Origin of the sequence: Pseudomonas frederiksbergensis (assembly GCF_003732705.1) — a bacterium.
Lineage (GTDB): Bacteria > Pseudomonadota > Gammaproteobacteria > Pseudomonadales > Pseudomonadaceae > Aquipseudomonas > Aquipseudomonas frederiksbergensis_F.
In genome coordinates this window covers 132018-188340 of the sequence record NZ_MOBR01000005.1, presented here as the reverse complement: position 1 = coordinate 188340, position 56323 = coordinate 132018, and the positions used below count along the sequence as shown (strand labels likewise).

The following is a 56323-nucleotide window of genomic DNA, read 5'->3' as shown; positions in this document are numbered from 1 at the left end:
AGCCTGCCTCGATTACTGCTCGATCTGCTTTGGCAAATCGCCGTGCTGTTGATCCCGATTTTCCTCGTGACGGTCATACCGTTGCTGTGGGCGCTCGGTGTGGTGCTGGGGTGTGCAGCCTTGATGTGGCTGACAGCGCGGGCCGGTTGGCCACGAACTGGCCGAGGGGTTGCGCGGTTAATGACCTCTGCCGCCATCGGCCTGGGTTTTAATCTGGGCCGTGCGTTGCCGGCGTACTGGGACATCGCGGGGGCCGCGGCGGTGATGTTTTTCGGGCTGGCGAGCGTCAGTCATCTGGAACGGCGTTTTGGCTTGGCCGAAAAGACGCCGGCCAAGTCGTCGCCGCTAGCGCCCGGTCAGTCTTCCGGCGCCAGTGCCTGGGGCGGGGACGAACCCCGACAAACACCCGAAGGCGAGCCCATCAGGGTGTTCAACTACAGTGAAATCGCCATGGGCGGGCCCGTCCTGTGCGATTACCTGTTCCCCGATGGCGTGCTGCTCCAAAGCCTTGGGGCGTCGGCGCGTTTCTCCAATGACGGGCGCTATTTCGCCGCACCGCTGCCCTCGCGCCAGGCCTGGGGGTTGGTGATTCTGGATCGACAGCTGCGCCAGCTCTACCAGTGTGCGTGTGATGAATTCTGGGAACTGGATGCCTTTAACGACGGCACCCTGAGCGGGCGTTACAGCCCTCTGGTCGACAATGGCGCGAGGGCGATCAGCCTGGAGCAACTGCTGGCGACGGCGCAAAGGGTCGATCTGGTGCCCGTTGCTGATCTCTGGCTTGAGCCGGGTGACTGGCAAAAAAACCTTGAGAACGAAACGCTCCGACATACGTCCCCGGATGGGCAGCAACGTCTGGACGCCCGTCTGGCGCTACCGCTCAGCTTGCGTGAATTGCCGCAGCCCTGGGACCCGCTGCGGAACCCGGAATACCGCGTGAACATTAACGGTGAGCCCACTTCGCTGCTGATCAGGGCCGATACCGTCATCCTCTGGAATCCCGACAGTCGTTCCTTCGCCTGCCGCGCGCGGATGGGTGAAGATCAAGCCGTCGACTACTGGCTCTGGCACGCAGACCGAGGCTGGCAAACACTGCCTTGCCCGTGGATCTCCACCGACAATGAACCTTCCCTGGGCTGGAGCGAACCGCTGGCGCTGGATGATCACTGCCTGCGGCTATCGTCTTACTTCGACTACCCGCAACCTGATCGCGGTCGCTATGGTTACGGCTTGTACAGCATCCACAGCGACTGTGATTCCCAGGTCGGTCATGCGCCAAACGGCCGGATACAGGTGGCGGAGCGGCAACTGACGCGCGTGCAGTTGGCCGTGCCGCTGGCGGGCGAAGGACAGCGCGGCGCGACGGTGGTCGAGTCGGCACCCTTGACGGGTAAGACGCGCGCTCAATTCATCTGGCAGCAAGACAACAGCGTGGGGCTCGGGGGGTATTCCTGCAGGATTGGCGACTGGACGTTACCGGGCGTATGGCTGCTCGATCATCGGGTTTCAGACAGCGGACGCTACATCGCCTTGATCCCGTTCGCCGAGCCGCCCGCCGTGGCAGGGCATGTGGTGGTGGCCGACGCGCAGGCGCGGCAATTGCTGAACAGTCCGCCTCTGTTGCCCGCGCGATTGCTGGACTTTCGTGGACCGCGACTGAGCGTGGCCGTGATTCGCGGGCGGCTGGATCAGGACCTGCAAAGCAGCCCATTGCAGCGCTTCAATCAAGCGCCACCCGAGGCGAACGATGCCGCTGAATTCTGCCAGCCTCGTCCGGATTCGCGACTTTACTATGAGTGGTGCGAGCTGAATGTCAGCCCACAAGGCCTGACCACCCTCCCCGATTGGCGCTTGGTCAAACACCCACAGTCTGCAATAGCCGATGGCAATTTTGTCCAGCCAGCACCGACGGATAAAGATGCCGCGTGGCTGTTCGGGTGTGAAACCGAATACGCCGACAGTTGGCTACGGGTCCAGAGCCCACGTCTGGGCGGGCATTTGCTGACCGCGTCGGGTTGCGCCATCAGCGATCTCGCACCTTCGATGATCTGGTCCGGGGACGCACGTTATCTCGCCCTGACTCGACTCCATACCGACATCGACGATGACCACGGCGGTCACTTGGCCTGGCAGGTTTTGCTGCTGGATGTCCAAGCGCGAACCTTGAGGCAGTCACCGCAGTGGCTGCACAATCGACCGCAGTTTGAAAGTTTCAAGCACGACGCCTTGACGGTGCGTGTGTTTCTGCGCGACTGGGAAGCCGAGGATGAAACAGACCGGGGCTCAACCACCGTGCTGAAGTTGAGCGACCTGTTGGCACTTCCCGCCGAGTCCCTCTGCCCGAGCGCGGGGCTTTGGCTGACGAAGGATCAATTGGGGAATGCCGAAGCATGGCAAGCCTTGGACACCTCGGCGTTGAGTCATTGGCGCTAGTCACGCCGGGTAAAAAAAGGGACAGATTGATCTGTCCCTTTCTTGTTTAAGAGCGCCCTACCGAACCTGAGACCGGAAGATTCCCCAGCAACTTGAGCCCGGTGCTCTTCACGAACGCGTCATAGTCCATCGGTCTCTCGATACGGGTTTCAGCGTTGGGCAGGACATAGGCCCAGGCACGCTGGGAGGATGCGTCGTAGACGAGTTTGAACAGGCGGGTCGGCACCCAGACCTTGTTGTCGCCGATGGTGCCGTGGCCTGAGTCAAAGATCGGGCCGGTGAAGACAAACACATTGCCATCGGCGCGTTTGGCAAACTTCCTGACATCCGCCTCGACCTTGCTCCAGATCTTGCGGTTGTTGGTCGGGTCTTGCGGCACCATGTTCGACAGTGCAAAGGACTGGGCCATGGCATTGGGGCTCGGCGCATCGGCGGCCGGGGATTGATGGCCACGGTCCACGGCCGGATGCTGGCTGCGGTAATCACTCAACTCGGCCCGCCCGCTCTTGGGGATGCGTGGATCCGGGTAGAACTGATTGGTGCGCTCTTCGCCTTTGGCATCCTGCAACTGGGCCGAGTTAAGGCGTTCGACCACCACCAGCGGCGTCTTGCTGGTCTGCGAGTACAGCACCGCAAAATTGTCGGAACACAACGCCAGCGGTTTCATGGTCGCTGGCACCGTGGCCGTGTTGATCGGTTTCGCTGCCGGAAACAGATCGGCGCAACCGTCGAACGAGGCCTGTTTCTGCTTGTTTGAATAGAGGTCCAGGGCCGAGTTCTGGCTGATCGAGCCCGAGTGAGAGGTTTGTGTCTGATGCTGCGTGGGCGGCTTGAGGAGGTCCAGCAGACTACGGGCTTGCGCGCCGGTCGAGAGCAAAACAAGGGCCGACAGCCCAACTGCAATTTTGCGTAGGTGCATGCTTTAAATTCTTCGATTTGGAGGGAGGAGTAAACGTACGGCGAGTCCCGATTGACGGAACCAGGCAGAGGCTGATTATTGTGCGGCGAGCATGCTTTCACTGTCCTTGATCAAAATACCGATGCGGATCCGGTCGGCTCCGGGCAGTATGACCGCTGACGGTCGTGCGGGGATTATTGACCATGACTTGCCGTTTTAGTGCTGGGCAGTGCGTACGTTTCCCCCTCGACATTCTTATACGACGATGCAGTCTGGCACTCTCAGGAAAAACATGGACATTCGACTCACGGAAGAAAAAGACTGGGCGCTGTTGAAGCAAGTCCGTCTCGCCGCGCTGTTGGACACGCCGACAGCGTTCGGTGTGAGCTACCAGACCGCCGCCCATTACACGGACGAACAGTGGAAAGATCGCGCCTCGTCAGTCAGCGGAACGCAATTCTGGTTGGCTTTCGAAGACGATAAGCCGGTAGGCATGATCGGTGCCGCGATCAGCCAGGCGAATCGCTACAACTTGATCGGAATGTGGGTTGAACCCGCCGCCCGTGGTTCCGGCGTGGCCATTCAATTGGTGGAAGCGGTGAAATCCCGCGCGATGGGCAAAGGATATGATCGGGTTTTCCTGGACGTCTCTCCCGACAACGCCAGGGCTGCGAACTTCTATCTGAAGCAGGGTTTTACATTCATGGATGAATGGGAACCTCTGGAAAGTCATCCGCATATCAGGGTTCAGACAATGTTCTGGGTTGTGCGCAACTGACTGCGCCCCGAAGCGCTCGGTCACACGTTTTCATTACCCGACCGGGTAAACGAATACCGATCGATATCGGTCCTCAGCTGCCAACCCTGACTGCGCCAATAATCAGCCGCCAGTGCATTAGTCTTGAACACATCGAGATGACATTTAAGGATGCCGAGCGCCTCGAGACGCGCAAGACAACGGTCTACCAACGCATTGGCGATGCCTTGCCGCCGATGCTGCGGCAGGACCACCAAATGCTGCAAATACCCTCGCCGGCCGTCGTGTCCGCACATCACGCAACCGCCGATAACGCCCTGCACCTGCGCAACGAAGCTCATCCCGGGATTACGTTCCAGATACTTCGAGGTCGATTCACGGGAGTCGGCATCACGCAGGGACACGCCTGGCGTACGCTTCATGAGATCGATCACGGCATCGTAATCGTCCAGGGTCATGACACGAAGAGTGAACATTGATTGAGCCTTGCTTGGGCAACGGGCGGGTTCGGCAGACTAGCAGAAGCCGCTAGAGGTTAACGACTACCTGCTGTGAAGCGTGCAGACAGGCCCTCTGCGAAAAATAACCGCGAACGACTACAATCGCGGTTTCTTCGCGCAAAAAGACAGGCCCGCCAGGACATGCCGCTCGACCCGTCCACGATGTTGACACTCTCGGTCGCCCTTGCAGCGGCTGCCGCGCTGTACCTGGCGATCGAATGGCGCAGCATTCGCGAGCCTTCGCTGCTGTTCTGGAGCGCGGGATTTGCCACGATCACCGTGGGTTCCACCCTCGCCCTGCTGCGCAGCAGCGGCTTTCTGTTCATCGGTATCTGGTTCGCCAACGGTCTGCTGGTGATCGCGCACTTTCTGTTCTTGCTGGGTGTCGCGCGCTTCACACAAACACGTCTTTCCCGTGGCTGGGCGCTGATGTTCATCGCGTGGCTGGCCATGCTGCTGGTGCCGGACGGGCCCACGTGGTCGAAAGTCATGTTGCTGGTCAACTCGTTGCTGGTTGCCCTGTCGACGCTCAGGGCCAGCTTCCTTCTGCGTCCCCATGGCAAGTCGTTGAGCGTCGGCGCGGTGCAGCTGCGTTATGTGCTGCTGGCCCACGGGGTTTTCTATGTGGCCAAGGCACTGACGGCGGTGATTCCCGGCACGCTCATCGATCTGGCCGCGTTGCGTGGCGCGATCATTCAGATTTCCCTGGTCGAAGGTGTGATGGCGATCATGCTGATCGCGCTGTCGATGACCGGCACCGAGCGCTATCGACGGGAGAAACAGATTGCCCACCTCGCCGCTCGCGACCCGTTGACCGCCCTGTACAACCGTCGCGCCCTCGAAATGCGGGCACCGCGTCTGCTGGAGGACGTCTCATTGACTCGCCCCGGCGCCTTGCTGCTGATCGATATCGACAACTTCAAACTGGTCAACGACCTGTACGGCCATACCGCCGGCGACCGGTTGCTGGTCGCGTTGAGCGAGATGATTCGTTCGGTGCTGCCCGACGATGCGCTGGTGGCCCGACTTGGCGGTGACGAGTTCGTCGTCCTGTTGAGTAACGCCTCGAACGAGCGGGTCATCAGCCTTGGCAACGCGTTGCGCGAACAGTTTCAGCAAACCGCCTCACAGACCTTCGCCACGCCCGAACCGGTGACGCTGAGCATCGGCGCCGACCTCTTCGACCAGCCGCCCGCCAGTCTGGCGGCATTGATCGAGCAAGGCGACGCTGCGCTTTACGCCTCCAAACGCGGCGGACGCAACAGCATCCGGCTGGTTGATCGGACGCTTTAATTCTCGAGCGGATTCGGCGTTAAAATCCGCCGAACTCAGGCTCACCTTGTTCAGGATGATCGTCATGTCCCTTATCGAAACGCCCCTGCAAGACCTCGCCGCCCCCGAAGGCGTGTGTTACGGCTGCGGCGGCCGCAATCCCCATGGGTTGCACGTCAAAAGTGTCTGGCACGAGGACGGCGTGCAGGTGATCGCCGAGCACATCCCCGATGCCAAATACTGCGGTTGGCCGGATCTGGTCTACGGCGGCCTGATCGCGATGCTGGTCGATTGCCACTCCAACTGGACGGCGATGGCCTATCACTACCGGGCGGAACAGCGTGAGGCCGGAAGCCTGCCGCGCATCGATTGCGTCACCGGCAACCTCGGGATCAAGTTCATCAAACCGACACCCATGGGGGTAACGCTGACCTTGCGGGCGAGAGTCGAGGGCGAGGTCGGACGCAAGACCCGGGTGGTCTGCGAGGTTTACGCGGGCGAGGTGCTCACCGCGATTGGCGACTCGACGTTCGTGCGGGTGGACACCGGGCAACTCGCGGACGCGGCCCACGGTCGATAAGCCATTTCGCCGATGCCCCGACTCGCCGCTTGGTGTTAAATAGCGCCAGTTCGCAACACCGTACAACGAGAACCATCATGAACAGCCATTTTGAGAGAACAGCATGATCGAGGTCACCGAGGTTTCCATTGCCGAGCTGCGCGCTGCGCTCGAATCGGGCCAGACCACGGCGGTTGAGCTGGTCCGGGCCTATCTCGCCCGCATCGAGGCCTATGACGGCCCCGACACGCCCACAGCCCTGAACGCGGTGGTGGTGCGCAACCCCGAAGCGCTGAACGAAGCGCAGGCGTCCGATGCCCGTCGCGCCAAAGGCCAAACGCTCGGCCCGCTCGATGGCATCCCCTACACGGCCAAGGACAGCTACTTGGTGAAGGGACTGACCGCTGCGTCCGGCAGCCCCGCGTTTGCCAACCTGATCGCCTATCGCGATGCCTTCACCATCGAACGCCTGCGCGGCGCCGGGGCGATTTGCCTGGGCAAGACCAACATGCCGCCGATGGCCAATGGCGGGATGCAGCGCGGTGTCTACGGCCGGGCCGAGAGCCCGTACAACGCCGACTACCTCACCGCCCCTTTCGCTTCCGGCTCGTCGAATGGCGCCGGTACCGCAACCGCCGCCAGTTTCGCGGCGTTCGGTCTGGCGGAAGAAACCTGGTCCAGCGGTCGGGGCCCGGCGTCGAACAATGGCCTGTGCGCCTACACCCCTTCGCGTGGGGTGATCTCGGTGCGCGGCAACTGGCCGCTGACGCCGACCATGGACGTGGTGGTGCCGTTTGCCCGGACCATGGCTGACCTGCTTGAAGTGCTGGATGTGGTGGTCGCGGAAGATACCGACACACGCGGCGATCTGTGGCGCCTGCAACCCTGGGTGCCGATTCCGAGTGTGGCTTCGGTGCGCCCTGCTTCCTATGCCGAGCTTGCCGTGAAGCCCGATGCGCTCGCGGGCAAACGCCTTGGCATTCCTCGGATGTACATCAACGCCGATCCAGAAGCCGGCACGTCGCAAGCGCCGGGGATCGGTGGCCCGACCGGGCAGCGCATCAACACCCGCGCCTCGGTGATCGATCTGTGGAAACAGGCGCGTCAGGCACTCGAAGCGGCCGGCGCCGAAGTGATCGAAGTCGACTTCCCGCTGGTGTCCAATTGCGAAGGCGATCGCCCCGGCGCGCCGACGGTGTTCAATCGCGGCATCGTGTCCAAGGAGTTCCTGCACCATGAGTTGTGGGACCTGACCGCTTGGGCGTTTGATGATTTCCTGCGGGCGAACGGCGATCCGAAATTGAATCGTCTGGTCGATGTCGATGGCCCGCTGATCTTCCCCCATGACCCAGGGACGCTGCCCAATCGCGAGGGCGACCTTGCTGCCGGGATGGATGAATATGTGCGGATGGCCGAGCGCGGGATTACGCCGTGGGACCAGATCTCCACATTGCCGGACGGACTTCGGGGGCTTGAGCAGACCCGCCGACTCGACCTTGAACACTGGATGGATCGCCTCGGGCTGGATGCGGTGCTGTTCCCGACCGTTGCCGATGTGGGGCCGGCAGATGCAGATGTGAATCCTGCGTCGGCGGACATCGCGTGGAGCAATGGTATTTGGGTGGCGAATGGCAACCTGGCGATCCGGCATTTGGGTGTGCCGACAGTGACGGTGCCGATGGGTGTGATGGCGGATATTGGCATGCCGGTTGGACTGACGTTTGCCGGGCGGGCGTATGACGATTCGACGTTGCTGCGGTTGGCTTCGGCGTTTGAAGCGACGGGGACAAAGCGGATGATTCCGCCGCGTACCCCCGCGCTGCCCGCCAACTAAACACCGGCCCAATGTGGGAGCGAGCCTGCTCGCGAAGGGGACATGCCAGCCAACATTTATGTTGAATGACACACCGCTTTCGCGAGCAGGCTCGCTCCCACAGGTTCAGTGTTCAACTTAAACCGCTTTCACCTCCCCACCATCCATCCGCAACGCCGACCCCGTCATCCACCGCGCCCCCGGCGAGACCAGAAACGCCATCAACTCGGCAATTTCCTCCGGCTCACCAAACCGCCCAATCCCTGCCTCCTGCGGAAACTTCAGCATGGCCTCCTCCACCGACATCCCATGGGCCGGCGCCCATTTCTCCAGGTATGAACGCCGCCGCCCGGTCATCACCGGCCCCGGCAGCACGCTGTTCACCTGCACCGCATCTTGCGTGCCACGATCCGCAAACGCCTTCGCCAGCGCGACAATCGCCGCATTAATCGTGGCCACCGCCGCGTAAGGTGCCTTGGGCGTCACCGCCGAGTTGCCGGACATCAACACCACCGCGCCCTTCGCCGCTTTCAGCGCCGGCCATGCCGCCAGCGTCATGCGGCGCGCGCCATGCAATTTCAGTTCGGTGCCGTCATGCCATTGCTGATCAGTCATGTCGAACAAATCGATCTGCGGCACCGCCCCGGCAATGTTGAGCAAGGCATCAATCCGACCAAACGCTGCCAACGTCCGCTCCACCACTTGTGCGGGGATTGCGGGGTCGGCGACATCGCCTTCAACGATCAGGCATTGAGCGCCGGCCTCACGCACAGCCTGTGCCGTGACATCGAGGTTCGGTCGATTTCGGGCGACCAACACCACCGCAGCAAAATCCCGCGCCAGACGAATCGCCGTCGAACGTCCGATGCCCTGGCTGGCACCGGTCACAATCGCCACTGAGTTAATCATCGTGTTCTCCCGGGCCTGATTCATGCGTGCACCACAACCATTTTTCCGCCGGCCTCGTTGGCTTCCATCACGCGATGGGCCTCGTGGATTTCCTCGAACTTGAAGATCCTAGATGGCGTGACATCCAACCGCCCCGCCGCCACGTCTTCGGCGATGGCCTGCAACGGCACGTCCGACAGCGGGAAACCAGGCGTCCCGAAGACAAAACTGCCGAAGAACGTGAGGTAGACGCCGCTGGCCATTTGCAGCAAGGGATTGAACTCGGCGATGGGCGCCAGACCGCCCAACCAGCCCGCCAGGCAGACCTTGCCGCCCCGACGCACCATCGACAGCGAATCCAGCACCGTGCTGTTGCCGACCAGATCCAGCACGGCGTCGAACTGTTCGTCGATTCGCGTGGACAGTTCCGGGCCTTCCCGTTCAACACCGGCAACGCCCAACGCTTCGAGCATGGCAAAGCGGTCCGGGCTTCTGGATGTCGCGACCACGTGCGCGCCGGCATTCACCGCCAGCTTCACCGCTGCCTGACCAAACGAAGACGTGGCCCCGCGAATCAGCAGGCGCTGCCCTTTAGCCAGTTCAAGATTGCGAAACAAACAGGTCCACGCCGTCGCATAGGTTTCCGGAATCGCCGCCAATTCAGCCCAAGGCAAATCCGCCTCGATCAGCGCCACGTTCGACACCGGCGCCCGGGTGTACTGCGCGTAGCTGCCATTGATGGTCCGGCCCAAACCGCCCATCAGCGCCGCAACCTTGGCCCCCACCGCAAACTCGCCACCGGGGCACGACTTCACCAGTCCCACGCATTCAATGCCCGACACCGGCGCCGCCTCGGCCCACTCGCCGCGACGCATGTGCATCTCCGCGTGATTGATGCCGAAGGCCTTGATCTCAATCACCACATGGCCAGGCATCGCTTCCGGTTCAGGAATGTCTTTGTAAACCAGACTGTCGAGGCCGCCGAATTTCTCAAGAACGATCGCTTTCATGACGTCTATCCCAGGGTTGATTGTTGTTGGGGGTCGCTTCAGCGGCGCATCTACATAACCGCACTGAAGATGATTTAGAGGTTATTCAGCGATCAGTAACTTGTCAAACACATTTTGAGTGGTTACGCTGACCGACATCAATCAAGGCTTTGGTGGACACCCTCATGAGCAGCACACCCCGCGGTCCGGCCATATTCGTCGCCGACGCCCCCGCCCTGGATTTTCTCAACTCGATCGCGACACCCGTCGATGAACCTGTCGACTGGATCGAAGACGGCGCAGGTTGGCTGGCCTGGTTGAAACAATCAGGCTGGGTCGAAGACGCGGTGTTGGAACGCCTTCAAGCCCAAGCGATGCCCGGCGAACTGGAAAACGTCGCAGCCCAGGCGCGCTCGTTGCGGGAATGGTTTCGCGGCTTCGTCCTGAAATACAAAGGCAAACCGCTGGACGCCTCGGTGCTGACGGAACTCGAAGCCCTGAATCGCCTGCTCGAAAGAGACGAGAAATACACGCAAATCACCCTGCAAACCGGCGCAACACCGAGCCTCGCCGCGCAACTGCAACGCCGCTGGCGCAGCCCGGATTCCCTGCTACTGCCCCTGGGCGAAGTGCTCGCGCAGTTCGTCAGCACCGAAGATTTCTCCAACGTGAAATGCTGCGAAGGCCACGCCTGCACCCTGATGTTCGTCGACCACACCCGAGGCCGAAAACGCCGCTGGTGCAGCATGGCCGTGTGCGGCAACCGCGCCAAAGCCGCGGCCCACCGTGAACGCCAGAAAAACCTGGGCGTATAAACTCAACACTCCCGTAGATCCCCCTGTAGGAGCAAAGCTTGCTCGCGATAGCGGTACCTCAGTCGACATAAACGTTGCCTGACACGCCCTCATCGCTAGCAAGCTTTGCTCCTACATTATTTTGTGTCGGACTAAAAACTTTAGTAACCCCTAAAAATAACTTTGACAGGTTACCAATCACATGCAAGAGTCATCCTCGAAACCGCCTAAACCCCATCCAACCGGTTACGAGGTCCACCACCATGAACACCCCAACCATCACCTACAACTTCACCCACACCGACGGCATCAACGTCTTCTACCGCGAAGCCGGCGACCCTACCCTGCCAACCCTGCTCCTGCTCCACGGCTTCCCCAGCTCCTCCCACCAATTCCGCCAACTCATCCCGCTGCTCTCCCAACACTTCCACCTCATCGCCCCCGACCTGCCCGGTTTCGGCTTCACCGAAGTCCCCGCCGAGCGCGACTACGTCTACACCTTCGATGCCCTCGCCCAAACCCTCGAACACTTCGTCGACACCCTGGGCCTGAAGCGCTACGCCATGTTCGTCTTCGACTACGGCGCCCCCACCGGCCTGCGCCTGGCGGTCAAACACCCGGAACGCATGACCGCCCTCATCTCACAAAACGGCAACGCTTACCTCGAAGGCCTCGGCGACGCCTGGGCCCCGATCAAAACCTACTGGGCCGAACCAAACGCCATCAACCGCCAAGCCATCGCCGACGCCGTCCTCAACCTGGAAGGCACCCGCTGGCAGTACGAACACGGCGTCAGCCACCCCGAACTCATCGCCCCCGAGTCCTACACCCTCGACGCGTTATTGATGGAGCGTCCCGGCAACAAAGACATCCAACTCGACCTGTTCCTCGACTACGCCAACAACCTCAAACGCTACCCCGACTTCCAACGCTTCTTCCGCGAAACGAAGCTTCCGACTCTGGCCATCTGGGGCAAACACGACCCCTTCTTCATCCCGCCAGGCGCCGAAGCGTTCAAGCGAGACAACCCGAATGCGGTAGTGGAATTGCTGGATACCGGGCACTTCGCGATGGAAACCCACGTGGAATACATCGCTCAGCGAATTATTGAAGTCATTCGCAGCGCGGTGTAATGGCGACGCCAGGCGGATGCGAGGTTGCATCCGCCTGACAAAAAGAAATGAACCCTGACCACCACCGTCCACCTAAAGAAATGACTTTCAGGAGGTGGCTAATGCAAATCGAATACGTCTGGATCGCACTCGCGGCAGTACTGGTGGTGATTGAATTGTGGGCGATCAACAAAGTGATCAAAAGCGGCAGCAAGGTCGACAACAAAGGCGTATGGATCGTCGTCATCGTCTTCGTCCCCCTCATCGGCCTCATCGCCTGGGCACTGGCCGGCCCGAAACACAGCACCCATAGCGCGCAATAACCGTGACAGCGGGGGCCCCGCTTTTTGTGGCGAGGGGGCTTGCCCCCGTTGGGCTGCGAAGCAGCCCCGAAACAAACCCAGAAAATCGGGGCTCAACGTCTGAAAACCACGTAGGAAAACACCCTTTGTGGCGAGGGAGCTTGCTCCCGCTGGGCTGCGAAGCAGCCCCAATCCCTTGCCCCCGATTTCCTAAGACCTTTCCGAACGCCCGGCCCGCAAGGGTTTCGTGGCCAATCGCAGCAAATCCCCTTCACCACAATGGCCTAAAAGCCGTCCTACACCCCGGTTGCGAGCCCCAAAGTGGCCACCTATATTCGACCCGTCGCCACAGCAATTGGCGATAGGGTTTCGCAGCCCTGTAGAAGTGGATACACACCGTCAAATGACAACTGTGGCAAAATTCGCCACCGTTACGTTTTATGGCGGCTGTGTGTGGGAGACCTTCGGGTCTGCCGGCTTCGTCTCTTCTCCGGTCTGCGAACCCGCACATAGCTGCCACCTATTTGTTTCGCAGCAGAAAGGTGGCACTTCATGATTATTCTTTGAAGAGTTCACCCTTATGACTACGAACAATCCTCCACACCGCTTCACCCCCATGTCCCAATTCGCCACCGACTACCCCGTCCTCCTCATCGACAACGACGCCCCCATCCGCGAACTCCACAAATGCGTCAGCGAACGCCTCAACGCCGTCCTCAAATACCTCAACCTAATGGCCTGCACCAGCCTGCCGGACTACGCCGAAAACGACATCAACACCGTCACCAACATCGCCTTGATCCTGATCCGGGATGTGCATGATGTTTTTCGGGTGATTGAACAGCGGGGGTTTGATACCCCTACCGTGTAATAAATAAACATAAAAAGCCGCATTAATGCGGCTTTTTTACAACTAAAACCAAAATTAAACTACTGAAAAATTCAATCTTCCCCCGTCAGTTTCAAAGTAGTAAAACCGAATCGCTCACAGTCGGCTTTCGCACGCAACCATTGAAGTTTCCATATAGCGACACTGCTTCCACCACGATGTGCTATTTCCCATGGCTTAGGAGAATCCAGAAAATGCAAAATAACTTTTTCGGTAGCCGTGTTCGATACAGAACCCGGAAAAAAGAATGAATTATATTTTTCAGGCAATGGGTGAAAATGCCCCTTGACTGCTTTATTAATTGCGCACTGATCATGAAAAATCAGATCAACTTCTGGATCTAACACATATTCTATAGCTTTTTCAATTATCGTTAGCGTTGCCGGATGTTTTAGATCAAACAACATAACACCCGAATTAAAATACTTCTTGTTCACTATATTGTGAATTTGCACTGCTTGACCAACTTTGTCCACCGGACGTTCGATTGTCGCGGAAATCGGGTAGCCCAGTTGATGCATAGAAAACATAGGCACCACATCATTGAGCACGACAATATCAGAGTCCAGATAAAGTATTTTATTGTATTCTCGGAACGACAGCTCCTGAACTGCAAACAACCGACCATACGCTATTGTAGTTAGTTGTCTATTGCAGAGGTGCCTATACTGCTCTCGACTTTTCTGGATAGCGGGCATATTTTCATGAATCAATACAAACTCTGGACATTCAGAAAATACCGAGAGACGATCAGAAATATCTTTCCAGAATTGCATTTCACTCTCAGGAAGAAACAATGCAATATCAGGCTTTTCCGAATCAGGATGCATTTCTCTGATCACGCCCAAAATAGCCACAAGTGCCGGAACTCTATATGACTTATCCACGCAAAATAAAATTACATTTTTCTTATCAGCAATAGCTTTAGGACAGGAAGATTTGTTATCAAAGACAACTGTTTTTGCAAGAACAAGATTTTCATTTTTCGGCTGATTCTCTTCACGAATGCAAGGAAGCAAAGAAATGGCCTCTCTACATGCAATCAAATCAGGATACCGAAACCATCCATCAATACTTTCAATAATGCCAATTACGCTTTTGGCACTAACCACACCATCAACGAGACGTAACAAAGTTTGAAACTGCGAATAATAAGAAAAATCAGACCGCAGCCAGTATTGCAATAAATCTCTAGCTTTGACCAGTTCATTATTAAGAATATAGAACTGAGCCATTTTTTCCAGAAGAGACGACGGCAAAAAAGAAGATTTTGTAAATGACTCTATAAAGCCACGTGCCTCAACCACCCTCTTATTTTCGCAAAGAAAATCGATCCTCATCTCGGCAAGCGCAAGCTGCATTAAGTAATCTTGTTCTGAAATCGTAGAAAACAAATTTTCTGCCTTTTCTTTGTCCCCGACATAAAGGCAGAGTTTTAGTTCCAGCATCTTAACACTTAACTTATAAGTCACAGCACGCGACAAATAATCCACCAGCAACGTGGCATGCTCAATGTCACTCTTATCAATCAAAGCGGAAGCCACATCAACAATGGATTCAATGCAGTCTATCGGGAGTTCGAAGAGAGGATGAGCAATTATCCTGGCAATAAAAGTATCCGCACCGTATAAAAGGCTCATCGACAGAAGAGATTTGAGTGTTCGACCATTTACATACCCAAATGACTTATCCAAAATTGAAACTATCACTTCGACGGATGCATCATTCAAAGCCGCTTTAATCACATAAGTCTCGAATTCCGACAAGCTCGCCAATCTACCCCTATCATAAATTCGATAATTTCTTTCTGTTATATCTAAAAACCGTTGAAGATCCAAAGCAGCCCCTTGACTATTAAAGACCTGCATTACCGCCTCCTAAATTTGCATAAAGTCACTGATCTCCTTGCTATTCAAATCATCCAAATCACAAAGTTGAATCCGCCTGCACTAAAAACAACATTTTAAAATTCATTCGCTCAGCTAATATCTCAACCCTCCTGAGCCAATTTAAATGACAAACCGAAATCTAGCACCTGTAAAAAATGACAGGTCGCAATATCATTTCGCGATAAAAAGAACTGTAAACCTGCATTCTCAATGAATTAACAAAAAAACTTGTTTTCCTTACCCATCACCTAATCGAGCCCACCCTCTTCGTCATCGGCATACACGCGGACTGAAATCCTAACGGCAAATGATAAACAGCGCGCTCGTCACCGCTATCATCACCTGTTTAACTGCGCGTAGTGAACGCCGTAAAATAAACCCACGTGTCTACACCAATTATTAAACATTATGGCGTAATAAGCTTCCAAGCTTTAGACATATACTTATTTGAAGACCTTCTAACTTTTCGTCTTAACACACAGTCGCCTATTATCTTTTCCATTTCTTCCATTTCAGCTTCGAGGCCAGGAGTAAGCAGAAACTTATTTTTTATATATCCTAGCTGGGTCTCTAACTCTGACGAATCTACTGGCATCATCGCAGAGAACAATTTGAACGTCACAGCCGGAGTTAAAGAGACGCTGTTAACACCCTTTGCAACTCTCATAGAATATCGTTCAATATGCCGTCCAAATCCTCTATTAGAATCAGCAGTCACGGGTGCAAGAAGCACCCAAGCATCAGGAATATTTTTCAGAGAGCTTTTATTTAGCACATGATCAGCATCAAGTATACAATCTAGCGTTTGCAAAAACTCTTCATTCTTTTTTGCAAGCTGTTCGTCTAACGACCACTCACCATGCAACTCAGCAAGGCTCTTCAGAGTTGACCCTAGTTTGGAGCGTTCATTTTTAGACAAATAAGGACGAATATCTCTATTTTTCAACGCTTCGGCTGCACCAGCGTATATTGTGGCAGCATCTTCATGATGCCGTGTCAGCTTTGCGTAAGATCTATCTTTATCAACCCAGTGCATCAAAGCTTTACGATATCCCCCCCAACTGGCCTTTACCCATACGAAATTTGTCCCATCGTAAAGCGGTTCTGCCCCATCAACGCCAACTGTTAGTACGGCGTTAACATTTTGACCAGACGTTAAATTTCTAATTTCTAGGCCTTTACATTTAGCCCAAACTTCTAACCGATCATAACTTGAGAACATCACAGGAAACTCAGTGAAAGACTTGCTTTCCGAAATGATCGAAGACACCCATTGTTGAAAGTACATATAGAGAGCCGAGTGATGACTCCATTGGGCATTGTTACGCGTTTTGGCGACATGACGAAAATATTCAACTAGTGCCTGCCTAACCTTAGGACTATTCAAAAAACCTCCTGAACAAACGTTATTATATAAAAATAAGACAATCAGAAATTCTTCTTCATGGCGCGTATGGTACACGGTAAAGATGTGACATCCGCCATCACAAAAATAATCTCACCATTTACTGAAAATATAATTCAGCACTCGAAGAGCGCAAAAATCACATTCCACTATTACAATTCTCCTGCCTGTCATCAGCAATGCACTTACTAATTTCAAAGCCTGCAACCACATATAGACAATCCACCGCCTCGTATAGACAAGTAAAGGACGGTAAAGGTGACGGACAGTAAAGGTGACAGATCTATTATTAAAATAGACCTGCCACCTTTTTTCCATTGCACAAACTATTCTGTGGCAGTACTACTACCCGGCGCAGGCCCGTCCGTGAAGGTATAGTTGATCACAGTTTCATTCCGCATCAACACATCCAACGTCTTCTGCGTACCAGTAGTGGTCACTTTCATAGTGACAATGTAACTTTGAGCATGAGCTGACCCATTAGCATAGGTATAAACCCACTTCTCATCGGTTTCATTTACCGGAGTTTTGGCAAAGGGCTCGCCAAAAAGAGTCTTGAGGTCGCTCGCAGTCGTTTTTCCTTTGACGATGCTAGGTACGTTCGCTGAGGGGAAGTCTCTACCGCTGGTGTAGTGCGAAGTCGCGCAACCGTTAAGCGTGAAAGCCAAAAAAAGGGCCAGCGCTGCTTTTTTCATGTCTCGTCCCTGATGAATTGATTTCGAACAGGATAAGCCGATTTATACCCAAAATGCCATCACTGGAAACCGATCCTTCATGACCATGTGTAGAGACCTGCGCACGATTGATCAACGAATACCCCTTTAGGTCAGACGCGACAGCGGATCGCGTCACCCTTCCTTTCAGAAAAAGCCCGATCCGTAGCAAGAAATGTCCATCCCCCCCCAGCCCACTTCATCTATCGAAGCGAAAGCCCCTTCACCATCGGCAAACAAGCCAACTGAAGCCCGGAGGGTGAATGGTAGATGGCCAGTTCGTCACCTACATAACCACACCGCCGATAAAAATCAGCCGCGTTCAACGTTGCGTCCAGATTGACCTCTTCCAATCCCAGATCCCGCGCCAGATCTTCCAGGTAATTGAGAATTTCTAAGCCAATGCCCTGCCTCATAAACCCCGGCAGCACAAATATCGCACCAATCTCGCTGTTCTCCAGATCCAGCATCCCCGTAGCCACCGGTTCGCCGTCAACACACCCCAGATAAAAGTGCTTTTCCATCAAAACGTCATACCCATCCTCGGCAGCCCCTGCCGTCCAGGCGAGCATTTGTTCCGTGGTATAGGCGCCGATGCATTGGTGCCGTATCGCTTGAAGGCGTATGTCGAACGCGGTTTGCGCATCGCGTGGTGTGGCGCGTCTTATTTCGAGCATTTCATTCTCCTTTAGCCATCCGTGGACGAAGAACTAAAAAGCCCCGTCCATTTCTGGCGGGGCTTTGGGTAACTGCGTCAAAACTTATGAACGCGTGACCTCATGGCCCGCCGGAAGCGGTCATGGAGGAGCACATCATGTTCATTTGGCGTGTGTAGGTCATGGGTCGATAGTGTTTGGGATGATCCGGGTTGTCAATTTTGGGGGCAATAATGCGTTGCCTTCCCTGCCGTTTATCCCTGGATCAGCGTTTCAGAGCCTCACACTCATTACGCAGATCAGCGCTGTCGATAACGCCGCAACTACCAGTGCCAGTCTTGGCCTGGCACAGTGCTCGCTGGTCATGGTTGTCAATAGTGCCGCAAGAGCTATTTCCCAGCTCCGCATTGCAGGCAGCACGCAAATCATGATTGTCGATGGTCCCGCAGCCACCACCGTTCGTCTTGGCATTGCAATAGGCGCGCTGATCGTGGTTGTCAATCGTACCGCACGAACTATTACTGGTCTCCGCGTTACATGTCGCACGCAAATCATGATTGTCGATAGTCCCGCAGCCACCGCCATTCGTCTTGGCGTTGCAATAGGCGCGCTGGTCATGGTCGGCAATGTTGCCGCAACCGGCAAAAGCGTAACCACTCAGCATCAATAACATCGCGAGAACAAGTTTCATCACACACTTCCATGTTTTGCCAGGAAACAGCCTGACGCTGATAGACCCAAATTTATTAAGTGACAGCATCAGCCCAACAACATGCTTTTCTTCAGCAAATCGTAAAGCCCATCAGGCACCAACGGTGATTCGTCAGTAAAGCTTGCGCATGAATGCCACTTCGCTGTGAACGCAGCCCCATCACTCTCTTGAGCGTTCAAGTACGGCAGTTCGTAAACAGCGCGATCCCCAAACTTCGCATCGTAAACCTGGACGATTTCGTGCCCTGGCTTACCGGCATACGTAAAGAGGCTCTCAAGCGTACCGATCAATCGGACATCCGTGATCGGTAAACCGAGTTCTTCCTGCACCTCTCGCACAATGGCGTCGACACTGGTTTCGCCGAAGTCGATGCCTCCACCAATTGGCCGGAAGAACGTCTGTTTTGTGATGGGATCGCTGAATTCGTTGACCAGTATCTTTCCATCGTTATGGAAGACACAGAGTGCAAGTGCGCGGATGCGCTGGGTGGTCATGCAGTTAAGTCCATTTACTTTGAAGAATGCCTGTAGCAACAGACGAAGGTTGCTACAGGTCAGTGTCCTTTTTTAGCTATCAGAAGTTAGCCGGGGTGTTGGCGCTAATGATTTCCGCCTCATCCTGGCCAATATTCCGAAACCGATGCGGCAGCGTCGTCGGGAAGTAATACCCATCCCCGGCGTTCAGCACACTAATCTGCCCATCAACGGTGAGTTCAACCGTCCCCCGCGTCACCAGCCCACACTCCTCGCCTTCCGAGTGCACGATCGGCTCTTCCCCCGAACTCGCCCCAGGCGCGTACTGCTCGCGCAGCAAGCGCATCTGCCGGCTCGGCACCGAAGCGCCAATCAACAACAACCGCAACCCATGCCGCCCCAAATCCGGCTGTTCATTGGCGCGGAACACGTATTGATGCTCACGCGGCGGTTGATCGAAGGTGAAGAAGTCCGCCAAAGACATCGGTATGCCTTCGAGCAGTTTTTTGAGGGAGCTGACGGAGGGGCTGACGCGATTTTGTTCGATCAGGGAGATGGTGGCATTGGTGACGCCGCTACGGCGGGCCAGCTCGCGCTGGGACAGTTTGTAGCTTTCGCGTACTAATTTGAGTCGTGAGCCCGTGTCCATGACAGCCTTATGTGTGTGCACTACTTAAGGGGGTTATGGGGGTGGATGGCGGGCGACTTTTGGCCGCGAGGAACACCGCTTCCCTGTCCCAGAAACGTGAAAGGCGGGTATTAAATCACGTTTGTTCGTGTTGCTCAGCAGGTTCGATGGGTGGTGGGGTAAAAAGGCTGGTGGGGGTGGGTTTGCTTGGGATTGAGGGGGTTCAGTTGGGGGTGTTGGTGACTGGTTTGGCCTCTTCGCGAGCAAGCTTTGCTCCTACAGTTTTGATCGCGGCCAGACACAAATTTTGTGCATGGCATAAATCTCCTGTGGGAGCGGGCTTGCTCGCGAAGGCGGTGGGTCAGCCATTTCAATAGTGACTGATAGGCCGTCTTCGCGAGCAAGCTTCGCTCCTACAGGGGATTGCGTGATGGTTAGATGCCGAACCGGTCGCGCAACGCGTAGTACGCGGCGCCCATGGCTGTTAGCGGGGCCTGGAAGGTGCGGCCGCCGAGCATCGGCATGTGCGGCAGGGAGGCGAAGGCGTCGAAGCGTTCGGCGTCGCCGCGGATCATTTCGCTGATGAGTTTGCCGGCCAGGTGGGAGCAGGTGACGCCGTGGCCGCTGTAGCCTTGCATGTAGTAGGCGTTTTTCTCGATGCGGCCGAATTGCGGCATGCGTGACATGGTCAGCAGGAAGTTGCCGGTCCAGCGGTAGTCGATTTTCACGTCCTTCAGTTGCGGGAAGGTTTTGAGGATCTTCGGTTTGATCAGTTGTTCGATGTCGTCCGGTTCCCGGGCGCCGTAGACCACGCCGCCGCCGTACAGCAAGCGGTTGTCGGCGGTGAGGCGGTAGTAGTCGAGCAGGTAGTTGCAGTCTTCGACGCAGTAGTTGTTTTTGATCAGGCTGCGCGCAACTTGCTCGGACAACGGTTCAGTGACGACGATTTGCGAGCCGCAGGGCATGCTTTTGCTGGTCACGCGATTGTCGAGGCCTTGCGGCAGGTAGGCGTTGCCAGCGATCAGCAGGTACTTGGCGCGGACCACGCCTTTGGCGGTGCGCACGGTGATCGGTTCGCCGTAGGTGATTTCCACCGCCGCCGATTGTTCGTAGATTTTGCCGCCCAGGCCGATGATGGCCGAGGCTTCGCCGAGGGCCAGGTTCAGCGGGTGGATGTGGCCGCCCTGCATGTCCAGCAAGCCGCCGACGTAGTTGTCGCTACCGACTTCGCGCTTGATGTCGGCGGCGTCGAGCATTTTCAGGTTTTTGTTGCCGTAGCGTTCCCAACTGCTTTTCTGCTCGGCCAGGCCTTTGAGTTGCTTTTTGTTCAGCGCGGCGAAGATGCCACCGGGCTTGTAGTCGCACTGGATGTCGTAGTGCTGGATGCGCTGACGGATGATGTCGGCGCCTTCGAAGATCATGCTGCCGAGGATTTCAGCGGTTCTGTCGCCGTAGCGTTCTTCGATGACATCGACGTCGCGGCTGTAGGAGTTGACCAGTTGGCCGCCGTTGCGACCGCTGGCGCCGAAGCCGACTTTGGCCGCTTCGAGCACGGTCACGCTGTAGCCGGCTTCGGCGAGGAACAGTGCCGAGGACAGACCGGTGTAGCCGGCGCCGATTACGCAGACGTCGCATTCCACCAGTTCTTCAAGCACCGGGAATTCGCCGGTGAAGTTGCGGGTGGCGGCGTAGTAGCTGTTGACATGTGTTGTTGGTTTCATACGTTTCTCCGATGGCCGCAGGCTGGCCTGCGACCGCCGCTGTAAAGGTGTTAGAGCTTGATCCAGGTCGCTTTGAGTTCGGTGTATTTGTCGAACGCATGCAGCGATTTGTCCCGACCGTTACCCGACTGCTTGAACCCGCCGAACGGCGCGGTCATGTCGCCGCCGTCGTACTGGTTGACCCAGACACTGCCGGCGCGCAAACCACGGGCGAAGGTGTGGGCCTTGCTCAGGTTGCTGGTCCAGACGCCGGCGGCCAGGCCGAAGATGCTGTCGTTGGCAATCGCCAGCGCTTCATCGAAGGTGTCGAAGGTGATCAGCGACAGCACCGGGCCGAAAATCTCTTCCCGGGCGATGGTCATGGCGTTGGTCACACCGTCGAAAATCGCCGGTTCCACGTACAGGCCACCGGTGCTTTCGAGGGTGCGGCTGCCGCCGGCGATCAGCTGCGCGCCCTGGTCTTTGCCGACCTGGATGTAGCGCAGCACGTTTTCCAATTGCCGTTGATCGACGACTGCGCCGACGGTGGTTTCAGGATCAAGGGCGTGCCCCGGTTTCCAGGCTTGCAGCGCTTCCACCAGCAGTGGAATGAACTGCTCGCGAATTGAGCGCTCCACCAGCAACCGCGAGCCGGCGGTGCAGACTTCGCCCTGGTTGAAGGCAATCGCCCCCGCCGCCGCTTGTGCTGCCGCGCGCAAATCCGGCGCGTCGGCGAACACCACGTTCGGGCTCTTCCCCCCTGCTTCGAGCCAAACGCGTTTCATGTTGCTTTGCCCGGCGTAGATCAGCAATTGCTTGGCAATCGCGGTGGAGCCGGTGAAGGCCAGCACATCGACGTCCATGTGCAACGCCAGCGCCTTGCCGACGGTGTGACCGTAGCCTGGCAGGACGTTGAACACGCCTTTCGGGATCCCCGCGTCCAACGCTAATTGCGCGATGCGGATCGCGGTCAGTGGCGACTTTTCCGAAGGTTTGAGGATGAACGAGTTACCCGCCGCGAGGGCCGGGGCGAACTTCCAGCTGGCCATGATCAACGGGAAGTTCCACGGCACGATGGCGGCGACCACACCGGTGGGTTCACGGGTGATGAGGCCTAGTTGATCGTGGGGCGTGGCGGCAACTTCGTCGTAGATCTTGTCGATGGCTTCGGCGCTCCAGCGGATCGCGTTGGCGGTCGCCGGGATGTCGATGTTCATCGAATCGCTGATCGGTTTGCCCATGTCGAGGGTTTCGAGCAGGGCCAGTTCTTCCTGGTTCGCCAGGATGAGATCGGCGAAGCGGATCAGAATGCGTTTGCGCTCGGCCGGGGCTTGCTTGGCCCAGATACCGGACTCAAATGCTTGGCGTGCAACGGCGACCGCCGCATTGGCATCGGCCTCGTCGGTACTGGCGACGTTGGCCAGGAAACGGCCGTCGACCGGGCTGATGCATTCGAAGGAATCACCGCTCAATGCTGCGCGGTATTGCCCGTCGATAAAGGCCCGGCCTTCGATGGATAAGGACTGGAAGCGTTGTTCCCAGTCGCTGCGAGTGTTTGTCATTGTTGTGACTCGACGCAGAGGAATAAGTGATTGTTGTGGCGGCGTATCAGGGGATTGCAGGGGTGATTGGGCGGCCGTCTTCGCGGGCAAGCCTCGCTCCTACAAGGGGTCTGTGTCGGGCACAAATAATGTGCACACCGCAAACCATGTAGGAGCGAGGCTTGCCCGCGAAGAGGCCCTCACATCCACCACCAAATCCATCAGACCGTATGCAGATACCAGTTGTACTCAAGGTCCGAGATGGAGTTTTCGAACTCCGCCAACTCGCTTTCCTTGCACGCCACGAACACGTCGATGTAGAGCGGGTCGATGTATTTGGCCATGACTTCGCTGTCGTCCAGCTCACGCAATGCATCGCGCAGGTTGTTCGGCAGGCTCTGTTCGTTCTGCTCGTAGCTGTTGCCTTCCACCGGTGAGCCCGGTTCGATTTTGTTGGTCAAGCCGTGGTGAATACCGGCCAGGACCGACGCCATCAACAGGTACGGGTTGGCATCGGCGCCGGCCACGCGGTGTTCGATGCGCACCGAGTCCGCGGAACCGGTCGGCACACGCACCGCGACGGTACGGTTGTCGATGCCCCAGCTCGGCGAGTTCGGTACGTAGAACTGCGCGCCGAAGCGGCGGTACGAGTTGACGTTCGGGCACAAGAAAGCCATCTGCGCCGGCAGGGTCTCGAGCACACCGCCGATCGCGTGACGCAGGGCGGCGTTCTGCTCGGGATCCTCGCTGGCAAAGATGTTGTTGCCTTCTTTGTCGAGAATCGAAATGTGCACGTGCAGACCATTGCCCGCCTGGCCCGGATACGGCTTGGCCATAAACGTGGTGTCCATCTCGTGGTCGTAGGCGATGTTCTTCACCAGACGCTTGAGCAACACCGCGTAGTCGCAGGCCTTGATCGGGTCGTTGACGTGATGCAGGTTGACTTCGAACTGCGCCGGGGCGCTTTCCTTGACGATGGCGTCAGCCGGAATGCCCTGCTCTTTCGCGCCTTCGAGGATGTCTTGCAGGCAATCGACATATTCGTCGAGGTCGTCGATCAAATACACCTGGGTCGACACCGGACGCTTGCCCGATACCGGCGAACGCGGTGACTGCGGACGACCGTTCACGTTGTCCTGGTCGATCAGATAGAACTCGAGTTCGAACGCGGCACAGATCGTCAGCCCCATGTCGTCGAACTTGCGCACCACATTGGCCAGCACTTCCCGTGGGTCAGCGAAGAACGGCTGGCCTTCGAGTTCGTGCATGGTCATCAGCAATTGCGCGGTTGGGCGTTTCTGCCACGGCTCAATGCTCAGGGTGCCCGGGATCGGGTAGCAGATTCGGTCGGAGTCGCCGATGTCCAGACCCAGGCCGGTGCTTTCCACCGTAGAGCCGTTGATGTCCAGGGCAAAGAGTGACGCCGGGAGGTTGATGCCTTTTTCGTAAACCTTATGAAGACTGGTGCGTTCGATGCGCTTGCCGCGCACCACACCGTTCATATCCGCAATCAGAAGGTCTACGTACAAAACCTCAGGATATTTCTTAAGGAATGCGTTTGCTTCGTTGAGTTGAACGGTACGCAGAGGGACCGACATGATGCACCTATTAGCTGTTAATTATTATGTTCACTACGGTGTTGCGAGCCCAGTCAACCCGAACGGCAAAGTGAAGTCAATAGCGAACACTTGGCCTTTCAACCTTTATTTTCGGGCCTTTTATGGGGACGAGAGTGCCAGATACGTCCCGCGCACCGCGTGAAGCCTGAAGATCGGACGACCGGCGTTTAGAATTTTTTACATGAGAGTTGTTAATTAAAATCAACAAGGCTAAGCTCCGGAAAAGCTCGTTCAAGTGTGAAACTTCGAGGTGATAAAAATGGCATTCAAGCCATTGATCGGCGTTACAGCGTGCGTCAAACAGATTGGCCTGCACCCCTACCACGTCAGCGGCGACAAGTACTTGCGTGCTGTCAGCGTCGCGGCTCTGGGGTTGCCCGTGGTCATTCCTTCCCTGGGCGAATTGACCGAAATCGAGGACCTGCTCGCGCAGCTCGACGGTCTGTTGCTGACCGGCTCGCCCTCCAATGTGGAACCCTTCCACTATCAAGGCCCCGCCAGTGCCCCCGGCACGGATCACGATCCGGCGCGGGACGCCACGACCCTTCCTTTATTGCGTGCAGCGATTGCCGCCGGTGTTCCGGTGTTGGGCATCTGTCGCGGTTTTCAGGAAATGAACGTGGCGTTCGGTGGCAGCCTGCATCAGAAGGTCCACGAATTGCCCGGCATGCTTGATCACCGCGAGGCGGATCATCCGGAGTTGGCGGTGCAATACGCCCCGGCCCATGCGGTGACGGTGCAACCGGGTGGAGTGTTCGAAGCGTTAGAGCTGCCGGCCGAGTTCATGGTCAATTCGATTCACAGCCAGGGCGTTGATCGACTGGCGCCGGGCCTGCGTGCAGTAGCGATTGCGCCGGACGGATTGATCGAGGCGATCTCCGTGGAGCACAGCCCGACGTTTGCCGTCGGTGTGCAATGGCACCCGGAATGGCAGGTGCTTTCCAACCCTCAGTATTTAAGTATTTTCCAGGCGTTTGGCGACGCGTGCCGACAACGGGCGGCGCTACGTAAAAAACGCTGACGACTTAAACCCTCACCCAACGAATTAACTGCCCTCGTGAACGGGCGGATGCGCCGACGCGCGCTGCCTCTTCACGCGTAAAAAACGAAACAAGACAACAACAAGCACCACCAGGCAGCCAGGACGGCGGCGCCGAATAAGCCCGAGCGGTATGGATTACCCCTGTAGGAGCAAAGCTTGCTCGCGATGGCGGTCGAACATTCAACATTGATGTCGATTGCCAGGCCCTCATCGCGAGCAAGCTTTGCTCCTACAAGGGACATCCGTACCGGCAGGGCTTGCAATCAACTATTAAGTCAGGCCGCGTTGGCCCGACGACTGAAACCTGTTGGGAGTTTCACATGGCAAATGCCTCCAGCACTTACAGGAAGGCTCTTGAAGGTCACCAGGCACCGAAAAAGGTTCTGGTGAAAATCGATCGCGTGACCAAGAAGTTCGACGAAACCACCGCCGTGGACGATGTGTCCCTGGAGATCCATCAAGGTGAAATCTTCGCCCTGCTGGGTGGTTCCGGCTCGGGCAAATCGACCCTGCTGCGCATGCTCGCCGGTTTCGAGCGCCCGACCGAAGGACGGATTTTGCTCGACGGTGTCGACATCACCGACATGCCGCCCTACGAGCGGCCGATCAACATGATGTTCCAGTCCTACGCGCTGTTCCCGCACATGACGGTGGCGCAGAACATCGCCTTCGGCCTCAAGCAGGATCGTTTGTCCGCCAGCGAAATCGACGCCCGTGTGGAAGAAATGCTGCGCCTGGTGCACATGACCCAATATGCCAAGCGCAAACCCCATCAGTTGTCCGGCGGCCAGCGTCAACGCGTCGCCCTCGCCCGCTCCCTGGCCAAACGTCCGAAGCTGTTGTTGCTCGACGAACCCATGGGCGCGCTGGATAAAAAGCTGCGTTCGCAGATGCAACTGGAACTGGTGCAGATCATCGAGCGGGTCGGTGTGACCTGCGTGATGGTGACCCACGACCAGGAAGAAGCCATGACCATGGCGGAACGCATCGCGATCATGCACCTCGGCTGGATCGCTCAGATCGGCAGCCCGGTGGACATTTACGAAGCGCCGGTCAGCCGCATGGTCTGCGAATTCATCGGCAACGTGAACGCCTTCGACGGCACCGTTGTGGAAGACCTTGAAGGTCACGCGATCATTCACAGCCCGGACCTGGAACAGAAGATTTACGTCGGTCACGGCGTCAGCACCTCGGTGCAGGACAAGTCGATCACCTACGCCATCCGCCCGGAAAAAATGCTCGTCAGCACCCTCAAGCCGGAGCAGCGCTACAACTGGTCCCAAGGCAAAGTGCATGACATCGCCTACCTCGGCGGCCACTCGGTGTTCTACGTCGAATTGCCCGGCGGCAAAGTCGTGCAATCGTTCATGGCCAACGCCGAACGCCGGGGCGCACGTCCGACCTGGGACGACAAGGTCTACGTGTGGTGGGAAGACGACAGCGGCGTGGTACTGCGCTCATGAAAACCTTCAATCAGCAATTCCTGAGACTGGTCCCCAGCGGGCGCAAACTGGTGATCGGCATTCCGTTCATCTGGCTATTCCTGTTCTTCATGCTGCCGTTCTTTCTGGTGATGAAGATCAGCTTTTCGGAAGCGGCGCTGGCGATTCCGCCGTACTCGGAGATCTACACCTTCGCCGAGCAGAAATTTCAGCTGTTGCTCAACCTCGGCAACTACTCGCTGCTGACCCAGGATGAGTTGTACATCTCGGCGTACCTCGGCTCGCTGAAAGTGGCGTTGCTCAGCACGTTGATGTGCCTGGTGATTGGCTTCCCGATGGCCTACGCGATCACCAAGGCGAAAAAGGAAACGCAAAACGTCCTGATGCTGCTGATCATGATGCCGACCTGGACCGCGATCCTGATCCGCGTGTATGCGTGGATGGGCATCCTCAGCAACAACGGTTTGCTCAACGCGTTTCTGATGTGGACCGGGCTGACCTCGGCGCCAATCGAGATCCTCAACACCAACACGGCGGTGTACATCGGCGTGGTTTACGCCTACCTGCCGTTCATGGTGTTGCCGCTGTACGCCAACCTGGTCAAGCACGATGAAAGCCTGTTGGAAGCGGCGTCGGATCTGGGTTCGAGCAACTTCAACAACTTCTGGAAAATCACCGTGCCCCTGGCCAAAAACGGGATCATCGCCGGTTGCATGCTGGTGTTCATTCCGGTGGTCGGTGAGTTCGTGATTCCGGAACTGCTGGGCGGCCCGGAGACGCTGATGATCGGTCGTGTGCTGTGGCAAGAGTTCTTCAATAACCGCGACTGGCCGGTGGCGTCCGCCCTGGCGGTGGTGATGCTGTTGATCCTGATTGTGCCGATTCTGCTGTTCAACCGCAGCCAGGCCAAAGAGATGGAGGCACGGGGATGAAACGCTTCGGATTTTCAAAGTTCATGCTGATTTTCGGCCTGTCGTTTATCTACCTGCCGATGCTGATTCTGGTGATCTACTCGTTCAACGCCTCGAAACTGGTGACGGTGTGGGGCGGCTGGTCGGTGAAGTGGTACGCCGGTTTGCTCGACAACACGCAACTGATGGGCTCGGTGGTGCGCTCTTTGGAGATTGCTTGCTACACCGCAATTGCCGCAGTGGCGCTGGGCACCTTGGCGGCGTTTGTGCTGACTCGGGTGACTCGCTTCAAGGGCCGCACGTTGTTCGGTGGTTTGGTGACGGCGCCGTTGGTGATGCCGGAAGTGATCACCGGTCTGTCGCTGTTGCTGCTGTTTGTGGCGATGGCGCAGTTGATCGGCTGGCCGCAGGAACGTGGGTTGGTGACGATCTGGATTGCGCACACGACATTCTGTGCGGCGTATGTGGCGGTGGTGGTGTCGGCGCGCTTGCGTGAGCTGGATCTGTCGATTGAAGAGGCAGCGATGGACTTGGGAGCGCGGCCGTTGAAGGTGTTCTTCCTGATCACCATTCCGATGATCGCGCCGTCGTTGGCGGCGGGCGGGATGATGTCGTTTGCCTTGTCGCTGGATGACTTGGTGTTGGCGAGTTTCGTCTCGGGTCCGGGGTCGACGACCTTGCCGATGGAAGTGTTCTCGGCGGTGCGTCTGGGTGTGAAGCCTGAGATCAACGCTGTGGCCAGTTTGATTCTTTTGGCGGTTTCGATTGTGACGTTCATGGTCTGGTACTTCAGCCGCCGCGCCGAAGCCACCCGAAAACGGGCGATCCAGGAAGCGATGGATCAGACCGCAAGCGAATCCTGGCAGCCACAGAACAACCAACGAGTCGAAGCAACGGCTCTCAGCTAAGTGAACACATGCCCTGTCAGGTGAACACTTTCCCTGTGGCGAGGGGGCTTGCCCTCGTTCGGCTGCGAAGCAGTCGTAAAACCAGTGAACGCGGTGTACCTGATACACCTCGGTTGCAGGTTTTGGGGCCGCTTCGCGACCCAACGGGGGCAAGCCCCCTCGCCACAAAAGCTCACTCGCCACACGTTTTGTGTTTTGAATAAAAAGAAATGGAGTTGTACCGATGAAAATGTTTGGCAGGACTCTGCTGACACTGTCCTTAGTGGGCGCGATCACTACCGGCGCCCAGGCCAACGACAAGGTGCTGCGCGTCTATAACTGGTCGGATTACATCGCCCCGGACACGGTCAAGAAGTTCGAAGACGAGACCGGGGTCCGCGTGACCTACGATGTGTTCGACAGCAATGAAACCCTTGAGGCACGCCTGCTCGCGGGTAAATCCGGTTACGACATCGTGGTGCCGTCCAACAGTTTCCTGGCCAAGCAGGTCAAGGCTGGCGTTTATCAGACCCTGGACAAATCGAAGCTGCCGAACTGGAAAAACCTCAACCCGGTGCTGCTGAAAAACGCTTCGGCCAGCGACCCGGATAACGGTCATGCCTTCCCGTACATGTGGGGCTCGATTGGCATCGGTTTCAACCCGGCCAAGGTCAAGGAAGTGCTCGGGGCCAACGCGCCGACCAACTCCTGGGACCTGCTGTTCAAACCGGAAAACGCGGAAAAACTGAAAGCCTGCGGCATCAGTTTCCTTGATTCGCCCACCGAGATGCTGCCGGCCGCCCTGCACTATCTGGGTTATCCGGTGAATTCCCAGGACAAGGCGCAAATCGCTGAAGCCGAAGCGCTGTTCATGAAGATCCGGCCATCGGTGGCATATTTCCATTCCTCGAAGTACATCTCTGACCTGGCCAACGGCAATATCTGCGTGGCGGTCGGTTACTCCGGTGACGTGTTGCAAGCCAAGGCCCGCGCCAAGGAAGCCGGCGACACGGTGAAGATCGACTACAGCATTCCGAAGGAAGGCGCCGGCAGTTTCTACGACATGGTCGCCATCCCACGTGACGCGGCGAACGTCGAGAATGCCTACCTGTTCATGAACTTTCTGATGCGCCCGGACATCATCGCCGAGATCACCAACAACATCGGCTACAGCAATGCCAACGCGGCAGCCACGCCATTGGTGGATGAAGCGATTCGCGACGATCCGGGGTCGTACCCGTCCCAGGCAGTGATGGCGACGTTGTATGCGATTCCGGATATGCCGATTGGCGTCCAGCGCGTGATGACCCGGGGCTGGACCCGCGTAAAACTCGGTAAATAACCCACACACCGATCGTTCCCACGCTCTGCGTGGGAATGCCTCCACGGACGCTCCGCGTTCGGCTCTGGATGGGACGCGGAGCGTCCCGGGCTGCATTCCCACGCGGAGCGTGGGAACGATCATTCAACGATCATTCAGCGATCGATGGTTCTCCCCTCTTCCGTTCACGCAGCGCCTTACCACCGCTGCACTTCCTGCGAACGGCCTCACCTGGCTCCTCGGTTAAGGTGAACTTCAGGCGCCTTCGGGCGCCTTTTTTTGTACTAGGGCATTAGCGGCCATTCGGCCAACGCCCGATAGCGGCCCTTGTGGGATTCGAACAGCGTGAAGTGCTCGGCCCGCAGGATAAATTCGGGCGCTGTGGCGGACTCCGGCACCGGCAATCGATAGTCCCGCATCAACGTCAAATGCGGGCGAAATTCCTTCGGCGAATCCTCAAACCCGAACGGCAACATCGCCTGTTCCAACGCGTAAACCAGCCGCAGCAACTCCGGCGGCGCCTGTTCCGACGCCAACACCAAAACCCCATGCTTGCGCCAGACATCCACGCGATCCAGCACCACCCGCAACGCCACACCCGGCACCCGAACCTTCGCCGCCGCCGTGCAGATATCGGCAATCTGCGCCACACCCACTGCGCCCAGAAACTTCAGCGTCAGGTGAAAATTCTCCGCAGGCACCGGCCGTCCGCTGCGCAGTTGTAAAGCCCCGCGCCACTGGGCAATCGCCCGCCGCTGCTGCGCCGCGCAGTTCAAGGCAAAAAACAGACGCTTGAACGGCTCATGGGATTCGTCGCTCACGCCTGGCACCTCCTGACATGCACGTTATAGTTGAACCAACCGAATCAACCGGAGGGCGCCATGCGAGAGATCATCAGCAAAGAGCCATGGTGGGCGATGCCGCCGCAACCCGGTCAGGACGAGGCCGAGCTGGAATGGGGCTGGCTGGTTCACTATAGCGAAGGTGAGCCGCGTTTCGAGTTCGTCCGGGAACGGCCGACGGACAGTGAGATCCGTAACCGCAAGAGTTGCAGGATCACCCCTTCCGCCGAGTGATCCTGCGACGATTTTTTACGCCTGCAGCACAATGTTGAAACCACCAAACACCATGCGTTGGCCATCGAACGGCATCGGGTTGACGTCCTGCTGCATGCGCGGATCGACCATGACTTTCTGCATCCCGGCATCGCGGGTGGCCTTGTCGGGCCAGACGATCCAGGAAAAGATCACGGTTTCATCCTCCTTGAGTTTCACCGCCATCGGAAACGAGGTGACCTTGCCGTCGGGCACATCATCGCCCCAGCATTCGGTGATGCTGAGGGCGCCCGCCTCTTTGAAGATTTTGGCGGCGATCTCGGCGTGCTTGATGAATTTTTCGCGGTTGGCGGTGGGGACTGCGGCGACTAAGCCATCGATGTAAGACATGGTCATTCTCCTGCTGGGCTGGGGGCCAATGCCAAAGGCGAACACAAAACCTGTGGCTAGGGGTCGATCTGCTGGGTAGTCGATTGCGGTGGACTCAGATCGACAGACCCGCTGCCCGAACTGACCGACGGTACTTCAGCGCTTCCCGCCAGGTTGCCCTCGATTTGCGCGGCCATGTACAGCGTCCCGGCCATCACGCCGGTGGTCGGGTTCTGCAGCAGTTTCGTCCAGGCCTTGTCGAAGGTGTTGCCCAGGCTGTTGCGGATCAGCGCTTCGCTGTCCGGCCGATCACTGGCCTGGATGAGCGCGCGGATCCCCGCCACGCCAACCGTGATCAAGCCCCCGGCCAATTTACCCGCGGCGGCGGCCACGGCACTGGCGGCGCCGCGAGTGGGCATCTCGGCCTCCATCCGTTGACTGGCACGCTTGGCCACCGGCGCCATGGCGGTCTCTGTCGAATCCACCCCTTTGTCGCCACCCGCCTTATGGATCTTGTCGATCAACGCCGCGTAGGCCGGCAATGTGTTCAGCGGCTCGGAATGCACCACCTGATACAGCGAAGCGTCCCGGGCGGGCGGCGGCCCCAGGGCTATTGCGGGGATTTTCTGGATACGCCCGTTGAGCTGCGCCATCGGCACGCCATGACGCTGGGAAATTTTCTGCAGTTCTTCCTGGAGGATGTCCACGTAGAACGCCGTGGCCAGACCGAGAATCGCCTCGGGATCGATCTCCACCGCGACCGGTGCCAGCACGCGTTTCTGGTATTGCTCCAGCAGATAAGCCGCCAGGCGCTTGGCCGAGGCATCCTGCTCACCCGCGGCACTGACGGTGTACCAACTGACCTTCATCGACAGCCATTCCTGGGTCCAGTAACTGCTGAACCAGGGAATGAAGTTCTCTTCGGTCAGTTGATAGACCCGCGTGCGCCAGTAATCCATGGCCCCACGGGCATAGATTCTGGTCTGCTCGGTGGCCGATTGCGACGCGGCGACAATCTCCCGGTCCACCTGCTGCCAGGTGCTCGGCGCCACCACCACGACCGGCGGCGGCGCCGGGGCACGGGAAGACGTGGCGCATCCCGCCAACACCACCATCACGGCGACGATCAACGAACGCAGGTTCAAGATCGCGGTGTCCTGGAGTCGCTCCCGAGCGAAATGCCCGGTGCTCATAAAGCTATTGAGTTGAGTATAGGTTGAGGGTTTTGGCCGTTCGTCTGGAGTTTTTGTGGTGACTTGGAGGTCGCCTTCGCGAGCAGGCTCGCTCCCACATTTGAAATGCATTCTCCTGTGGGAGCGAGCCTGCTCGCGAAGAGGCCCGAAAGAATGATGAAAAAACCTTCACCATCATTCCCGTCGATATTCACCATCGTAACGAATGCCTTCCGCAAAAAAACCGTCCGGCGCAGGATCAGCCCATACCCACTGCAAACCCCGTATCGGAGGGGCACATCATGTTGATCCATCTCCTGACCTGCCTGGCCCTGACCGCCGTCACGCTGACCCTGTTTTCGCGTTTCTTCCTGGACATCGGCCAAACCGAGGAGCATCCGTCATGATCCGCATCGTCACCCTGGCCGTGAGTTTCCCGGTGTTCGGCACCAACTACTATTCGCAACACGTGGTCTCGCGTAAAGAGATCGCGCTGGTGTTCGACAAGAACTTCGAAGCGCTGCTGATGCCTGCCGCCGCCAATCACTTCAGCAACGAAGTGGTCGGCATCAATGACCAGTTCCGCTTTTTGAACGATGTGCTGGTTGAGCATCTGCTCGACGCTGAAATGGCCCAGCAGTCGTCACGCCCATTCACCTTCTGACAGGCGTCACTTGCCCAGGTTTTGATTCATCAGACCGGGTTGTTGATTGGCGCTCTGCCACTGACGCAAGTTGTCGCAGCCCTTCACGTTGATTTCAGCCAGGTTACTGCGGGCATCACAGGTCATTGACCACTTCTGTCGCAGGGACGGGTACTTGATAAAGTCCGCGCGGGTGGGTGGTTCACAGCCGGACAGCGTCGCAGCGCAGATCAGCATGGCGGCCAGTTTCCAGGCGGCCGGGTAGTTCACGATTGATTTCATGATGGTTGGTTTCCTATTGAGGAAGCCCAATGCTATGAGCTGATGGTCCTACTGAAAGAGCCACTTACATGGCATTTCATAGGGCCATTTTTTTTGGGTTGAAGACGCCATCGCGAGCAGGCTCGCTCCCACATTTGAAATGCATTCCCCTGTGGGAGCGAGCCTGCTCGCGAAGAGGCCCGCAAAACCACCCTCCCTCACCAAGCCATGCCCCCAACAGGACAGCGGCCAAATGCCACCTATACTCCACGCAACCAACCCGCAAAGGATCTGCGCCTCCAACAATAAAAAGCAGAGGTGGAACATGGTCTGGCAGCAAATCTACGACCCGTTCGGCAACCCGGTGATCTCGACCGTCATGGCAGCAGTGCCGGTGGTGGTGATGCTGGCCTCCCTGGCGTTTTTTCATATCAAGGCGCACATGGCGGCCCTGCTGGCGCTTGCCTCCGCCTTGCTGATCGCCATCTTCGCCTTCGGCATGCCCGCAAACATGGCCGGTACGGCGGCGTTGTTCGGTGCGGCCAACGGATTGCTACCGATTGGCTGGATCGTGCTCAACATCATCTTCCTGCACCGACTGACCACCGAGAACGGTTCGTTCAAAGTGCTGCAGGATTCCCTGGCGCGCATCACCGATGACCGGCGCCTGCAACTGCTGCTGATCGCCTTCTGCTTCGGCGCGTTCTTCGAAGGCGCGGCCGGATTCGGTACGCCGGTGGCGGTGACCGGGGCGATTCTGATCGGTCTCGGCTTCTCGCCCCTGGCCGCATCGGGCCTGGCGCTGATTGCCAACACCGCGCCGGTGGCCTTCGGCGCCCTCGGCACGCCGATCATCACCCTGGCCAAAGTCACCGGACTGGATGAAATGGAGCTGTCGATGATGGTCGGTCGGCAACTGCCGTTTTTCTCGGTGCTGGTGCCGTTCTGGTTGATCTGGGCCTTCGCCGGCTGGCGCAAGATGCTGGAAATCTGGCCGCCGATTCTGGTGGCCGGGGTCAGTTTCGCCGTGCCGCAATTCATCGTGTCGAACTACCACGGGCCGATGCTGGTGGACGTGATCGCCGCGCTGATTTCCATGGCCTGCCTGACCGGTTTTCTCAAGGTCTGGAAACCCGCCACCGTGCACACGTCAGCCGCCCTGTCAGGACGTGTCGACAACTCGAAAATCGACCCCGAGCACGAACAAAAACCCGAGGCCAGCGCGACGTTTGCCAGCGATGCCAAACCGGCGGTGATGCGCGCGTGGATGCCGTGGATCATCCTCACGGTTTTCGTGTTCGCCTGGGGCACCCAAGGCTTCAAGAACCTGTTCGATACCCGCGCCGTCATCGACCCGCAGACCCATTCCGCCACCCTCGACCCGCAGGGCAAACCGTTGCGCGAGGCCAATCCAATCTTCTCCCCGGCCCTGACCTTCACCACCCTGCACCAGCAAGTCGAGAAAGTACCGCCAGTCGTACCGACGCCGAAAACCGAGGACGCGATCTACAAATTCACCTGGTTCACCGCCACCGGCAGCGGCATTTTGTTCGCGGCGATCCTCGGTGGGTTGCTGATGGGTTATTCGATTCCGCAACTGGCGCGGCAATACCTGCGAACCCTGTGGGTGGTGCGTTTTTCGCTGATCACCATTGCGGCGATGCTTGCCCTGGGCTACCTGACGCGCTACTCGGGACTGGACGCGACCATGGGCCTGGCGTTCGCCGCCACCGGGATTTTCTACCCGATGTTCGGCACCCTGCTCGGCTGGCTCGGCGTTGCCCTGACCGGCTCGGACACCGCTTCCAACGTGCTGTTCGGCGGCTTGCAGCGGGTAACCTCGGAACAGCTGGGCATCAGCCCGGTATTGATGGCCGCCGCCAACAGCTCCGGCGGGGTCATGGGCAAAATGGTCGACGCCCAGTCAATCGTGGTCGCCTCCACCGCCACCCGCTGGTACGGCCATGAAGGGGAAATTCTGCGCTATGTGTTTTTCCACTCCATCGTCCTGGCGATACTGGTCGGCGGGTTGGTGACATTGCAGGCGTATGTGGCGCCGTTCAGCCATATGGTGGTGGGCGGGCATTGAACGAACTGTGGCGAGGGGGCTAGCCCCCTCGCCACAGTGAATACGGCAAATAAGCACCTTAGTTCCAGGCGACCGGGAACCTTTCCCCCTCGCCGCTTATCCCTTGATAATCGGCTAAGCTTAAAAGACTGAGCCAGTGCGCCTGGGCGCGCCAATTCGTCGACTCAGTCCCCCAAAGAAAACGTCCACCCGTTTACGAATAGAATGCTAAATTTCTCCGCCACTAAAAAGTTGCGTTGATTTGATGCAGGTCACCGATCGCGACGGCGGCACATAAGATCGCCCTGCCCAAGATTCCCGAGGCAGGCGCAAGCCTGATTATTTTGCAGCGGCGTCAGGACGACGCCTTCCAAGGCAAACGCATGACAACTCCATCCGACCCAAAATCCAATGTTGTTACGCCACAACAACATCCGTTTCACTCCCTCGATTTTGGTGTCGTCGGCATTGGCGCGTCCGCCGGTGGCCTGCAAGCAATCAAACTGTTCTTCGAGAACATGCCTCACGAAAACGGCATGGCGTTTGTGATCATTCTTCACCTGTCGCCGGATCACGAAAGCATTGCCGACAAGATCATCCAGGAATCGACGCAAATGCCGGTCCTGCAGGTCACCGAAACGGTGCCCATCGAAAGGAATCATGTGTATGTGATTTCTCCGGCGCACCGACTGACCATGAATGACGGTTACCTTGAGGTCAGTGCGTCCGACCCGCGGGTGGGTCGAACCTCTGCGATTGATCTGTTTTTCCGAAACCTGGCCGATGTGCATCGTGAACGGGCCTTTTGCCTGGTGTTGTCCGGCACCGGGTCGGATGGCGCCGTCGGTTTGTCGCGGATCAAGGAACAGGGCGGCGTCACCCTGGCCCAGGCGCCGGAAGACGCCGAGTTCGACGGCATGCCCCGGGCAGCCATCGAAACGCAAATGGTCGACCTGGTGTTGCCAGTGGTGGAAATGCCGCAAAAGCTGCTGGAGTTGTGGCGCAATGCGCAGGCGATCACCCTGCCCACGGCCAACGATCCAGACCTGCAAAGCTTCGCCTCGGTCTCCGAGCGTGATGCCGCGACCGCCGAACAATTGCTGCACAGCATCCTGATTCAGTTGCGCGCCGGCACCGGCCATGACTTCAAGCACTACAAGCGTGCCACGGTATTGCGACGCATCGAACGGCGCATGCAGGTCACGGCGCAGCCCGATCTGACGGCCTATTACCACTACCTGCAAAGCAGCCCCGAAGAAACCAAGGCGTTGCTGGCCGATATGCTGATCGGCGTGACCAACTTCTTCCGCGACCGCGAGGCCTTCGAAGCTCTGGAACGGGACGTGGTGCCGCAACTGGTGACCGCCGCCGTCTCGGCCCACCCGGAAAAAGAAGAAATCCGCATCTGGTCGGCGGGCTGTTCCACCGGCGAGGAAGTCTACAGCCTGGCGATGCTGGTCAACGATCAGATGCAACTGGACGCCAGCGAGGCGTCGTTGCAATTGTTCGCCACCGATATCGACGAGCGCGCCATCAGCGTCGGTCGCAGCGGGTTGTACCCGCAAGCGATCATCACCGATGTGCCGCCCACGCGGCTGCGGCATTACTTCACCAAGGAAGACCAGCATTACCGGATTCGCAAAGAGCTTCGCGAAAAGGTGTTGTTTGCCAAGCACAGCCTGTTGTCCGATCCACCGTTCTCGCACATGGACCTGATTGTTTGCCGCAATCTGCTGATCTATCTGGATCGCGAAGTGCAACGGGAAATCCTGCAAATGTTCCACTTTGCGCTGCGTCCTGGCGGCTTCCTGTTCCTGGGCACTTCCGAGAGCGCAGACGCTTGCCATGACCTGTTTGCCCCGATCGACAAGCGCAACCGGATCTTCCGGGCCAAGACCGGCGCCGGCAACAGCCGCCGTCCCCCTACGATGCCGCGCGGAGGCTATGTGCGATCCGATATTTCCCGCACGCCCCCGCAAAGCAGTACGCCGCGCAAACTGTCGTTTGCCGACATCCATCAGCGCGCCCTGGAGCATTCTGCGCCGCCGAGCATGATCGTCGACGCCAATGCCGACATCCTGCACATGAGCGAAAGCTCGGGACGTTACCTGCGCCATGTCGGTGGCGAGCTGTCACGCAACTTGCTGACGCTGATTATTCCGGACCTGCGCCTGGAAGTGCGCACGACGCTGTTCCAGGCGCAACAAAGCAGCCAGGTGGTGAAGTCCCGTGCGGTGGTCATCAAGCGTGAGGAACGCAGCTTTAAAGTGGGTCTTTTGGCCCAGCCTTATCGCGACGAAGAATCGGACAGCGAGTTCGTCCTGGTGATTTTCGAGGAAGTCGAAGTCGACGCTTCCGACATCACGACCGGTGCCGCGCTGCACTCTGAAAACCAGGTGTTATCCAACCTAGAGCGAGAACTGCAACGCACCAAGTTGCAGTTGCAGGACACCATCGAACAATCGGAAGTCTCCAGCGAAGAGCTCAAGGCTTCCAACGAAGAAATGCAGGCGATCAACGAAGAACTGCGCTCGGCCACCGAAGAGCTGGAAACCAGCAAGGAGGAGCTGCAGTCGATCAACGAAGAGTTGCTGACCGTTAACTTCGAGCTGAAAACCAAGGTCGAAGAAACCGACAAGATCAACGACTACCTGACCAACCTGATCGCTTCCACCGACATCGCCACGGTGTTTGTCGACAGCAACCTGCGCATCAAGTGGTTCACGCCACGCGCCACGGATATCTTCAGCATGTTGCCGGTGGACACCGGGCGCTCGTTGCTCGACATCACCCATCGCCTGGATTACGAAGGCCTGGCCGCCGATGCCGCGTCGGTGTTCGAGTCCTTGAACATGATCGAGTGTGAAGTCAGCAGCACCGACAACCGTTGGTACATCGCCCGCATCCTGCCCTACCGCTCCAGCGAAAATCACATCGACGGCACGGTGCTGACCTTCATCGACATCACCAAGCGCCGCGCCGCTGAAGAAGAGCTGCGCCTGGGTGAAGAACGCATGCGCCTGGTGGCTGAAAGTACCCGCGACTACGCGATCATTACCCTGGATGAACTGGGCATCATCACCACCTGGAACAAAGGCGCGGAACTGATCTTCGGCTACAGCAAAACCGAGGCCGAAGGCGCTTACTACGATTTCCTGTTCTCCGAAGAGGATCGCGCCGCCGGCGTACCTGAAACCGAGTTGTCGACGGTGCGTACGCTCGGCCGCAACGAAGACGAACGCTGGCACCTGCACAAGGACGGCAGCCGCTTCTACTGCAGCGGCGAAGTCACGCTGCTGCGGGGTGACAACCTTCAGGGCTACGTGAAAATTGCCCGGGACCTGACGGGGCACAAACGCCTGCACGAGGAACAAAACCAGCAACTGGCGGAAACCCAGAGCAGCAGTCATTTGAAAGACGAGTTCTTTGCGGTGATGTCCCATGAGCTCAAGCATCCGCTGAACCTGATTCAACTGAACGCTGAACTGCTGCGGCGCCTGCCCGTGATCAAAGCCGTGACCCCGGCGGAAAAAGCCGTCACTACCATTTGCGACGCGGTCAGCAGCCAGGCTCGCATCATTGATGATTTGCTCGATGTCGCCCGGGTGCGCACCGGCAAGCTGCGGCTCAAGCGCAGTGCCGTGGACTTGAATCGGCTGCTGCAAGACATCCATCAGGTCGTGATCAATGACAACCCGGGCGTCGACATGTCGGTGCAAATGCCGGACGCATTGGTGATCAATGCTGACTCGACCCGGGTGGAACAAATCGTCTGGAACCTGGTGAACAATGCCCTGAAGTTCACCCCTTTGGGCGGCAAGATTCAGTTGATCGCCACCCGCGATGCCGGCATGGCGCGGCTCGATGTGCAGGACAGCGGCGTCGGTCTGAGTGCCGAGAGTTTGCATGAAGTGTTCGACCTGTTCGGTCAGGCGGCCAATCAGCACTCGACCCATCAACGTGATGGGTTGGGTATCGGCCTGTCGCTGGTACGGCAATTGGCCGAAGCCCATGGCGGCAGTGTCAACGCTCAATCCGCGGGGCCGGGCCTGGGCTGCACCTTTACCGTCCGGCTGCCTTTGAGCCAATCCCGTGACAAAGTGGCGCCATCGACCCAGGCTGGCGAACAGTCCGGGCGTCTTGCCGGGCTTACGGTGTTGTTGGTGGATGATTCGCGGGATGTCCTGGACACCCTGAAAACGCTACTGGAAATGGAAGACGCCCACGTCATCGACTTCACGGAGCCGCACCAAGCGCTGGAAGCCGCCCGGACCGGTCGATATGACGTGGTGGTGTCCGACGTGGGAATGCCGGGCATGAGCGGCCATGACCTGATGCGCGCCTTGCGTGAACTGCCGCATATCAAGCAAGTCCCGGCGATTGCCCTGACCGGTTACGGCGCTGAAAGCGACATCGAAAAATCCCGCAAATCCGGCTTCGACCGGCACCTGGGCAAACCGGTGTCGTATGACGCGCTGATCGAGACCATTGAAGAACTGAGACAAATGCGGACGGATTGACCTCCCCCCCCACAGATCCCCTGTGGGAGCGAGCCTGCTCGCGAAGGCGGCGGCATAGCCAACATCAATGCAAGCTGACCCGCCGCTTTCGCGAGCAGGCTCGCTCCCACAATGGTTCAGCGTCGTACTCACCCTTTTCATCCACCACAGCACTCCCCTGTGGGAGCGAGCCTGCTCGCGAAGGCGGCATAACCAACATCAATGCAAGCTGACCCACCGCTTTCGCGAGCAGGCTCACTCCCACAAAGGTTCAGCGTCGTACACACCCTTTTCATCCACCACAGCACTCCCCTGTGGGAGCGAGCCTGCTCGCGAAGGCGGCGGCATAGCCAACATCAATGCAAGCTGACCCGCCGCCATCGCGAGCAAGCTCGCTCCCACAATGGTTCAGCGTCGTACTCACCCTTTTCATCCACCACAGCACTCCCCTGTGGGAGCGGGCTTGCTCGCGAAGACGGTGGCATAGCCAACATCAATGCAAGCTGACCCGCCGCTTTCGCGAGCAAGCTCGCTCCCACAATGGTTCAGCGTCATACACACCCTTTTCATCCACCACAGCACTCCCCTGTGGGAGCGAGCCTGCTCGCGAAGGCGGCGGCATAGCCAACATCAATGCAAGCTGACCCACCGCTTTCGCGAGCAAGCCCGCTCCCACAAGGGTTCAGCGTCGTACTCACCATTTCCATCCACCACAGCTCCCACAGGGGATTTGTGTGCAGTCAGGCCTGTTTTTTACAGATGTAGCCACGCCAACGTGCCCAGCACCACGCTGGCTCCGGCTGCGGTGTAGGCGACTTTTTTCAGCCATTCCTTGCGGGTCAGCAAGGTGATTGCCGCCAGGGAAATGGCAATCTGAATGGCTGTCATCGCTTGGGCCCAACGGTGATGCTGATGCAGGGCCTGTTCTGATTTTTCATCCCACACCCGAACCTCTTCCTCCAGCGCTTCGGCTTTTTTGCGCACCACCTCTTTCTCTTTTTTGTAGCGCTCGGCTTCGGCGGCGTAGTGCGCAGCGTCGATGCCCGGGATATGGGTCGCCAGCTCGGACAGGTTCTGCCGACTGGATTTGGCCTGGTAGTAATTCCACTGGTTGGAGGCTTCGGTTTTCTCGATGGCGGCGTTGTTCTTGTCCATCGCCGCTTCGCTTTCCGTGGAACCCGCCTGATAGCTGAGCAAGGCGCCGATGGTTGCCATAATGGCGGTCATCACCGCGATCTTGCTGGCGAAATTATCGCCGTTGCCATGGGCGTGATGCGTGACGTGTTCGACATGGTGTTCGTGGGGGCTGGGGACTTCGAACGCTTCAGACATGGCTTTGACTTCAGGGGTTGGACGAGTGCCGAAGTGTAAGGCCAGCCCTCCTCCAAGGTACTGCTCACCGCAGAGCCGTTCAGCCGGGGTTCAGGCTGGACTCACTCGGCGTTGTTCCAGCAGATGAACCATCAACCAGGCATACAACGTCACCGCGATAAACAGCCCCATGCGCACGGCAAACGCGGTGTACACGTCCTTGCCGGCGGCGCTGTCCTGCACCGACTGACCCAGCAGGATAATCAGCGTGATCATCGTGTTGAGCCAGAATCCCGGGCTGAACCGGGTCGGGCTCAGGGCGTAGAGTTTGCGCGCCAGCACCAAACCGAACAGCAGCATCCACAGGAAGAACATCCACAGGTGCACAAACAGGCTCAGGGCGCACCAGAACAGGATCGCCAGCACACCGCCCAGTAGCGTCGAGCCGAGCAACTCGCGACCGGCATTACGCGCCGTCGTCGTGGAACTCTGCTGCCCCAGGCTGACCGCTTTGAGGATGATCGGCAGATAACTGGCCGGATCGATCAGCGCCAGCAGGAACGCTGGCACTACGATCAGCGTGGCCCGCAGCGCCACTCGGTCAACCTCTTCGGCTGGAAATGTCGGGACGGTAGGAGACGCCGGCGCGTCGGCCGGTTCGGGAAACAGCCCATGACTCACCATCACCACCAACACGGCGAGCAGCAACCCCTTGACCAGCGCACCGATGACCAACAGCGCCAACTCGAAACTGGCGGTGCCGGCCGCCGAAATCATGGTCAGGCCGATCACCAGAAAGGTCACGATCAGGTTGTTGCCGCCGCGCAGGCCAAAGCGAAACACCAGGAACAAGCCGACGCCAATCAGCAGCAACCCACTGACCGGGTAATGCCCCAGCAACGGAATCAGCAGCAGGCCGACGCCGGTGGTGAGCATCGCCACCAGCGCCAGCACCACCCCGGCCTTGAACGGCAGTGGCCGATTGAGCGTGGCCAAAAACAGCAGCGCCAGCACCGGTGCCAGAAAAGGAATCGGCAATGCCAAACCGAAACTGGCGGCCAGGCACAGCGCCGTCCCGGTGGCCAGGCGCAGCGATCGCTGATCCCGGGCCGTGCGCTTAGTAGGCATACGACAACCAGCTCATCAGGCTCAAAAACACCCGGCCGAGCGGGTTCAACGGATTGCCTGAGGCCGGGAACGCCATGACTTCGGCCTGCCCGCCCGCGCGAATGGCGCGACTGTCGCGCAGGGTGTTCAACGCGTCTTCATCAAACTCGATCACCACCGGAAAACGCTGGGCCGGGCGCAACCAGTCGCGGCTGTTCTGCACGCTCGGCAAGGTGCCGGGCGCTGCGGGCTGACCGACGCTGACGCCATAACCAACACTGCGCACCCGGCCTCCGAATACTTCGCCGGGCAACGCATCGAGCACAATGGCCACTGGCGTATCGGGTTTGACCAGGCCCAGGTTGTTCTCGGTCATGTCGGCACTGATCCAGATGTCGTGGATGGCGATCAGGGTCATCACCGGGCTGCCGCCAGCGGTGAACTGACCGACATCGGTGCGCAGGTCGGTGATCAGCCCCGCCGAACGCGCGCCGATGCGGGTGTTGGCCAAATCCAGTTCGGCTTTTGACAGGGCCGTCGCGGCGCTACGCAGCAATGCATTCTCCGACTCGCTACCGCCCTCCTGCTCCTTCGCCCGTTGCACTTCAGCATCGGCCGCCGCGACCTGGCTGGAGGCCTGTTCGAGATTGGCCCGCGACACTTCCAGCAGGCGCACTGACACCGTGCCTTTATCGGCGCGGTACAAACCTTCCAGGCGCTGATTGTCCTGCCGCGCTCTCAGTTCGTTGGCCTGAGCGGAACGCAACGAGGCTTGCGCCGAGGCGATGCCGGCGGTGCTGGCGCCGATCTGGCGGCGGGTCGATTCGAGGTCGGCGCGGGCCCGGTCCACGGCGATCTGATACGGCTGCGGATCGACCTCGAACAGAATGTCGCCGGCCCGGACGTCCTGGTTATTGCGCACGTTCACCCGGATCACCCGGCCCGCCACTTCCGACGCCACCGGAATCACGAACGCCCCGACCCGCGCCTGTTGCGTGTAAGGCGTGAAGCGGTCGGCCAGCAAGTACCAGACGAGGCTGAGCACGATCAACAGCAACACCCACTTGATGCCTTTTTTCGCCGGGTCGGCGGCCGGTGCGGGCACCTTGGGTGCAGGCGCTTCGACAGAGGGCTGCGCGGCTTCACTCATGGTTGTTCACCTTGTCGGGCAGGGGAAAGGCTGGCTGCGTCGCGGCGGGCTCGTCGAGCAAGTCGCCCCAGTCCGTGCGTTTTTCCATTTGTTTTTGTGTGGCGCGATCGACGATGGGCTGGGCCGCGTACCAGCCACCGCCCAGCGCCTTGTACAATGCAATCAGATTGCTCACCGCGTTGCTGCGACTGATCAGGTAGTTGTCCTGCTGTTCGAGCAACGCGCGCTGGGCATCCAGCACCCGCTGAAAGTCTGAAAAGCCTTCGGTGTATTGCGCCCGCGCCAGCACCAGCGAGCGCTTGGCCGCCACCTCGGCCTGGCGCAGGATGCGTTCGCGCTCCAGGGATTTGCTCAGACCGCCGGCGGCATCATCGGCTTCCCGTGCAGCCTGGCGCACGGTGTCGCGATAGGATTCGATCAACTGCTGCAAACGCGCATCCTGCACCCGTACGTTGTTGCTGATCTGGCCGTGGTCGAACAGGTTCCAGCGCAGACTCGGGCCGCCGACAAAATCCAGGTTGTTCGGCGTGCCGCCCACGGAGCTGGCGGTCCAGACGATGCTGCCGAGCAAGGTCAGCGACGGATAGAAATCGCTGACGGCGACGCCGATCAAGGCAGATTGGGCGGCGACATTCAGTTCGGCGGCGCGCACATCGGGGCGCCGCAGCAGCAGGTTGGCCGGCACATCCTGCAGCACTGCGCGGTCAAGCAGCGGGATCAACTCCTCATTGTCCGTCACCTGAGGCAATTCCCCCGGCGCTTGCCCGGTCAGCACCGCCAACGCATTGCGGGTCCGATGCAACTGGTCTTCAAGATTGGGAATGCTGGCCAGTGTGCCCAGGTATTGGGTCTTGGCTTGTTGCAAGTCGAGCTCGGCGGTCTGGCCGCTGTTGAACAGCTTGCGGGTGATTTCAAGGCTGCGTTTTTGCTGCCGGGTGTTGTCCCTGGCCACACGCAATCGCGCTTCGGTGGTGCGCAGTGAAAAATAGGTGTCCGCCACTTGGGCGCGCAGCAGCACCAGCACGTCTTCATAGTTGGCCTGGGCGGCGAAGTAACTGGCATCCGAGGACTCGATGGCCCGACTGAAACGACCCCAGAAATCCAGCTCCCACCCCACGTCGAAGCCTTCACTGAATTGCCAGAAACTGCTGTTCTTCGGGTTGCTGCCGCTGTACTGACGGCGCTCCGCGTAGAGCAGGTCAACATTGGCCTGTTGCAATTGCGGATAGCGCCCGGCCTGGGCAATGCCCAATTGCGCCCGGGCTTCCATCACCCGCAGGCCGGCGATTTTCAGGCTGGAGTTGTGGGCATCCGCGTCGGTGATCAATTGGTCGAGCACCGGGTCATTGAAGACTTGCCACCACTGGCGCAAGTCCGGGCTTTCGCCTCGTTCGCTGGCGTGTTCCAGTGCCGGCGTGCTCCAGTGCTTGACCCACTCCTCGCCCGGCGGCTGGAAGTCCGGCCCCACCCGCGCGCAGCCGCTGAAGCCGAGCACCAGCAGCAAGAGCGGCCCCGACCGGATCAGCATGGCGGCACATGAATGCATGAGGGGGGTTCCCGGCCAAGGAAGATGACTGGAGCATAGCCGCCTCTTTGAAAGACGAGCGGTACAAAAACGCGGACTTGCTCACAGTCGCGAGTCAGCTGCTACGCTTTTCAAGTGCTCGCAAAACAGCGGCAATCCATCAAAGGTGCGACCCTCATGACCACCCAACCCCACTCGGCCGGCTGGCGCTTCAAACTGGGCATCGTCATTCTGTGTTTAATGCTGGGCTCGTGGCTGATGGTGCCGCTCGCCGCCGCTGTCGGGGTGCCGGGCTCGAAAGTCGCGGCGCTCACGGGCGTGCTGTTTATCAGTAACAAAGTCCTGCTGATCCTGGTCATCGCCGTCATGGGCAAGGCCGGATTCCAACAGTTGAAGCGCAGCGTGTTCGGCTACGTGACATCACTGGCGCCCAGCGCAGATGCGGAAGTGGGCCCGGTTCGTCATCGCATCGGCCTCGTCATGTTCTGCCTGCCACTGATCTCGGCGTTTCTTGAACCCTACGTGGACAGCATCTGGCCGGGGCTGCGGCCGAACCTCTGGCAGCTCCAGTTGCTGGGGGACTTGATGCTGATCGGCAGCTTTTTCGTGTTGGGCGGCAATTTCTGGGACAAGGTGCGCGCGTTGTTCATCCGCACCGCCAAGGTCGCGAATGCCTAGCGGCGCTTTACAAATGAATCGACAGGAAACAGGCCAATGCCCCGTCTGACCGCGAAAGACTTCGCCCCCCAATTGCTGGAACTCTACGACTACTACGTGCATGGCCAGATCAATCGGCGCGAGTTTCTCGACCGTGCGGCGCTGTTCACCCTGGGCGGTTTGACCGCGTCTGCCCTGCTCGCCGCCCTGAGCCCGAATTACGCGCTGGCCGAGCAAGTGGAATTCACCGACCCGGACATCCTCGCCGAATACATCACCTTCCCCTCACCCAAGGGCCACGGCCAAGTGCGTGGCTACCTGGTGCGTCCAGCGAAAGCCACCGGCAAGGTACCGGCGGTGGTGGTCGTGCATGAAAATCGTGGGCTCAACCCGTATATCGAAGACGTCGCCCGGCGCTTGGCCAAGGCTGGCTTCATCGCCCTCGCCCCCGATGGCTTGACGTCGGTGGGCGGCTATCCCGGTAACGACGACAAGGGCCGGGAACTGCAATTGACCGTCGACCCGGAAAAACTCATGAATGACTTTTTCGCCGCCATCGAATGGCTGATGAATCATGCCGCGGGCACCGGAAAAGTCGGCATCACCGGTTTCTGTTATGGCGGTGGCGTGGTCAATGCGGCGGCCGTGGCCTATCCGGAATTGGGGGCAGCAGTATCTTTTTATGGCCGCCAGCCCGAGGCCAAGGATGTGCCGCGCATCAAGGCGCCGTTGATGCTGCACTACGGCGAACTGGACACCCGCATCAATGAAGGTTGGCCGGCCTTCGAGCAGGCGTTGAAAGCAGCGGGCAAAACCTATGAAGCCTACATCTACCCCGGCGTGAACCACGGCTTTCATAACGACTCCACGCCTCGCTACGATGAAGCCGCTGCCAAACTGGCCTGGAGCCGCACGCTGGATTGGTTCAAGCGCTACCTGGCGCTGAATGAAGGTCAGGCGGTCTGAGCGTTACCGGCCTTCCTGGCGATCTCGATGCCCCATTCCATCGCCGCTTCCATGTCCAGCAAATGCGGCGATGGATCTTTGTTCTCAAGAATCCCCGTGCCGTCCGGCCGGTAAACCCCGATGAACATGTCCAGCGAGCCGTCCCTGAGGATCTTGGCCCTCACCTCGATTTTGCAGCCGTTGGACAGCGTTTCTGTGTGCGTTATATGGCGCTCGGTCATTGTCTACTCCCGGTTTTGGACTTAAACCCCATATCAAAAGACACGGCAGCTTAATGCCAAACGTTATATTAAAAACACATGACTAATGGCGATAAACAGTGCCGTTATTTATGAGAAAAAAGCTGCACGAGACTTTATTCATCGCGATTCTTAATATCAGTTAAGCATTATCCAAACACATCGCGATTAACAAACCGATATTAAAAATTTAACAGGCATTATGCCTCCATTGGCCATTGCTTATTCAAAGAGTCCTGCTTAACTGCAAAAACTGCTGATTGGAGCAGTGTCACAAATACCACGGAAGGAGTCGTCATGAGCAGTTCTTCGTCTCATCCCATCCCCCCGTACGGGGCGGCCATCCATGACGCGATCACGGAAGGCAACCTGCAACAGATGAAAGCGTTAATGAAACAACGCGACGCATCCAAAGTTGAAACCAAAGCGCTACAGACCGCCTACGAAAGACTGGCCAAGGAAGTTTCGCGCCAGGAAAAACACTAGCTCTGTTTTCTCCCCTTATTGCAATGGAGGCAATAACCATGTCTGGTTCTAATCAACAGCCTGTCGGCTTGTTCCCGCTCGCCTACCGAATTGGTACTTCGGCACCGGGCGCACAAAGCCTGGCACTTAATCTGCTGGTCTTTACCCCTGATGAAACGGTCAACGGGACTGCCGCCATTACCCAGGCGACTAATCCGCCGCTGGACCTGCATTCCGATGTCTGGGGCGAATACACCTACCTGACGGTCATGTCGCCGGGGGTCAGCAAAATCCTGATCACCGCCCAAGGCAATCAGGGCGGTCCAGGCTCCAATTCCATCGTGAATTTCAAGGTACAACTGGTGGTGGGGACCGACTGGAAGGACGGTATCGCCAACTACTCGTACTACGATGGCCAGCGCTGGGTCGAAGTGAACAATGCGCCCGCCCGTCTCGTAGAAGTGTCATCCAGTGCCTTCCCGCCGCTGGAACCCGGCCCGGTGATTCCACCGCAGTCGCCCTATCCGCCCATCATGCCGCTGTACGCCGCGCCGATTCAGAGCGCCATCGCCAGCGGTGACCTGGCGCAGATGAAAAACCTGGCGAGCCTGGCCAAGCAACAACTGGATCAGCAACCACAACTGCAAAGTGCACTGGAAGCCGCCAAGGGCGAAATCAGTCGGCTGGAGCGCCGCTGACCCGGCCACTGATGTGCCTGGATTGTCCTGAACACACTTAAGGGAGTTGCACCATGTCAATCGGACTTTTTCACACACGCCTCAACGTCAGCAACCATCTGCTCGGCGCCCCCGTCCTGACCCTCGACTTGCTGGTGGACACGGTCAAAAAGAAAGTCAGCGGTGTTGCCAGCATTTATCAAAGCACCTGGCCGCCTCTGAATTTCCGCGCCCGAGTATGGGGTGAGTACTCCGAAGCCAAACTGGTTCCGACCGCCGAAAGCCACATCATCCTCAGCCTGGATGGCAACCCGAGCGGCCCTACCAGCCAGATTGCCGAGACCTTTCATTTGAAAGGCATCCTGGGCGCCGAATGGGACAGTGGCTTTGCCAGCTACAGGTATCAGGAACAGGGCATCTGGCATCCGGTCAAACACGCCGCCGTCAGCCAGGCACCGGTGATTGTGATCCCGGAGCAACCGCACCACGCCCAACCGCTGTACGCCGTCGCGGTCCAGCAGGCGCAAGCCAGCGGTGATCTGGCGCAGCTGAAATCGGTGGTGAGCAAAGGCGAACAGCAACTGGCTCACAGCGGCGCCCTGCGCAGTGCGCTGGAGCAGTTGAACGCTGAAATTGCGCGTCTGGAAGCACGCTAGACCGCCAGTGAAGTGATGGAGTGATCCGTGGCGAGGGCATTTGCACCCTCGCCACAACTACGATGGATTCGTGCCGCGCACATGTCTGCGCGCAAGGATTTCCCATGTCAGACAATCGCCCTGCCCGCTACCTCAGTGAAACCGACCTCAAGCGCTACGTGCCAGTGCATGTGGTCTGGGAAATCACCCTGGCCTGCGACCTCAAATGCCTGCATTGCGGCTCCCGCGCCGGCCACCGCCGCCCCGATGAATTGAACACCCGGGAATGCCTCGACGTCATCGATTCCCTGGCGACGCTCGGCACCCGCGAGATCACCCTGATCGGCGGCGAAGCCTACCTGCGCAAGGACTGGACCCGACTGATCCAGGCCATCCACGACCACGGCATGTATTGCGCGATCCAGACCGGTGGCCGCAACCTCACTCCTGCAAAAATGCAGGCCGCGGTGGACGCCGGACTCAATGGTGTCGGTGTCTCGCTGGACGGATTGGCGCCGCTGCATGACGCTGTGCGCAACGTACCCGGCTCCTTCGACAAAGCCGTGGACACCCTGCGCCGCGCCAAACAGTCCGGCCTGGCGGTGAGCGTCAACACCCAGATCGGCGCCGCCACCCTGCCCGACTTGCCCGAGCTGATGGACCTGATCATCGACCTCGGCGCCACTCACTGGCAGATCCAGTTGACCGTCGCCATGGGCAACGCCGTCGACCATCCGGAGCTGTTGCTGCAACCCTATCAACTGCTGGAAGTGATGCCATTGCTCGCACGCCTGTACCGCGAAGGCGTCGATCGCGGCCTGCTGATGAACGTGGGCAACAACATCGGTTACTACGGACCTTATGAACACATGTGGCGCGGCTTCGGCGACGAACGTGTGCACTGGAGCGGCTGCGCGGCCGGGCAAACCGTGCTGGCGCTTGAAGCCGATGGCACGGTGAAAGGTTGCCCATCGTTGGCCACCGTCGGTTTCTCCGGCGGCAACGTGCGCAACATGAGCCTGCACGACATCTGGCACTACAGCGAAGGCATGCACTTCGGCCGCCTGCGCTCAGTCGACGACCTGTGGGGCTACTGCCGCGGTTGCTACTACAACGACGTCTGCCGCGGCGGCTGCACCTGGACCTCACACTCACTGCTCGGCAAACCCGGCAACAATCCCTACTGCCATTACCGCGCGCTGGATCTGCAAAAACGCGGGCTGCGCGAGCGCATAGTCAAACTTGAAGATGCGGCGCAGAAGTCATTCGCGGTGGGACGTTTTGACTTGATCACCGAACGGATCGAGACGGGCGAAACGGTCAGCAGCGTTAGCGATAGCGGTCAGGTGATCAAATTGGCGTGGGCGAATCAGGGGCAGAAATCGCCGGATGAAGGACGCGTGCCGACGCAACTGGCGCTGTGTCGTGGATGTTTGCAGTACATCCATCAACACGAAGCGACTTGCCCACATTGCGCGGCGGATGTGGCGGCTGCCGAGGCCCTGCACCAGGTGGATCGCGCACGGCAGCAAGGGATCATGAATACGCTGACCGGGTTGTTGGGGTTGCCGCGAAGTACGTTGATGTAACCGCTCAAAAATGTGGGAGCGAGCCTGCTCGCGAAGAGGCCGGCACATCCAAAAGGGATGTCGGCTGACACTCCGCTTTCGCGAGCAAGCCCGCTCCCACAGGGGATCTGCGGTGGGCACGCATCTACCGATCAACACTGAATAATGTGGGAGCGGGCTTGCTCGCGAAGAGGCCGGCACATCCAAAAGGGATGTCGGCTGACACTCCGCTTTCGCGAGCAGGCTCGCTCCCACAGGGGATCTGCGGTGGGCACGCATCTACCGATCAACACTGAATAATGTGGGAGCGAGCCTGCTCGCGAAGAGGCCGGCACATCCAAAAGGGATGACGGCTGACACTCCGCTTTCGCGAGCAGGCTCGCTCCCACAGGGGATCTGCGGTGGGCACACATCTACCGATCAACACTGAATAATGTGGGAGCGGGCTTGCTCGCGAAGAGGCCGGCACATCCAAAAGGATGTCGGCTGACACTCCGCTTTCGCGAGCAGGCTCGCTCCCACAGGGTTCTGTGGTGATCCGCTTTCCGGACTAGACTCGACATTGATCAGTGACCACCGCCGCCAACCCCGAGCAGTCAATGCCACCCAAAAAAATCAGCCGAATGCCACGAATCCTGGTGTACATCCTCATAGTGATTGCAGCCCTGTACCTGCTGCTGTGCCTGGCGCTGTTCGTATTTCAACGCGCCCTCATTTACTTCCCGCAACCCAGCGCCATCGCCGCACCTGACACGGTGCTCACGCTGCCGGTGGCCGACGCGAACTTGCAGGTTTCCATCAGACCCCGCGCTGGCCCCAAGGCGTTGATCTACTTTGGCGGCAATGCCGAGGACGTGTCGCGAAACCTGCCTTCGTTTTCCGAAGCGTTCCCGGATCAGGCGATTTACCTGCTGCACTACCGTGGCTACGGTGGCAGTTCCGGGTCGCCGTCGGAGGAGGCCATTGCGCGGGATGCCCTGGACTTGTTTGATCGGGTTTACGCCGAGCATCCAGAAGTGGCGGTGGTCGGTCGCAGCCTCGGCACGGGTGTCGCCATTCGCCTCGCCAGCCAACGCCCGGCGGCGCGGCTGATCCTGATCACGCCCTACAACAGCCTGCTGGAACTCGGCGTGCGCCAATACCCGATTTTCCCGGTGAAATGGCTGTTGAAGGACACCTTTGATTCCGCAAAATACGCCGCGCACATCAGCGTGCCGACGCTCTTGATCGCCGCTGGAAACGATGAAGTGATCCCGCGCTCAAGCACGGAACGGCTGTATCGGCATTTCAATCAGGGCGTGGCGTCGATGAAGGTTATTGCGGGTGTCGGGCACAACTCAATCTCCGAAAGCCCCGAATACCTCAAGTTGATAGGCGCCGGTCTATGAATGCCGCCGCGCCAGACGATGCTGCCAGTTACCGCCGTTGACTCGTTGGCATTGTTCCTCGGAATCGAACTGCACATGGGCGGCTACCGGGCTGACGAGCACCTCGGCTTCCGTTAACGCGACGGTCGTCAGTTCAACCATGCGTTCGCCCTGCCCGTCAGCCAGCGCCCGGGTTTTCTCGGCCTCGGTGTCGAAGACCCAGATCACCCGCAGGCTGGAGGGGAACCTGGCGTAATCGACTTCGTGAGTCAGCCAGCTGAAACCGATGATTTCGGCTTTGGCGGTTTCACAGGCGTCGGTCAGGGTTGCGACCAGGCGGCGTTCGATGTGGGCTTGTTCGCGCTTGGTTAGCGCCATGGGTGGGTCCTTGTGACTGGCTGGGGGCAACAATCATACGTTACCGTCCTGAGTTTTTCGTTGTCGTTGCGGGCCTAATCGCGAGCAAGCTCGCTCCCACAGGAGACCGAGTATGTCTGAACATACCGGTCAATTGTGGGAGCGAGCTTGCTCGCGATGAGGCCCTTACAATCCCCGCAGAAAAATTATCTACCCACGCTCATTTCGGCCGCCGCACCGCCCGCACCTTGCCACTGCCACCACCACCGCAAAAGAACTGATCCGCACCATCGAATTCCAGCCCCGAAACCCCCACACCCGCTGGCATCTTCACGCTTTCCAGCACTTCACCGGTGGCCGGATCAACCCGCCGCAATTCACTCTCATCGCCTTCCCAGGTCCCATGCCACAACGCGCCCTCGACCCAGGTCACGCCAGTGACAAAACGGTTGGACTCAATGGTGCGCAGGATCGCGCCAGTCTCGGGGTCAATTTGATGGATCTTGCGGTCGCGGTACTCGCCGACCCACAGCGTGCCTTCGGCCCAGGTCAGACCTGAGTCGCTGTTGCCGGGTGCGGGAATGGTGTGGAGCACGCGGCCAGTCTTGGGGTCGATCTTCTGGATGCGGTCGGCGGCGATCTGGAACAAGTGCTCGCCATCGAACGCGGTTCCGGCATCGGCGATGACGTCGATGGAGCGCAGGGTCTGGCCGCTGGCCGGGTCAAGGGCGTTGAGTTTTTCGCCGCTGGCGAACCAGACGCGCTGGCCGTCCCAGGTCACGCCATGCACCGCATCGACGCCGGCAAAGGGTCCATATTCACGGAGTATTTCAGCTGTTGAGTGTTTCATGATCGCTTCCTCAGTCAGGGGTTGGTGAGGTGATCCTAATCACTGGGCAATGGCGCCGTGAGTAACAAAGTCGTCGCGAAACCCGGCACCGGCGGGGTCATCCAGCGCCGCGCCCGCCCACGGCCGAATGCCTGCACCTTATCGTCTGCCGCCAGCCTGTCGAGTGCCCGTTGCACCGTGCGCTGACTGATGCCGAGGGCCAACGCCAGGGCCGAACTCGACCACGATTCGCCATCGGCGAGGAAGGCAAACAGCGCGGCGAATGGCTCTTCGACCGGTTGCGCCAACAACACGACGTCGCGTTCACCCCGCGCCACCAACGCATAGCCGCGCGAGGTAGCGGTCACGCTGGCCAGGGGTTCCAGCGCCGCACGCAGGCGCCCGACTTCGACGCGCAATCGGGCGCGATGGGACTCATCGGTGAGCTTCAGGCGAAAGGCTCGGGCGATCAGTGTTTCTCTCGACACATCGCCCGGCCAGGCCTCGGCCAGTGCCCGGACGATGGCGAACAACACCGGGCGCGAGGCCAGTGAGACCGACATGCCGGCGCCGCGCACGCTGTAGCGGCAGGCGTCCACCACCAGTGACGTTGAAGCGAGCAACGCTTCGACCTCCCCCAGCAACAGCGGCCGTTCCTGGCCATGGGCAATCAGCCGGGCGACGGGCGTGTCGAGGATTTGGACGGCGTGTTCGACCTCGGCGGTCAGTGCCGGGATCGCCGCGTCACGAGCAGCCGTTTCTGCTCGGGTCAAGGCCGCCCGTGCGGTGTTCGATTGCAGGCGCCGCATGGCGATCCCGGCCAGCACCAGTTCATGCACCGCGCGTAAGGCTGGCGGTAGCGGCGCGGGGTCGAGTCCGGCGAGTGTGTGCTGCGCGTCATCCAGGCGTCCGATCAGCAGCAGGCGGCGAATGTCCAGATACCGCGCATGGGCAGCGTTAATGAAATCACCATGGGCTTCGAGCGTCAGTCGTGCCGTGTCGAGGGCTTTCACCGGCCAACCAAGGTCCCGTGACGCCAACGCGATTTCGGCCTCGGCCACCACGCACCGCGCTCGCGCCAGCGCCTCCTTCGGCCCGAACGCCCGCGCCGCTCGCTGCACCAGCGCCCTGGCCCGCACCAGATCACCGAGCTGTGCCATGGCGATGCCCCGCAGGGCCAGCGCTGCCGCATCGTCGCGCAGGGCAATCCGGTTCAGCGCGCCGAGGGGATCACCCGCCGCCAGTGCTCGCGCCGCTGCGGTGATCAGCGAATCCATCTGAATCGCGCCACGGTTGTCACTCCTGCTGTTTGATGCGTCGTGATGAGTCTATCTCACGATGACTGACCTCGAACTGGATGCGGGATTTGCAGTGTCTGGACGGACGTCTTCGCGAGCAAGCTTTGCTCCTACAGGGGATTCGTGCGGGACATAATCATGTGAACGACACGCAACCTGTAGGAGCAAAGCTTGCTCGCGAAGAGGCCCTCAAACACAGCACACAGCACACAGCTCACCGCCCATCCGCCCACCCCGGCTGGCGCTCAAACCCGTCAAACAATTCAAAAATGGTCGCCTTGACCTTCTGCACTGCATTGCTTTGCACCGCCGTGTCATGCCAGCACAGCGACAAATCCCGGGTGAACAGGCGATGGTCGATCCGGGCCAGTTTCAGCTTGTGCTGCTCAAGCTCAACATGCGCCGCCGCCCAAGGCAGGATGGTGACGCCCAATTGAGCCTTGACCGCCGCGAACAAAAGGTCCGTGGAGTTGGCCTCAAACTCCACCTCGCAGTGCAGGCCGGCCTCCTGAAAGGCTGATTCGACCCGACTGCGAATGGTGTTCGGTGCACAGGGCAGCACCAGCGGCATCTTCGCCAAGGCTTCAATCGACACCGGGCCCGGCGGCACAGAAAACGCCGGCCACGCCACCAGGTACAGCGTTTCGGTGAGCAGTCGTTGCGAGATCACGCCCCGGGTTTCGACCACATCGACATTCACCGCAAGCGCCACCCGCCCCACGGTGATCAGGCCGCCCAATTCAGCGCTCGGCGCATCGATCAGTTCCAGTTTGATCCCCGGATAACGGCTGCGGATCGTACGCGCCAGCGGAATCGCCAACATTCGCGCGGTACTCGATGGCATGCCGACCGAGACTTTGCCCTGTGGAAACTCGGCGTCCTGGCGCAGCAGTTCCCGGGTGCCGTCCGCCTGGCGCAGCAGTTCGATGGCATGCCGATACAGCGTGCGCCCCGCCGCCGTCGGCACCACACCGTGCACGCTGCGTTCGAGCAGTTGCATGTCCATGTCCTGCTCCAGATTGCGCATCTGTTGGCTGATCGCAGGCTGGGCAATGTGCAGCGCTTCACTGGCGCGGGTGATGTTGCCGCACTCGATGACCTTGATGAAATACCGCAGTTGACGCAGGTCCATGGGCATCTCCAAAGCCATCGTATTTTCCGTTGGGATCAGAGGAATATCATATTTTAAGTTTATGAGATACGACGCCTAGACTCGTCTCACAACAAACGAAGCGCTCACGGCCGCCACCGCCGCACAGCGCTTCCATAGGCCTGAAAAAGGCCACTGGGAGAGCGCAATGTCTAGAGCAATGACTGCATCGGCCACACCCGCGAAACCGATCAAAACGCCCCTGACCCGCGAGCAGATTCGCGGTTTCTGGACGGTCTATCTGGGCTGGGTGCTGGATGGCGTGGATTCCGTCATTTTCGCCCTGGTGCTGATTCCGGCCATGACCGAGTTGCTGCCCAACTCGGGCATTACGGCGACGCCCGCCAACATCGCCATGTACGGTTCGCTGCTGTTCGGATTGTTCCTGATCGGTTGGGGACTCTCATTTATCTGGGGCCCGCTGGCCGACCGTTTTGGCCGGGTGAAGATGCTGGCCGCGAGCATCCTTGTGTATTCGTTGTTTACCGGTGCGGCGGCGTTCTCCGAGAACATTTGGCAACTGGCAGCGTTCCGGCTGATCGCCGGGATCGGCGTCGGCGGCGAGTGGGCACTGGCCGGCACCTACGTCGCCGAGTGCTGGCCGGAAGACCGACGCAAAATGGGCGCGGGCTACCTGCAAACCGGCTACTACCTGGGTTTCTTTATCGCCGCGTTGCTCAACTACACGGTCGGCGCCACCTATGGCTGGCGGGTGATGTTCCTCTGCGGGTTGTTCCCGGCATTCGTCGCGATTTATACCGCGCTGAAAGTCAAAGAACCGCACAAGGCTGTGATCAACGTCAAAGGTCC

53 protein-coding genes (2 of these 53 only partly in view) are annotated in these 56323 nt (G+C 58.8%); 26 read left to right on the top strand and 27 right to left on the bottom strand.

The annotated features are described in order from the left end of the window. Positions 1-2433: the 3' portion of a hypothetical protein gene (locus BK667_RS04725; RefSeq protein WP_123596930.1), read on the top strand. The gene continues 36 nt to the left of window position 1, outside the view; the window shows 2433 of its 2469 coding nt (coding positions 37-2469); its start codon lies beyond the left edge, outside the window; its stop codon occupies positions 2431-2433. Positions 2434-2479: 46 nt separating this feature from the next. On the opposite strand, the gene BK667_RS04720 is transcribed toward BK667_RS04725, so the two are convergent. Beyond that, positions 2480-3352, bottom strand: a complete 873-nt coding sequence (locus BK667_RS04720; protein WP_123596929.1) for a DNA/RNA non-specific endonuclease — start codon at positions 3350-3352, stop codon at positions 2480-2482. Positions 3353-3623: 271 nt separating this feature from the next. Here BK667_RS04720 and BK667_RS04715 point away from each other — a divergent pair, with 271 nt between their 5' ends. Further along, positions 3624-4109 (top strand): GNAT family N-acetyltransferase, encoded by a 486-nt coding sequence (locus BK667_RS04715; protein ID WP_123596928.1) that lies wholly within the window; start codon positions 3624-3626, stop codon positions 4107-4109. 20 nt (positions 4110-4129) lie between these two features. Here the strand turns inward: BK667_RS04715 and BK667_RS04710 are convergent, their stop codons facing one another. Continuing rightward, positions 4130-4564 carry a GNAT family N-acetyltransferase gene (locus BK667_RS04710; protein ID WP_123596927.1) on the bottom strand — a complete coding sequence of 145 codons (435 nt, stop codon included), beginning with the start codon at positions 4562-4564 and terminating at the stop codon, positions 4130-4132. Between the two features lie 165 nt (positions 4565-4729). Between BK667_RS04710 and BK667_RS04705 the strand changes: the two genes are divergently transcribed. The 3 genes from BK667_RS04705 (at position 4730) to BK667_RS04695 (ending at position 8253) form a co-directional block, all read left to right on the top strand. Further along, the gene (locus tag BK667_RS04705) at positions 4730-5881 is read left to right on the top strand and encodes a GGDEF domain-containing protein (protein WP_123596926.1); all 1152 of its coding nucleotides are present in this window, start codon (positions 4730-4732) and stop codon (positions 5879-5881) included. A 64-nt stretch (positions 5882-5945) separates the two neighbouring features. Further along, complete coding sequence (locus BK667_RS04700; RefSeq protein ID WP_123596925.1) at positions 5946-6440, top strand: PaaI family thioesterase; 495 nt, start codon at positions 5946-5948, stop codon at positions 6438-6440. 103 nt (positions 6441-6543) lie between these two features. After that, positions 6544-8253 carry an amidase gene (locus tag BK667_RS04695; protein WP_123596924.1) on the top strand — a complete coding sequence of 570 codons (1710 nt, stop codon included), beginning with the start codon at positions 6544-6546 and terminating at the stop codon, positions 8251-8253. A 117-nt stretch (positions 8254-8370) separates the two neighbouring features. Here the strand turns inward: BK667_RS04695 and BK667_RS04690 are convergent, their stop codons facing one another. Both BK667_RS04690 and BK667_RS04685 read right to left on the bottom strand, forming a co-directional pair. After that, on the bottom strand, positions 8371-9141 hold the full coding sequence (locus BK667_RS04690) for an SDR family oxidoreductase (RefSeq protein WP_123596939.1): 771 nt from the start codon (positions 9139-9141) through the stop codon (positions 8371-8373). Positions 9142-9161: 20 nt separating this feature from the next. After that, positions 9162-10130 carry a zinc-binding alcohol dehydrogenase family protein gene (locus BK667_RS04685; protein ID WP_123596923.1) on the bottom strand — a complete coding sequence of 323 codons (969 nt, stop codon included), beginning with the start codon at positions 10128-10130 and terminating at the stop codon, positions 9162-9164. A gap of 164 nt (positions 10131-10294) precedes the next feature. On the opposite strand from BK667_RS04685, the gene BK667_RS04680 reads away from it, so the two are divergent. The 4 genes from BK667_RS04680 (at position 10295) to BK667_RS04665 (ending at position 13188) form a co-directional block, all read left to right on the top strand. After that, positions 10295-10924 carry a CGNR zinc finger domain-containing protein gene (locus BK667_RS04680; RefSeq protein ID WP_123514901.1) on the top strand — a complete coding sequence of 210 codons (630 nt, stop codon included), beginning with the start codon at positions 10295-10297 and terminating at the stop codon, positions 10922-10924. A gap of 242 nt (positions 10925-11166) precedes the next feature. Further along, positions 11167-12036: an alpha/beta fold hydrolase gene (locus BK667_RS04675; RefSeq protein WP_123514903.1), complete on the top strand. Its 870-nt coding sequence runs from the start codon at positions 11167-11169 to the stop codon at positions 12034-12036. Between the two features lie 101 nt (positions 12037-12137). Next, positions 12138-12338, top strand: a complete 201-nt coding sequence (locus tag BK667_RS04670; protein WP_123514905.1) for a PLD nuclease N-terminal domain-containing protein — start codon at positions 12138-12140, stop codon at positions 12336-12338. 559 nt (positions 12339-12897) lie between these two features. Beyond that, positions 12898-13188, top strand: coding sequence for a fructose-bisphosphate aldolase (locus BK667_RS04665; protein ID WP_123596922.1), 291 nt, complete (start codon positions 12898-12900; stop codon positions 13186-13188). Positions 13189-13259: 71 nt separating this feature from the next. Here the strand turns inward: BK667_RS04665 and BK667_RS04660 are convergent, their stop codons facing one another. From BK667_RS04660 to BK667_RS04620, 10 genes are all read right to left on the bottom strand, one after another. Continuing rightward, positions 13260-15074, bottom strand: coding sequence for a glycosyltransferase family 8 protein (locus tag BK667_RS04660; RefSeq protein WP_123596921.1), 1815 nt, complete (start codon positions 15072-15074; stop codon positions 13260-13262). Positions 15075-15501: 427 nt separating this feature from the next. Next, positions 15502-16482: a hypothetical protein gene (locus BK667_RS33020; protein WP_148058642.1), complete on the bottom strand. Its 981-nt coding sequence runs from the start codon at positions 16480-16482 to the stop codon at positions 15502-15504. Between the two features lie 344 nt (positions 16483-16826). Further along, a complete protein-coding gene (locus tag BK667_RS04655) occupies positions 16827-17195 on the bottom strand; it encodes a hypothetical protein (protein WP_123514913.1) in 369 nt (122 codons plus the stop codon). A 221-nt stretch (positions 17196-17416) separates the two neighbouring features. Next, positions 17417-17890 carry a GNAT family N-acetyltransferase gene (locus tag BK667_RS04650; protein WP_123514914.1) on the bottom strand — a complete coding sequence of 158 codons (474 nt, stop codon included), beginning with the start codon at positions 17888-17890 and terminating at the stop codon, positions 17417-17419. 244 nt (positions 17891-18134) lie between these two features. Further along, entirely contained in the window at positions 18135-18560 is a 426-nt protein-coding gene (locus BK667_RS04645; protein ID WP_123596920.1) for a hypothetical protein, read from the bottom strand. 68 nt (positions 18561-18628) lie between these two features. Then, on the bottom strand, positions 18629-19075 hold the full coding sequence (locus tag BK667_RS04640; protein WP_123596919.1) for an NUDIX hydrolase: 447 nt from the start codon (positions 19073-19075) through the stop codon (positions 18629-18631). Positions 19076-19154: 79 nt separating this feature from the next. Then, on the bottom strand, positions 19155-19703 hold the full coding sequence (locus BK667_RS04635; protein ID WP_028623608.1) for a cupin domain-containing protein: 549 nt from the start codon (positions 19701-19703) through the stop codon (positions 19155-19157). A 413-nt stretch (positions 19704-20116) separates the two neighbouring features. Then, on the bottom strand, positions 20117-21403 hold the full coding sequence (locus BK667_RS04630) for an NAD(P)/FAD-dependent oxidoreductase (RefSeq protein ID WP_123596918.1): 1287 nt from the start codon (positions 21401-21403) through the stop codon (positions 20117-20119). 50 nt (positions 21404-21453) lie between these two features. After that, positions 21454-22944 carry an aldehyde dehydrogenase gene (locus tag BK667_RS04625; protein WP_123596917.1) on the bottom strand — a complete coding sequence of 497 codons (1491 nt, stop codon included), beginning with the start codon at positions 22942-22944 and terminating at the stop codon, positions 21454-21456. A gap of 200 nt (positions 22945-23144) precedes the next feature. Next, positions 23145-24521, bottom strand: coding sequence for a glutamine synthetase family protein (locus BK667_RS04620; RefSeq protein ID WP_123509049.1), 1377 nt, complete (start codon positions 24519-24521; stop codon positions 23145-23147). A 280-nt stretch (positions 24522-24801) separates the two neighbouring features. Between BK667_RS04620 and BK667_RS04615 the strand changes: the two genes are divergently transcribed. From BK667_RS04615 to BK667_RS04595, 5 genes are all read left to right on the top strand, one after another. Then, complete coding sequence (locus BK667_RS04615) at positions 24802-25563, top strand: gamma-glutamyl-gamma-aminobutyrate hydrolase family protein (protein WP_123596916.1); 762 nt, start codon at positions 24802-24804, stop codon at positions 25561-25563. A gap of 341 nt (positions 25564-25904) precedes the next feature. Continuing rightward, complete coding sequence (locus BK667_RS04610) at positions 25905-27047, top strand: ABC transporter ATP-binding protein (RefSeq protein ID WP_054614296.1); 1143 nt, start codon at positions 25905-25907, stop codon at positions 27045-27047. Then, the gene (locus tag BK667_RS04605) at positions 27044-27958 is read left to right on the top strand and encodes an ABC transporter permease subunit (protein ID WP_123509047.1); all 915 of its coding nucleotides are present in this window, start codon (positions 27044-27046) and stop codon (positions 27956-27958) included. Before BK667_RS04610 ends, BK667_RS04605 begins: the two co-directional genes overlap by 4 nt. Continuing rightward, entirely contained in the window at positions 27955-28845 is an 891-nt protein-coding gene (locus BK667_RS04600; RefSeq protein ID WP_123509046.1) for an ABC transporter permease subunit, read from the top strand. Before BK667_RS04605 ends, BK667_RS04600 begins: the two co-directional genes overlap by 4 nt. A 223-nt stretch (positions 28846-29068) precedes the next feature. Then, positions 29069-30166: a polyamine ABC transporter substrate-binding protein gene (locus BK667_RS04595; protein WP_123596915.1), complete on the top strand. Its 1098-nt coding sequence runs from the start codon at positions 29069-29071 to the stop codon at positions 30164-30166. A 263-nt stretch (positions 30167-30429) separates the two neighbouring features. On the opposite strand, the gene thpR is transcribed toward BK667_RS04595, so the two are convergent. Continuing rightward, a complete protein-coding gene (gene thpR / locus BK667_RS04590) occupies positions 30430-30966 on the bottom strand; it encodes an RNA 2',3'-cyclic phosphodiesterase (protein ID WP_123596914.1) in 537 nt (178 codons plus the stop codon). Between the two features lie 60 nt (positions 30967-31026). On the opposite strand from thpR, the gene BK667_RS04585 reads away from it, so the two are divergent. After that, entirely contained in the window at positions 31027-31221 is a 195-nt protein-coding gene (locus BK667_RS04585) for a hypothetical protein (RefSeq protein ID WP_123596913.1), read from the top strand. A gap of 15 nt (positions 31222-31236) precedes the next feature. Here the strand turns inward: BK667_RS04585 and BK667_RS04580 are convergent, their stop codons facing one another. Both BK667_RS04580 and BK667_RS04575 read right to left on the bottom strand, forming a co-directional pair. Further along, the gene (locus BK667_RS04580; RefSeq protein WP_123509042.1) at positions 31237-31590 is read right to left on the bottom strand and encodes a DUF1428 domain-containing protein; all 354 of its coding nucleotides are present in this window, start codon (positions 31588-31590) and stop codon (positions 31237-31239) included. Between the two features lie 56 nt (positions 31591-31646). After that, positions 31647-32714, bottom strand: coding sequence for a hypothetical protein (locus BK667_RS04575; protein ID WP_123509041.1), 1068 nt, complete (start codon positions 32712-32714; stop codon positions 31647-31649). A 430-nt stretch (positions 32715-33144) separates the two neighbouring features. On the opposite strand from BK667_RS04575, the gene BK667_RS04565 reads away from it, so the two are divergent. Continuing rightward, positions 33145-33405, top strand: coding sequence for a hypothetical protein (locus tag BK667_RS04565; RefSeq protein WP_123509039.1), 261 nt, complete (start codon positions 33145-33147; stop codon positions 33403-33405). A gap of 6 nt (positions 33406-33411) precedes the next feature. On the opposite strand, the gene BK667_RS04560 is transcribed toward BK667_RS04565, so the two are convergent. Then, positions 33412-33666: a hypothetical protein gene (locus tag BK667_RS04560; protein WP_123596911.1), complete on the bottom strand. Its 255-nt coding sequence runs from the start codon at positions 33664-33666 to the stop codon at positions 33412-33414. Positions 33667-33970: 304 nt separating this feature from the next. Between BK667_RS04560 and BK667_RS04555 the strand changes: the two genes are divergently transcribed. Together BK667_RS04555 and BK667_RS04550 are read left to right on the top strand one after the other, a co-directional pair. After that, positions 33971-35734, top strand: a complete 1764-nt coding sequence (locus BK667_RS04555) for an L-lactate permease (protein ID WP_123596910.1) — start codon at positions 33971-33973, stop codon at positions 35732-35734. 362 nt (positions 35735-36096) lie between these two features. Beyond that, a complete protein-coding gene (locus BK667_RS04550) occupies positions 36097-40233 on the top strand; it encodes a CheR family methyltransferase (protein WP_123596909.1) in 4137 nt (1378 codons plus the stop codon). A gap of 732 nt (positions 40234-40965) precedes the next feature. Here BK667_RS04550 and BK667_RS04530 read toward each other — a convergent pair. The 4 genes from BK667_RS04530 to BK667_RS04515 all read right to left on the bottom strand — a co-directional run bounded on the left by BK667_RS04530 (position 40966) and on the right by BK667_RS04515 (position 45308). After that, the gene (locus BK667_RS04530) at positions 40966-41544 is read right to left on the bottom strand and encodes a DUF4337 domain-containing protein (protein ID WP_123509036.1); all 579 of its coding nucleotides are present in this window, start codon (positions 41542-41544) and stop codon (positions 40966-40968) included. A 90-nt stretch (positions 41545-41634) separates the two neighbouring features. Further along, entirely contained in the window at positions 41635-42651 is a 1017-nt protein-coding gene (locus BK667_RS04525) for a DUF2955 domain-containing protein (protein ID WP_123596905.1), read from the bottom strand. Beyond that, the gene (locus tag BK667_RS04520; protein ID WP_123596904.1) at positions 42641-43780 is read right to left on the bottom strand and encodes an HlyD family secretion protein; all 1140 of its coding nucleotides are present in this window, start codon (positions 43778-43780) and stop codon (positions 42641-42643) included. Before BK667_RS04520 ends, BK667_RS04525 begins: the two co-directional genes overlap by 11 nt. Then, the gene (locus BK667_RS04515; RefSeq protein ID WP_123596903.1) at positions 43773-45308 is read right to left on the bottom strand and encodes an efflux transporter outer membrane subunit; all 1536 of its coding nucleotides are present in this window, start codon (positions 45306-45308) and stop codon (positions 43773-43775) included. Before BK667_RS04515 ends, BK667_RS04520 begins: the two co-directional genes overlap by 8 nt. A 174-nt stretch (positions 45309-45482) precedes the next feature. Between BK667_RS04515 and BK667_RS04510 the strand changes: the two genes are divergently transcribed. Further along, a complete protein-coding gene (locus BK667_RS04510; RefSeq protein WP_123509033.1) occupies positions 45483-45983 on the top strand; it encodes a transporter suffix domain-containing protein in 501 nt (166 codons plus the stop codon). Positions 45984-46019: 36 nt separating this feature from the next. Then, complete coding sequence (yghX, locus tag BK667_RS04505; protein WP_123596902.1) at positions 46020-46928, top strand: YghX family hydrolase; 909 nt, start codon at positions 46020-46022, stop codon at positions 46926-46928. Here yghX and BK667_RS04500 read toward each other — a convergent pair. Beyond that, positions 46916-47149: a hypothetical protein gene (locus tag BK667_RS04500; protein ID WP_123596901.1), complete on the bottom strand. Its 234-nt coding sequence runs from the start codon at positions 47147-47149 to the stop codon at positions 46916-46918. The two genes, yghX and BK667_RS04500, sit on opposite strands and share 13 nt — an antisense overlap. Positions 47150-47464: 315 nt before the next feature. On the opposite strand from BK667_RS04500, the gene BK667_RS04495 reads away from it, so the two are divergent. The 5 genes from BK667_RS04495 to BK667_RS04465 all read left to right on the top strand — a co-directional run bounded on the left by BK667_RS04495 (position 47465) and on the right by BK667_RS04465 (position 51900). After that, positions 47465-47653 carry a DUF1843 domain-containing protein gene (locus tag BK667_RS04495; protein WP_123596900.1) on the top strand — a complete coding sequence of 63 codons (189 nt, stop codon included), beginning with the start codon at positions 47465-47467 and terminating at the stop codon, positions 47651-47653. A gap of 38 nt (positions 47654-47691) precedes the next feature. After that, positions 47692-48330: a DUF1842 domain-containing protein gene (locus tag BK667_RS04490; RefSeq protein ID WP_123509029.1), complete on the top strand. Its 639-nt coding sequence runs from the start codon at positions 47692-47694 to the stop codon at positions 48328-48330. Between the two features lie 53 nt (positions 48331-48383). After that, positions 48384-48965, top strand: coding sequence for a DUF1842 domain-containing protein (locus BK667_RS04485; RefSeq protein ID WP_123596899.1), 582 nt, complete (start codon positions 48384-48386; stop codon positions 48963-48965). Positions 48966-49069: 104 nt separating this feature from the next. Next, positions 49070-50533, top strand: a complete 1464-nt coding sequence (locus tag BK667_RS04480) for a GDL motif peptide-associated radical SAM/SPASM maturase (RefSeq protein ID WP_123596898.1) — start codon at positions 49070-49072, stop codon at positions 50531-50533. A gap of 578 nt (positions 50534-51111) precedes the next feature. Continuing rightward, positions 51112-51900 (top strand): alpha/beta hydrolase, encoded by a 789-nt coding sequence (locus BK667_RS04465; RefSeq protein WP_123596897.1) that lies wholly within the window; start codon positions 51112-51114, stop codon positions 51898-51900. On the opposite strand, the gene BK667_RS04460 is transcribed toward BK667_RS04465, so the two are convergent. The 4 genes from BK667_RS04460 to BK667_RS04445 form a co-directional block, all read right to left on the bottom strand. Continuing rightward, positions 51895-52257, bottom strand: coding sequence for a hypothetical protein (locus tag BK667_RS04460; protein ID WP_123596896.1), 363 nt, complete (start codon positions 52255-52257; stop codon positions 51895-51897). The two genes, BK667_RS04465 and BK667_RS04460, sit on opposite strands and share 6 nt — an antisense overlap. 199 nt (positions 52258-52456) lie before the next feature. After that, complete coding sequence (locus BK667_RS04455; RefSeq protein ID WP_123596895.1) at positions 52457-53086, bottom strand: Vgb family protein; 630 nt, start codon at positions 53084-53086, stop codon at positions 52457-52459. A 35-nt stretch (positions 53087-53121) separates the two neighbouring features. Next, positions 53122-54342, bottom strand: coding sequence for a winged helix-turn-helix domain-containing protein (locus BK667_RS04450; protein ID WP_123596894.1), 1221 nt, complete (start codon positions 54340-54342; stop codon positions 53122-53124). 235 nt (positions 54343-54577) lie between these two features. Beyond that, a complete protein-coding gene (locus BK667_RS04445) occupies positions 54578-55495 on the bottom strand; it encodes a LysR substrate-binding domain-containing protein (protein ID WP_123596893.1) in 918 nt (305 codons plus the stop codon). Between the two features lie 166 nt (positions 55496-55661). On the opposite strand from BK667_RS04445, the gene BK667_RS04440 reads away from it, so the two are divergent. Then, positions 55662-56323, top strand: the 5' portion of a protein-coding gene (locus tag BK667_RS04440; RefSeq protein ID WP_123596892.1) for an MFS transporter. 643 nt of this gene lie beyond the right edge of the window; 662 of the gene's 1305 nt are visible here — the first part of the coding sequence; the start codon lies at positions 55662-55664; its stop codon lies off the right edge, out of view.

What these genes read in the sequence shown, in the direction of transcription:
- BK667_RS04675 (WP_123514903.1), top strand. Translation starts at nt 11,167, where the DNA reads ATGAACACCCCAACCATCACCTACAACTTCACCCACACCGACGGCATC.
- BK667_RS04700 (WP_123596925.1), top strand. Translation starts at nt 5,946, where the DNA reads ATGTCCCTTATCGAAACGCCCCTGCAAGACCTCGCCGCCCCCGAAGGC.
- BK667_RS04460 (WP_123596896.1), bottom strand. Translation starts at nt 52,257, where the DNA reads ATGGCGCTAACCAAGCGCGAACAAGCCCACATCGAACGCCGCCTGGTC.
- BK667_RS04685 (WP_123596923.1), bottom strand. Translation starts at nt 10,130, where the DNA reads ATGAAAGCGATCGTTCTTGAGAAATTCGGCGGCCTCGACAGTCTGGTT.
- BK667_RS04580 (WP_123509042.1), bottom strand. Translation starts at nt 31,590, where the DNA reads ATGTCTTACATCGATGGCTTAGTCGCCGCAGTCCCCACCGCCAACCGC.
- yghX (WP_123596902.1), top strand. Translation starts at nt 46,020, where the DNA reads ATGCCCCGTCTGACCGCGAAAGACTTCGCCCCCCAATTGCTGGAACTC.
- BK667_RS04705 (WP_123596926.1), top strand. Translation starts at nt 4,730, where the DNA reads ATGCCGCTCGACCCGTCCACGATGTTGACACTCTCGGTCGCCCTTGCA.
- BK667_RS04600 (WP_123509046.1), top strand. Translation starts at nt 27,955, where the DNA reads ATGAAACGCTTCGGATTTTCAAAGTTCATGCTGATTTTCGGCCTGTCG.
- BK667_RS04645 (WP_123596920.1), bottom strand. Translation starts at nt 18,560, where the DNA reads ATGAAACTTGTTCTCGCGATGTTATTGATGCTGAGTGGTTACGCTTTT.
- BK667_RS04485 (WP_123596899.1), top strand. Translation starts at nt 48,384, where the DNA reads ATGTCAATCGGACTTTTTCACACACGCCTCAACGTCAGCAACCATCTG.
- BK667_RS04720 (WP_123596929.1), bottom strand. Translation starts at nt 3,352, where the DNA reads ATGCACCTACGCAAAATTGCAGTTGGGCTGTCGGCCCTTGTTTTGCTC.
- BK667_RS04510 (WP_123509033.1), top strand. Translation starts at nt 45,483, where the DNA reads ATGACCACCCAACCCCACTCGGCCGGCTGGCGCTTCAAACTGGGCATC.
- BK667_RS04670 (WP_123514905.1), top strand. Translation starts at nt 12,138, where the DNA reads ATGCAAATCGAATACGTCTGGATCGCACTCGCGGCAGTACTGGTGGTG.
- BK667_RS04500 (WP_123596901.1), bottom strand. Translation starts at nt 47,149, where the DNA reads ATGACCGAGCGCCATATAACGCACACAGAAACGCTGTCCAACGGCTGC.
- BK667_RS04655 (WP_123514913.1), bottom strand. Translation starts at nt 17,195, where the DNA reads ATGAAAAAAGCAGCGCTGGCCCTTTTTTTGGCTTTCACGCTTAACGGT.
- BK667_RS04490 (WP_123509029.1), top strand. Translation starts at nt 47,692, where the DNA reads ATGTCTGGTTCTAATCAACAGCCTGTCGGCTTGTTCCCGCTCGCCTAC.
- BK667_RS04515 (WP_123596903.1), bottom strand. Translation starts at nt 45,308, where the DNA reads ATGCTGATCCGGTCGGGGCCGCTCTTGCTGCTGGTGCTCGGCTTCAGC.
- BK667_RS04615 (WP_123596916.1), top strand. Translation starts at nt 24,802, where the DNA reads ATGGCATTCAAGCCATTGATCGGCGTTACAGCGTGCGTCAAACAGATT.
- BK667_RS04605 (WP_123509047.1), top strand. Translation starts at nt 27,044, where the DNA reads ATGAAAACCTTCAATCAGCAATTCCTGAGACTGGTCCCCAGCGGGCGC.
- BK667_RS04465 (WP_123596897.1), top strand. Translation starts at nt 51,112, where the DNA reads ATGCCACCCAAAAAAATCAGCCGAATGCCACGAATCCTGGTGTACATC.
- BK667_RS04690 (WP_123596939.1), bottom strand. Translation starts at nt 9,141, where the DNA reads ATGATTAACTCAGTGGCGATTGTGACCGGTGCCAGCCAGGGCATCGGA.
- BK667_RS04620 (WP_123509049.1), bottom strand. Translation starts at nt 24,521, where the DNA reads ATGTCGGTCCCTCTGCGTACCGTTCAACTCAACGAAGCAAACGCATTC.
- BK667_RS04695 (WP_123596924.1), top strand. Translation starts at nt 6,544, where the DNA reads ATGATCGAGGTCACCGAGGTTTCCATTGCCGAGCTGCGCGCTGCGCTC.
- BK667_RS04640 (WP_123596919.1), bottom strand. Translation starts at nt 19,075, where the DNA reads ATGACCACCCAGCGCATCCGCGCACTTGCACTCTGTGTCTTCCATAAC.
- BK667_RS04665 (WP_123596922.1), top strand. Translation starts at nt 12,898, where the DNA reads ATGACTACGAACAATCCTCCACACCGCTTCACCCCCATGTCCCAATTC.
- BK667_RS04660 (WP_123596921.1), bottom strand. Translation starts at nt 15,074, where the DNA reads ATGCAGGTCTTTAATAGTCAAGGGGCTGCTTTGGATCTTCAACGGTTT.
- BK667_RS04630 (WP_123596918.1), bottom strand. Translation starts at nt 21,403, where the DNA reads ATGAAACCAACAACACATGTCAACAGCTACTACGCCGCCACCCGCAAC.
- BK667_RS04680 (WP_123514901.1), top strand. Translation starts at nt 10,295, where the DNA reads ATGAGCAGCACACCCCGCGGTCCGGCCATATTCGTCGCCGACGCCCCC.
- BK667_RS04595 (WP_123596915.1), top strand. Translation starts at nt 29,069, where the DNA reads ATGAAAATGTTTGGCAGGACTCTGCTGACACTGTCCTTAGTGGGCGCG.
- BK667_RS04520 (WP_123596904.1), bottom strand. Translation starts at nt 43,780, where the DNA reads ATGAGTGAAGCCGCGCAGCCCTCTGTCGAAGCGCCTGCACCCAAGGTG.
- BK667_RS04480 (WP_123596898.1), top strand. Translation starts at nt 49,070, where the DNA reads ATGTCAGACAATCGCCCTGCCCGCTACCTCAGTGAAACCGACCTCAAG.
- BK667_RS04525 (WP_123596905.1), bottom strand. Translation starts at nt 42,651, where the DNA reads ATGCCTACTAAGCGCACGGCCCGGGATCAGCGATCGCTGCGCCTGGCC.
- BK667_RS04715 (WP_123596928.1), top strand. Translation starts at nt 3,624, where the DNA reads ATGGACATTCGACTCACGGAAGAAAAAGACTGGGCGCTGTTGAAGCAA.
- BK667_RS04550 (WP_123596909.1), top strand. Translation starts at nt 36,097, where the DNA reads ATGACAACTCCATCCGACCCAAAATCCAATGTTGTTACGCCACAACAA.
- BK667_RS04495 (WP_123596900.1), top strand. Translation starts at nt 47,465, where the DNA reads ATGAGCAGTTCTTCGTCTCATCCCATCCCCCCGTACGGGGCGGCCATC.
- BK667_RS04530 (WP_123509036.1), bottom strand. Translation starts at nt 41,544, where the DNA reads ATGTCTGAAGCGTTCGAAGTCCCCAGCCCCCACGAACACCATGTCGAA.
- BK667_RS04625 (WP_123596917.1), bottom strand. Translation starts at nt 22,944, where the DNA reads ATGACAAACACTCGCAGCGACTGGGAACAACGCTTCCAGTCCTTATCC.
- BK667_RS04450 (WP_123596894.1), bottom strand. Translation starts at nt 54,342, where the DNA reads ATGGATTCGCTGATCACCGCAGCGGCGCGAGCACTGGCGGCGGGTGAT.
- BK667_RS04565 (WP_123509039.1), top strand. Translation starts at nt 33,145, where the DNA reads ATGATCCGCATCGTCACCCTGGCCGTGAGTTTCCCGGTGTTCGGCACC.
- BK667_RS04650 (WP_123514914.1), bottom strand. Translation starts at nt 17,890, where the DNA reads ATGCTCGAAATAAGACGCGCCACACCACGCGATGCGCAAACCGCGTTC.
- BK667_RS04445 (WP_123596893.1), bottom strand. Translation starts at nt 55,495, where the DNA reads ATGGACCTGCGTCAACTGCGGTATTTCATCAAGGTCATCGAGTGCGGC.
- BK667_RS04560 (WP_123596911.1), bottom strand. Translation starts at nt 33,666, where the DNA reads ATGAAATCAATCGTGAACTACCCGGCCGCCTGGAAACTGGCCGCCATG.
- BK667_RS04555 (WP_123596910.1), top strand. Translation starts at nt 33,971, where the DNA reads ATGGTCTGGCAGCAAATCTACGACCCGTTCGGCAACCCGGTGATCTCG.
- BK667_RS04610 (WP_054614296.1), top strand. Translation starts at nt 25,905, where the DNA reads ATGGCAAATGCCTCCAGCACTTACAGGAAGGCTCTTGAAGGTCACCAG.
- BK667_RS04710 (WP_123596927.1), bottom strand. Translation starts at nt 4,564, where the DNA reads ATGTTCACTCTTCGTGTCATGACCCTGGACGATTACGATGCCGTGATC.
- BK667_RS04455 (WP_123596895.1), bottom strand. Translation starts at nt 53,086, where the DNA reads ATGAAACACTCAACAGCTGAAATACTCCGTGAATATGGACCCTTTGCC.
- BK667_RS04635 (WP_028623608.1), bottom strand. Translation starts at nt 19,703, where the DNA reads ATGGACACGGGCTCACGACTCAAATTAGTACGCGAAAGCTACAAACTG.
- BK667_RS04585 (WP_123596913.1), top strand. Translation starts at nt 31,027, where the DNA reads ATGCGAGAGATCATCAGCAAAGAGCCATGGTGGGCGATGCCGCCGCAA.